The following is a 57,671-nucleotide window of genomic DNA, read 5'->3' on the forward strand; positions in this document are numbered from 1 at the left end:
ATCTGCGACTGGGGGCCGGAATAATCAATCATTTGAAGAAAATTGCCCCGCAAACTCACTTAAAAATAAAATCCTATATAAGTAATAATATAGACAATCAATTACGCTATCAGGAGGTCGAGTTTGTGATTGGTTATGCCCGCTTTGAGCCGGCAGAGTTTAAAAGTGTGGCGCTTTTCGACGATGAGTTAGTGTTGGTTACCGCCAGAAAACATCCCAGAATTGAAAAAGACATTACGCCTGAACAGATTATGGTCGAGCAGCATGCTGTAGTTTCACTAGAGAGTTTTTACTCTTTTAGCAAACCTTACTATATAGAAGAGGCAATGCAGCGCCTTGTGGCACAGCAATGCACAGATTTATACAGCGTATTGAACATGGTTTCCAATACTCACATGATCGCTATTGTTCCGGCATGGTTGGCCCGGCAACAGTCGGAAGCATTACAATTGCAGTTTGTTCCATTGCCATGGAGTGAAAACAAAGTCACCTGCTACCTCTCTTGGCATGAATCGGCAGAGCGCGATAAGGGGCATCAATGGATGAAAACCCAGCTTGGCCAGTCTGATATGCCAGAGTAAATCAGTCTATTATTACCCCCATGGTGGTAATGTCCCATTGGGGGGTAATTTACACTGCCGATTTATTAAGAATTATCTTGGCATTATCTAAGGGTTTTCTTTATTTAAACGCTCTGAATTAATTCATTTAGAATAAGTTAGACAGTTTTATCAAAAAATATCGACATAAAATTATATACTGAAATTTTATTCATATTTGGTTTTTATCTCTGTTCCAGAGTAGGCCTTTCGGTCTTGCATTTTGTGGCCTGGATAAAACCTTTTCCTCCCCTTTTTGTCCAACGGTGAGACGCGGTGAAATTAACCTGAGTTTTGGCTCACACTTCTACGCTGAAATCTCTTTTCCCGCCGCCTGAGAGTAGGTAGACTGCGCGAAAAAAAGTAAACACGTGTAAGCTGAGATGTGAGGGGAGGTTATCCCGCACTTGGCTAACTGTTTGATTCATTTCAGGCTTAGAGCGCTATGATCAATAATCTGCTGCAATACCATTTGACTCACCGTATACAGCACCAAATTTCTCACCGTGCCGATCGCACTGCTTTTCGCCAATGGTCTCCCCAAGGGGAAACACAAATGACCTGGAAGCAGGTCGATACGCATATCAATCTCATCGCCAGTGCGCTGTTGGCATTGGGTGCCGACGTGCAGGAACGTATCGCGATTTTTGCCAATAACTGCATGGCCTGGTCGCTGGCGGATTTGGCCATTCTGCAATTACGTGGCGTGAGCGTGCCGCTGTATGCCACCAACACGCCGGCCCAGGCGGCTTTTATCATCAATGATGCCGATATCCGTATTCTGTTCGTCGGCGAGCAGGCTCAATTGGATGCCGCCATTGCCCTACGCGGTGTGTGTCCGCAACTGAGCCACATTATTGTATTTGATGATGGCGTCGACCTGCATGGCTGTGAGATCGCCCAACACCTGAGTACCTTTGAACGTGAAGTCGACGTGCCGGCTTTCTCATCTCAATTGCAGCAACGCATAGCCGATTGCGATCTGAGGGATCTCTTCACGCTGATCTATACCTCCGGCACTACCGGCGAACCCAAGGGCGTGATGCTGGATTACCGAAATCTGGCCGCACAGCTTTATCTGCATGATGAGCGGCTGACGGTGAATGAAGAGGATGTGTCTCTCAGCTTCCTGCCGATGTCACACGTGTTTGAACGAGCCTGGAGCTTCTTCATCATGCACTCTGGCGCGCAAAACGTGTTTTTACCGAATACCGATTGGGTGCGCGAAGCCATGGCGGCGGTGCGTCCGACGCTGATGTGCGCGGTGCCGCGCTTTTACGAAAAAATCTTCAGTGCAGTGCATGAAAAGGTCGCGCGCGCGCCCTGGCTGCGCCGGGCATTGTTCCATTGGGCGATTGTCTGCGGTGAGCGCAAGTTCCTGCAGGAGCGCGCCGGCAAGCCATTGGGCAAGCTATTCGATCTTTCTCATCGCTGGGCCGATAAACTGGTGCTGAGCAAGTTGCGCGGTATCCTTGGTGGACGAGTGCGCTTCTTGCCGGCTGCGGGCGCCAAACTGGATGACAATGTCATCCTGTTTTTCCAGGCGATGGGCGTTAACATCAAATACGGCTATGGCATGACCGAAACCTGCGCCACCGTTTCCTGTTGGGAAGAGGGCAATTTCCGCTTTGGCTCTATTGGCAAGCCCTTGCCGGGGGTAGAAGTGCGCATTGGCGAGGAGAATGAAATTCAGGTGCGTGGGCCGGTGGTGATGCGCGGTTATTTCAATAAACCGCTGGAAACCGCCGCTTCCTTTACCGAGGATGGCTGGTTGAAGACCGGCGATGCCGGCGCCATGGACGAAGGCGGCAACCTGTTTATCACCGAACGCCTGAAGGATTTAATGAAAACTTCCGGCGGCAAGTACATAGCTCCGCAGATGCTGGAAGGCACGCTGGCGCAGGATCGCTTTATCGAGCAGGTGGCGATCATCGCCGATGCGCGTAAATTCGTTTCCGCCCTGATCGTGCCTAGCTTTGAATCCCTGGAAGAGTATGCGAAATCCATCAATCTCAAGTATCAGGATCGGATCGAGCTGTTGCGTAACAGCCATATTCTGGAGATGTTTGAAAGCCGCCTGCGTGAGATGCAAAAAGAGCTGGCGCGGTTTGAACAGGTAAAAAGGTTTACTTTGTTGCCTGCCGCCTTCTCGATGGAGTTGGGTGAGCTGACGCCAACGCTGAAGCTGCGACGTAAGGTAATTTCACAGCGCTATCAGCGTGAAATTGACTCCATGTACCAGGATTAGCTCAGAGGCTGTCGCCGGACGGAGTGTTCGGCGAAAAAAACAGCGTAATTCTTGCCTGATATAGTTCTGTAATTCCTCGCCTGATTGGAACAATGCCTAGCCCGAGCCGCTAGCGACTAGTGCATTGTTTCTGTAAACCCCGGATCTCCAGCCGCTTGGCAATAACCACTCTATTGCCAAGTCTTTTTGCTGTTTGCCTGCCCAATATTCTGACGTTATGTTAATCAGTTAGAACCAATCCACAAAAACTTTGGGGCAATGCCCCACAGCAGGCGCTACGTTCCGGCGCCAGACAAGAATAAGTAAGCCTGGAGGCAAACCCATGGAGATGTTGTCAGGAGCCGAGATGGTCGTCCGATCGTTGATCGATCAGGGCGTTAAGCATGTATTCGGATATCCGGGCGGGGCGGTACTCGATATTTACGATGCCCTGCATACGGTCGGAGGCATCGATCACATATTGGTGCGCCATGAACAGGGTGCAGTGCATATGGCCGATGGCTATGCGCGCGCCACCGGTGAAGTCGGGGTGGTTCTGGTGACCTCAGGCCCGGGAGCGACCAACGCGATCACCGGTATTGCGACAGCCTATATGGACTCCATCCCGATGGTGGTGCTTTCCGGGCAGGTCCCCAGCTCGCTGATTGGTTACGATGCCTTCCAGGAGTGCGACATGGTCGGGATTTCTCGCCCGGTGGTCAAACACAGTTTCCTGGTGAAGCGCACCGAAGATATTCCCGGCATTTTGAAGAAAGCTTTCTACCTGGCCTCTACCGGTCGCCCTGGGCCGGTGGTGATTGATCTGCCGAAGGACATCGTTGGCCCGGCGGTAAGAATGCCTTATGCCTACCCGCAGGAAGTGAGCATGCGCTCCTATAACCCGACGGTGCAGGGCCATCGCGGGCAGATTAAACGCGCATTGCAAACTATCCTTACGGCCAAGAAGCCCGTTATGTACGTCGGTGGCGGCGCGATTAATTCGGCCTGTGACGTCGAACTGTTGGAGCTGGCGGAAAAACTGAATTTACCGGTTACCTGCACCCTGATGGGATTGGGCGCGTTTCCCGGCACGCACCGCCAGAGCGTCGGCATGCTCGGTATGCACGGAACTTACGAAGCCAACAAAACCATGCACCACTCTGACGTGATCTTTGCCGTCGGCGTGCGCTTTGACGACCGCACCACCAACAACCTGGCGAAATATTGCCCGGATGCCACCGTACTGCATATCGATATCGACCCTACCTCAATCTCCAAGACGGTGGATGCCGATATCCCGATCGTCGGCGATGCCAGGCAGGTGCTGACCCAGATGCTGGAATTGTTGGCGCAGGAGGACAAAACGCAGGATCACGATGCGCTGCGCGATTGGTGGCAGTCTATTGAACAGTGGCGCGCGCGCGACTGCCTGGGCTACGACAAAAACAGCGGCACCATCAAGCCACAGGCCGTGATTGAAACCCTGCATCGGCTGACCAAGGGCGACGCTTACGTCACCTCCGATGTTGGCCAGCACCAGATGTTCGCCGCACTTTACTACCCGTTCGACAAGCCACGCCGTTGGATCAACTCCGGCGGGCTGGGCACCATGGGCTTTGGCCTGCCTGCCGCGCTGGGCGTCAAGCTGGCATTGCCTGATGAAACCGTGGTGTGCGTGACCGGCGACGGCAGTATCCAGATGAATATCCAGGAGCTTTCCACCGCATTGCAGTACAACCTGCCGGTGATCGTAGTGAACCTCAATAACCGCTATCTGGGGATGGTGAAGCAGTGGCAGGACATGATCTACTCTGGCCGTCACTCCCAGTCCTATATGGATTCCCTGCCGGACTTCGTCAAGCTGGCGGAGGCTTACGGTCATGTGGGCATCGCCATTCGTACGCCGGATGAACTGGAAAGCAAACTGGCGCAGGCGCTGGCCGAAAAAGAGCGCCTGGTATTTGTCGATGTGACCGTCGATGAGACCGAACATGTTTACCCAATGCAGATCCGCGGTGGAAGCATGGACGAAATGTGGCTAAGCAAAACGGAGAGGACCTGATCATGCGCCGAATTTTATCTGTCTTGCTGGAAAACGAATCCGGTGCGTTATCGCGTGTGGTGGGTTTGTTCTCTCAGCGTGGTTACAACATTGAAAGCCTGACGGTTGCGCCGACCGACGACCCTACGCTGTCGCGCATGACGATCCAAACCGTCGGCGATGAAAAGGTGCTGGAGCAGATCGAAAAGCAGCTGCATAAGCTGGTGGACGTGCTTCGCGTCAGCGAGCTGGTGCAGGGTGCACACGTCGAGCGTGAAATCATGTTGGTGAAGCTGCAGGCCAGCGGTTACGGGCGTGAGGAAGTGAAGCGCTGTGCCGATATTTTCCGCGGTCAGATCGTTGACGTTACCGCTACGCTGTACACCGTTCAACTGGCCGGCACCAGCGATAAGCTGGATGCATTCCTGAGCGCGGTGCGTGAAGTGGCCGAAATTGTCGAAGTGGCGCGTTCCGGCGTGGTCGGCGTATCGCGCGGCGATAAAATCATGCGCTGAGGAGTGAGATTGGCGTAATCTGAGGGCGCGGCCAGGCTGCGCCCTTTGTTTTTCGGCGTTTTTTGCCCGTTTGCTGGCACCTTTCGGCAAAAGCGGTTGCTAGGCAGAGTTTTCTGCTGTTAGATCGCAGAGGCTGGATTGAATAACCGCACAGGATGCGATGGTTAATCCGGGCATGGTTTTCACTTCTATTTTCAGCGTCATTAAGGGGTTAACGTGAAACTGGATGAAATCGCGCGTCTCGCGGGCGTTTCGCGCACTACGGCCAGTTATGTCATCAACGGCAAGGCGAAGCAGTATCGTGTCAGCGATAAAACCGTCGAGAAAGTGATGGCCGTGGTCAGGGAGCACAACTATCACCCAAATGCCGTCGCGGCAGGGCTGCGCGCCGGGCGAACCCGATCGATCGGGCTGGTGATACCGGATCTGGAGAACACCAGCTATACCCGTATTGCCAACTATCTGGAGCGTCAGGCGCGCCAACGCGGCTACCAGTTGTTGATTGCCTGCTCGGAAGATCAGCCGGATAACGAAATGCGCTGTATCGAGCATCTGCTGCAACGTCAGGTCGATGCGCTGATCGTTTCTACCGCTTTGCCGCCGGAGCACCCGTTCTATCAGCGCTGGGCCAACGATCCGCTGCCGATTATTGCCCTGGACCGTGCGCTGGATCGCGAGCATTTCATCAGCGTGGTGGGGGCCGATCAGGAGGATTCCTTCGCACTGGCGCAGGAACTGCGTACTTTCCCTGCAGAGTCGGTGCTGTATCTGGGCGCGTTGCCGGAGCTTTCCGTCAGCTTCCTGCGTGAACAGGGTTTCCGTCAGGCCTGGCAGGATGACGAGCGGCATGTCGATTATCTGTATGCCAATAGCTATGAGCGCGAGGCTGCTGGCGTGCTGTTTGCCGAATGGCTGAAGACCCATCCGATGCCACAGGCGCTGTTCACCACTTCATTCTCTTTGCTGCAAGGGGTGATGGACGTGACCTTGAAGCAGCGTGGCCGCTTGCCGACCGATCTGGCGATCGCCACCTTCGGTGACCATGAGCTGTTGGACTTCCTGGAGTGTCCGGTGCTGGCGGTTGCGCAGCGTCACCGTGACGTGGCAGAACGTGTATTGGAGCTGGTGCTGGCCAGTCTGGATGAACCGCGTAAGCCTAAACCGGGCCTGACGCGTATTCGCCGCAATCTGTTCCGCCGCGGCAGTCTGAGCCGAAAATAATCCTATCGCAGGGGCGCTTAGCTGCGCTCCTGTTTCAAACTCACCGTTATACGTAGCCCGTTACCCTGAACAGCCTTCTGCAGTACTCGAGAAAATATCCGTACACCACCCCCATCGCCATCGATACCACAGCATTGCTGGCAACGGCCGTTATGATTTGCTGCCCGTCGGCACCGACGCTCCACAGGATGGCGGCATAAACCGGCGATTGGAAACTGACATAGGCCAGCAGATCGGCAAGGTTACGCAATAAAAAGGGGTATCGATCAGAACGCCTGGCGATGCGGATAAACAGGTCCCGATAGCGCCCATAGGGCCAGGCGATCAGGATATTTACCGGAATCGACAGCAAGCGGGACGAGAGCGACTGTTGAAAGCTCATGCCGGAGACCAGAATTTCTATCGCCATACCGGCGATAAAGCAATACACCACCAAAGCAAAGGTATCGGCGGCGGCACTGCGCCAGTGAGTGGCAGGCGAGAGCATGGTGCAATCTCCGGTATCTTGGTTAAAATTCTGTTAATTTAATTAATTTTGGTTGTTAATTCTGGTTTTTTATTTCATATGTAGTTTACATTGCCAGCTTGTATTGGATAAGTAGCTGAATATTTTTATTTGTTGGCGTTGGGTGGTTTTTGTGCTGAGGACTGGCGGCAGAATGTGGCGCGAAGGGATTAAAAATGGATTATTCTTAACTATTCTATTAAAAACAATTAGTTGCATAATCTTTGGTCATAAAGCCGTTTTACACAGTAAAAATTGTGGTCATTAATCATGTAAGGAAATGAAACCATAATTGTAAACAGGTATTTTGGGAGTAATCTTACTAAATTGATTTGAATCGAAATTAACTCGCCTCGTAATATCCGAGCAATTTATTTTTCCATTTGGCTTATCAGTGGCACTTTAATTGAAGTAAAATAGCGCCCGGTTTGAGGATAAATAACCGTTGTGCGTTATTAACTCAATGGCTTACGCCGCATTTCCTTTGTAGAGTGAGTCAACGCCGAGCCTTGTCTGGCGCGGCTCGCGCTCGGTTACTGCGATGTGATTGCCGAGCTGAAAAATGAGACATCGATTGCAGAAGGAAGTATTGAGTTAATTAATCGCCAATTTGTCAGGTTTTTAATCAGGCTCTTTCCGCTTAGAAAATTCTCCCCGTTTATCATGATGTTAATTTTTAATCATCTAATAAATAGCGTTCCTTTCGCGAGTCAGCTCCCAAAATGACCGAAGAAATATTGCCAAAGCGCCGGCGCTCTGGCTTGACAAGGTTTTCATACCCTCCGTAAACTCCATTATGTGGGAATTTGTGGGGTAAAGTGGTGAAAACGGTCGTGAAGGGGTAACTCAGGTATGTTCCGTGGAGCAACGATGGTTAACCTCGACAGCAAAGGGCGGCTTGCCGTACCCACCCGATATCGGGATTTGCTGAACGAGCAATCGCAAGGCCAAATGGTTTGCACCATTGACCTCCACCAGCCCTGCCTGCTGCTCTACCCACTGCCCGAATGGGAAGTTATTGAACAAAAGTTATCCCGTCTGTCGAGTATGAATCCCGCCGAGCGTCGCGTTCAGCGCCTGCTGTTGGGTCATGCCAGTGAGTGTCAGATGGACAGCGCCGGCCGTTTGCTGTTAGCCACTACGTTACGTCAGCACGCCGGGCTTACCAAAGAAGTGATGCTGGTCGGGCAGTTCAACAAGTTTGAACTGTGGGATGAACAGACCTGGTATCAACAAGTCAAGGATGATATTGACGCAGAACAGTCGACTCAGGAACCGTTGTCTGAGCGGCTACAGGACTTGTCGCTATAAGCATGTTGGAAAACTATAAACACACTACCGTACTGTTGGATGAGGCGGTTAACGGCCTCAACATTCGCAGTAACGGCATCTATATCGACGGTACTTTTGGCCGCGGTGGCCATTCGCGTCTGATTCTGTCCCAGCTTGGGCCGGAAGGACGCTTGTTGGCAATTGACCGCGACCCACAGGCGATTGCAGCCGCCAAGTCTATTGATGACCCTCGTTTCAGCATCGTACACGGCCCGTTTTCAGAGTTGTCGCACTATGTGCGGGAACGCGAATTAGTGGGGAAAATTGATGGCATTTTGCTCGATCTGGGGGTTTCTTCACCGCAGTTGGATGACGCGGAACGCGGTTTCTCCTTCATGCGTGACGGCCCGCTGGATATGCGCATGGACTCCTCAAGCGGTCAGTCAGCCTCCGAGTGGCTGATGAAAGCGGAAGCAGACGATATCGCCTGGGTGCTGAAAACCTTCGGCGAAGAGCGTTTTGCCAAGCGTATCGCTCGCGCCATCGTGGAAAGAAATCTCGTCGAGCCGATGACCCGTACCAAAGAGCTGGCCGATTTGATCGCCAACGCCAGCCCGTTCCGGGATAAGCACAAGCACCCGGCAACCCGCAGCTTTCAGGCGATCCGTATCTACATCAACAGTGAATTGGAAGAGATCGAACGTGCGTTGGACGGCGCGCTGGAAGTGCTGGCCCCGCAGGGCCGCCTGTCGATCATCAGTTTCCACTCGCTGGAAGACCGCATCGTTAAACGCTTCATGCGCCACCATAGCCGCGGTGCTCAGGTGCCGGCCGGTATCCCGCTGACGGAAGAGCAACTGCGCAGTATGGGCGGACGCACGCTGAAAGCGCTGGGCAAGATGATGCCTGGGGATGCTGAGGTGGCGGAAAACCCACGAGCACGTAGCTCAGTGCTGCGTATTGCCGAGAGGATGCCGGTGTGATTGGTAACGAGCGACACGGTCTGGTCGGAGTTATTGGCGGCGATCTGCTGCGTAACGCCAAGATCCCGTTGATTTTGCTGATTGCTTCGTTGGTGTCTGCGGTTTTCGTCGTGACCACCGCGCACCGCACTCGCTTGCTGACTGCCGAGCGCGAGCAGTTGGTTCTGGAGAGAGACGCGCTGGACATTGAGTGGCGCAACCTGATTCTTGAAGAGAATGCCCTTGGGGATCACAGTCGGGTAGAACGCATCGCAACGGAAAAGCTGCAGATGCAACATGTTGATCCATCTCAGGAAAATATCATCGTTAAACAATGAATGGTTTAACTGAAATCATTACACGGAGTAGAAAGGGAACGCATGAAAGCAGCACGCCCCGGTAAGTTGAAACGCCAGGAAGATCAGGCCAGCTTTGTAAGCTGGCGTTTTGCGTTGCTGTGCGGCTGTATTTTGCTGGCGTTGGTAGGGCTGATGCTGCGGGTAGCTTATCTGCAGGTGATTAACCCGGACCGCCTGGTGAAAGAAGGCGACATGCGTTCACTGCGCGTGCAGGAAGTACCGACTGCGCGCGGCATGATCAGCGATCGTTCAGGTCGCCCGCTGGCGGTAAGTGTGCCGGTGAATGCAATCTGGGCGGACCCGAAAGAGCTGAATGAGCGTGGTGGTATCACGCTGGACAGTCGCTGGAAGGCTCTATCCGATGCGCTGAATGTTCCGCTGGATCAGCTTTCTACCCGCATCAACGCCAACCCGAAAGGGCGCTTTGTCTACCTGGCTCGCCAGGTGAACCCGGCGATCGGCGACTACATTCGCAAGTTGAAACTGCCGGGGATTTACCTGCGTCAGGAATCCCGTCGCTACTATCCTTCCGGCCAGGTGACCTCGCACATTATTGGCGTGACCAACATTGACGGTCAGGGGATTGAAGGCGTCGAAAAGAGCTTTGACCGCTGGCTGACCGGGCAACCGGGCGAGAGAACCGTGCGTAAAGACCGCTTTGGCCGGGTCATCGAGGATATCTCCTCGGTGGACAGTCAGGCCGCGCATAACCTGGTGTTGAGCGTCGATGAGCGCTTGCAGGCATTGGTTTACCGCGAACTCAACAACGCCGTGGCCTTCAACAAGGCTGAATCCGGTACGGCGGTGCTGGTGGACGTGAATACCGGCGAAGTGTTGGCGATGGCCAACAGCCCGTCTTACAACCCGAACAATATGGCCGGTACGCCGAAAGAAACCATGCGTAACCGGGCTATCACCGATATTTTTGAGCCTGGCTCCACCGTAAAACCTATGGTGGTCATGACGGCATTGCAGCACGGTATTGTGAAAGAAAACAGCGTGCTGAATACCGTCCCTTACCGTATCAACGGCAAGGAAATCAGGGACGTTGCGCGTTACGCGGAACTCTCCCTGACCGGGATCTTGCAGAAGTCGAGTAACGTCGGCGTTTCACGGCTGGCGTTATCGATGCCGTCCTCAGCGTTAGTAGATACTTACTCTCGTTTTGGATTGGGAAAAGCGACCAATTTGGGGCTGGTCGGAGAAAGCAGTGGCATATACCCAAAAAAACAACGGTGGTCTGACATAGAGAGGGCCACCTTCTCTTTCGGCTATGGGCTAATGGTAACCCCGTTACAGTTAGCGCGAGTCTACGCAACGATCGGCAGCCTGGGCGTTTATCGCCCGCTGTCGATTACCAAAGTTGACCCACCGGTTGCCGGTGAACGCGTCTTCCCAGAACCTCTGGTGCGCACCGTTGTGCACATGATGGAAAGCGTTGCCTTACCGGGCGGCGGCGGGGTGAAGGCGGCCATCAAGGGTTACCGCATTGCCATCAAAACCGGTACCGCCAAAAAGGTGGGCCCAGACGGCAAATACGTCAACAGATACATCGCTTATACCGCCGGCGTGGCGCCGGCCAGTAATCCTCGTTTTGCTCTGGTGGTGGTAATCAACGACCCGCAGGGTGGGAAATACTACGGTGGTGCGATCTCCGCACCGGTGTTTGGCGCCATCATGGGCGGCGTATTGCGCACCATGAACGTTGAGCCGGATGCGTTGCCTACCGCTGAGAAAAGCGATTTTGTAACTAACAGAAAAGAGGGTTCAGGTGGCAGATCGTAATTTGCGCGATTTACTCGCTCCGTGGGTGCCAACGGCTCCCGGGCGCGCGCTGCGGGAAATGACATTAGACAGCCGTATTGCGGCTGCCGGGGATCTGTTTGTCGCCGTTGTCGGCCATCAAACGGATGGACGCCGCTATATTCCGCAGGCCATCGCGCAGGGCGTAGCCGCTGTGATTGCCGAAGCTGAAGGCCAGGCCGAAGACGGCGCTATCACCCAAATGCACGGCGTACCGGTGATTTACCTGAGCCAGCTCAACCAGCGCCTTTCCGCACTGGCCGGGCGTTTTTATCATGAACCGGCGGAACGTCTGCGTCTGGTCGGCGTCACGGGCACCAACGGCAAAACCACCACGACTCAGTTGCTGGCGCAGTGGGGCCAACTGCTGGGTGAGACCAGCGCCGTGATGGGCACCGTCGGCAATGGTTTGTTGGGCCAGGTTTGCCCGACTGAGAATACCACCGGCTCTGCGGTTGATGTTCAACACGTATTAAACGAGCTGGTCGATCGCGGCGCTACCTTTGCAGCGATGGAAGTTTCTTCCCACGGCCTGGTGCAAAACCGCGTGGCGGCGCTGCCGTTTGCCGCTGCGGTGTTCACCAACCTGAGCCGCGATCACCTGGACTACCACGGTGACATGGCCAATTACGAAGCGGCCAAGTGGTCGCTGTTCGCCAGTCACGAAGTGGGTCAGGCGATTATCAATGCCGATGACGAAGTCGGTCAGCGCTGGCTGAGCCAATTGCCGGATGCGGTCGCTGTCACCATGCAGGACAACCTGCAGCCTGGCTGCCACGGCCGCTGGCTGAAAACCACCGCGGTTAACTATCACGATAACGGCGCCACGATCCACTTCAGCTCAAGCTGGGGCGACGGTGAGATTGAAAGCCGCCTGATGGGGGCGTTTAACGTCAGCAACTTGCTGTTGGCGTTGGCGACCCTGCTGTCGTTAGGGTATCCACTGGATGAACTGGTGGCCACCGGCAATCAGCTGCAACCCGTGTGTGGCCGAATGGAAGTCTTCAACGCGCCGGGTAAACCGACGGTGGTGGTCGATTATGCCCACACCCCGGACGCGCTGGAAAAAGCATTGGAAGCCGCGCGCCTGCACTGCCAGGGGCAGTTATGGTGCGTGTTTGGCTGCGGCGGCGATCGCGACAAGGGCAAGCGTCCGCTGATGGGCGGCATCGCCGAACAGTTCGCCGATCGCGTCGTTGTTACCGACGATAACCCTCGTACCGAAGAGCCGCAGGCGATTATCGCCGATATCCTGACCGGCCTGCTGGATGCCGGGCGTGCCCTGGTGATCCACGGCCGTGCGGAAGCCGTAACCAGCGCGATTATGCAGGCGCAAGAACAAGACGTGGTGCTGGTAGCCGGTAAGGGCCACGAGGATTACCAACTGGTGGGGAATCGCCGTCTGGATTACTCCGATCGCACTACCGTCGCGCGTTTGCTGGGGGTAGTAGCATGATCCCTGTCTCCCTTCAGGCACTGGCCGACGTATTGAGCGCTGAGCTGATCGGCGCCGATTGCCAAATCGTTGAGGTGACGACAGATACCCGCCAGGTAACCGCTGGTTGCCTGTTTGTGGCATTGAAAGGTGAGCGTTTCGACGCTCACGATTTTGCTGTTGATGCGGTAGCCGCAGGTGCCGGGGCGCTGCTGGTAAGTAAGCGCTTATTGGTGGATGTCCCTCAACTGGTGGTGAAAGACACTCGTCTGGCGTTAGGCCAGCTTGCTGCCTGGGTTCGCCAGCAGGTACCGGCCCGAGTCGTGGCGTTAACCGGCTCATCGGGCAAGACTTCGGTGAAAGAGATGGCCGCCGCTATCTTGCGTGAGTGCGGCGAAGTGCTTTATACCGCCGGCAATTTCAATAATGACATCGGCGTGCCTTTGACGCTGCTGCGTTTGCAGCCGCAGCACGACTTTGCGGTGATTGAGCTTGGCGCTAACCACATTGGCGAAATCGCCTATACCACCGCATTAACTTGTCCGCAGACCGCCCTGGTGAATAACCTGGCGGCTGCTCATCTGGAAGGCTTTGGTTCTTTGGCCGGTGTTGCTCAGGCGAAAGGCGAAATTTTTACCGGCTTGCCGGCTGACGGCGTGGCGATCATCAACGCCGACAACAACGATTGGCCGCACTGGCAGAGCATGCTGGAGGGGAAAACCGTTTGGCGATTCTCTCCGCAGGCGGCAGAAGGCGTCGATTTCTTCGCCAGCGACGTGCAGGTCAACGGTGAAGGCACACAGTTTACGTTGCATAGCCCGTTCGGTACTGCGCCTATCGCGCTGCCACTGCCAGGGCGTCATAACGTCGCCAACGCGTTGGCGGCAACGGCACTGGCAATGTCGGCCGGGGCATCGCTCGAGGCCGTGCGTCAGGGACTCAAGCAACTGCAGGCGGTGCCGGGGCGTTTGTTCCCCATTGCGCTGGCTGCCGGCAAGCTGCTGCTGGACGACAGCTACAACGCCAACGTCGGTTCGATGACCGCCGCTGCGCAGGTACTGGCGGAAATGCCAGGCTACCGCGTGATGGTGGTTGGCGACATGGCAGAGCTGGGGGCGGAAGCTGAAGAGTGCCATCGTCAGGTGGGCGAAGCGGCTCGGCTGGCGGGGATCGATAAGGTGCTGGGCGTAGGGCCATTGAGCCAAGCGCTGATTGCAGCCTCCGCTAACGGCGAACATTTTCAGGATAAGGCAGCGGTGACCGCGCGCGTGGCGGAATTACTGTCGGAACATGCGGTAATTACCGTGTTAATCAAGGGTTCACGTAGTGCCGCAATGGAGCAGGTAGTACGCGCGTTACAGGAGAAAGCACCATGTTAGTTTGGCTGGCCGAACATTTGGTCAAATATTATTCCGGCTTCAACGTCTTTTCCTACCTGACGTTCCGAGCCATTGTCAGCCTGCTGACCGCGCTGTTCCTCTCCTTGTGGATGGGGCCGCGGGTGATCAAACGCCTGCAGGAGATGTCCTTCGGCCAGGTGGTGCGTAACGACGGTCCAGAGTCGCATTTCAGCAAACGCGGCACGCCGACCATGGGCGGCATCATGATCCTGACTTCCATCACCGTTTCGGTGCTGATGTGGGCTTATCCGTCCAACCCATATGTCTGGTGCGTGCTGTTCGTGCTGGTGGGTTATGGCATCGTTGGCTTCGTTGACGATTACCGCAAGGTGGTGCGCAAAGACACCAAAGGGCTGATCGCCCGCTGGAAATACTTCTGGCAGTCGGTGATTGCGCTGGTGGTTGCTTTCGCCATGTATGCCGTAGGAAAAGACACGCCAGCCACCGAGCTGGTTGTGCCGTTCTTTAAGGACATCATGCCTCAGCTTGGCCTGTTATACGTGCTGCTGGCGTACTTTGTCATCGTGGGGACCAGCAACGCGGTCAACCTGACCGACGGGCTGGACGGCCTGGCGATTATGCCGACGGTGTTCGTGGCCGCCGGTTTTGCGCTGGTAGCCTGGGCGACCGGTAACATGAACTTCGCCAACTACCTGCATATTCCGTATCTGCGCCACGCCGGCGAACTGGTGATCGTCTGTACCGCCATTGTCGGTGCCGGCCTGGGCTTTTTGTGGTTCAACACCTATCCGGCTCAGGTCTTCATGGGCGACGTGGGTTCGTTGGCGCTGGGCGGCGCGTTGGGCACCATTGCGGTGTTGCTGCGCCAAGAGTTTTTGCTGTTGATTATGGGCGGCGTGTTCGTGGTTGAAACGCTGTCGGTGATTTTGCAGGTGGGGTCGTTCAAGCTGCGCGGACAACGTATTTTCCGCATGGCACCGATTCACCACCACTATGAATTGAAAGGCTGGCCGGAACCACGCGTGATCGTGCGCTTCTGGATTATTTCGCTGATGCTGGTGCTGATTGGCCTGGCGACGCTGAAGGTGCGGTAACTATGGCGGATTATCAGGGTAAAAAAGTGGTCATCATCGGGCTGGGCCTCACCGGCCTGTCCTGTGTTGATTTCTTTATGGCGCGTGGCGTAACGCCACGCGTTATGGATACCCGCATTTCACCTCCAGGGCTGGACAAGCTGCCTGAAAGCGTTGAGCGTCACCTGGGTGATTTGAATCAGGATTGGCTGCTGGCGGCGGATTTGATCGTCGCCAGCCCAGGTATGGCCTTGGCGACCCCGGCGTTGAGCGCTGCTGCTGAGGCGGGCGTAGAGATTGTCGGCGATATCGAATTGTTCTGCCGTGAAGCCCAGGCACCTATCGTGGCGATTACCGGTTCCAACGGGAAAAGTACCGTCACCACCCTGGTGGGTGAAATGGCGAAAGCCGCAGGTTGGGCGGTGGGCGTTGGTGGCAACATTGGCCTGCCTGCTTTGAGCCTGCTGCGCCAGGAGTGCCAGCTGTACGTGCTGGAGCTGTCGAGTTTCCAACTGGAAACCACTTACAGCCTGCACGCGGCGGCGGCGACCATTTTGAATGTCACCGAAGATCATATGGATCGCTATCCGTTTGGGCTGCAGCAATACCGTGCCGCCAAGCTGAAGGTCTATGAAAATGCCAGCCTGTGCGTAGTCAATGCCGATGACGCATTGACGATGCCGATTCGCGGGGCGGATGAACGTTGCATCAGCTTTGGCGCCGATGTGGGCGACTATCACCTGAACCGCCAACTGGGCGAAACCTGGTTGCGCGTGCGCGGCGAGAAAATCTTGAACACCCGCGAAATGAAGCTGACTGGCCGCCATAACTACACCAATGCGTTGGCAGCGCTGGCACTGGCCGATGCGGTGAACATCCCGCGTGCTTCCAGTCTGAAAGCACTGACCACTTATACCGGCTTGGCGCACCGCTTCCAATTGGCCTGGGAACATAACGGCGTTCGCTGGATTAACGATTCTAAAGCCACCAACGTTGGCAGTACCGAAGCGGCGTTGAATGGTCTGCAGGTGGACGGCACGTTGCACCTGCTGTTGGGCGGCGACGGCAAATCGGCCGATTTCTCCCCGCTGGCGCGCTACCTGCAAGGCGATAACGTTCGCCTTTACTGTTTCGGCCGCGATGGCGAACAGTTGGCTCAGCTGCGGCCGGAGGTCGCTACGCTGACCGAGACCATGGAACAGGCGATGCAGACGATAGCCGGCCGGGTGCAACCTGGCGATATGGTGTTGCTGTCACCCGCCTGTGCCAGCCTGGATCAGTTCCGCAATTTTGAAGTTCGCGGCGACGAGTTTGCCCGTTTGGCACAGGAGCTTGGCGGATGAGACTACGCTTGCCTAACTTCGGGCTGACAGAGCTCTTTAAAAACTGGGTAGCGGGATCGCGAGATAACGATTCGGCCAATATGGTGCTGTATGACCGTACCCTGCTGTGGCTGACCTTTGGGTTGGCCATTATTGGTTTTGTGATGGTGACTTCGGCTTCAATGCCGATCGGTCAGCGCCTGGCGGACGATCCATTCTTGTTCGCCAAGCGTGACGCGCTGTATCTCGGGCTGGCGTTCGGTCTGTCGATGGTGACCTTGCGCATTCCGATGGAAGTCTGGCAGCGCTATAGCAACATCATGCTGCTGCTGTCGATTGTGATGCTGTTGATCGTATTGGTGGTCGGTAGCTCGGTAAACGGGGCATCGCGCTGGATCTCGCTGGGGCCGCTGCGTATTCAGCCGGCAGAGCTGTCCAAGCTGTCGCTGTTTTGTTACCTGGCGAGTTATCTGGTGCGCAAAGTAGAAGAGGTGCGCAGCAACTTTTGGGGCTTCTGTAAGCCGATGGGCGTCATGGTGGTGTTGGCCGTGCTGCTGCTGGCTCAGCCAGATCTGGGTACCGTGGTGGTGCTGTTTATTACCACGCTGGCGATGCTGTTCCTGGCCGGCGCGAAAATGTGGCAATTCCTGGCGATTATCGGTTCCGGAGCCTTCGCGGTGGTGCTGTTGATCATCGCCGAACCTTACCGTATGCGCCGTGTCACCTCGTTCTGGAACCCGTGGGCCGATCCGTTCGGCAGCGGCTACCAGCTGACCCAGTCGCTGATGGCCTTTGGCCGTGGTGAGTTCTGGGGACAAGGGCTGGGTAATTCGGTGCAGAAACTCGAGTATTTGCCGGAAGCGCACACCGACTTTATCTTCTCGATTTTAGGCGAAGAACTGGGCTATATCGGTGTGGTTTTCGCATTGTTAATGGTATTCTGCGTCGCTTTTCGTGCTATGTCGATTGGCCGTCGTGCGCTGGAGCTTGATCAGCGCTTTTCTGGCTTTCTGGCCTGCTCCATCGGCGTGTGGTTCAGCTTCCAGGCACTGGTCAACGTCGGCGCTGCTGCCGGTATGCTGCCGACCAAAGGTCTGACGCTGCCGCTGATCAGTTACGGCGGTTCGAGCCTGTTGATTATGTCGACGGCGATCGTGCTGTTGCTGCGTATTGATTATGAAACGCGTCTGGCTAAAGCCCAGGCGTTTGTGAAGAGGTAAGGGATGAGCGGGAAACCTAAGCGTTTAATGGTGATGGCAGGCGGTACCGGCGGACACGTGTTCCCGGGGCTGGCGGTCGCACATCATCTGATGGCGCAGGGCTGGCAGGTGCGCTGGCTTGGAACCGCAGACCGAATGGAAGCCGATCTGGTGCCAAAGCACGGGATCGAGATTGATTTCATCCGCATTTCCGGCCTGCGCGGCAAAGGGCTGAAGGCCCAGTTGAGCGCGCCGCTGCGTATCTGGCAAGCCGTACGTCAGGCGAAGGCGATTATGCGCAGCTACCAACCGGACGTGGTGCTGGGAATGGGCGGTTACGTTTCCGGTCCTGGCGGTTTGGCAGCATGGCTTTGTGGCATCCCGGTGGTGCTGCACGAACAAAACGGCATTGCCGGGCTGACCAACCGCTGGTTGGCGCGCATTGCCAGGAAAGTCCTGCAGGCCTTCCCTGGCGCGTTCCCCAATGCGGACGTGGTGGGCAACCCGGTACGCACCGACGTATTGGCGCTGCCGCTGCCGGCAGAGCGATTGACGGGGCGTGAAGGACCCATTCGCGTGCTGGTAATTGGCGGCAGTCAGGGTGCCCGCGTGCTGAATCAGACAGTTCCTGAAGTCGCGGCGAGATTGGGCGATAGAATTACGCTCTGGCATCAGGTAGGCAAAGGTGCGCTGGAAAATGTGTTGCGCGACTACGAGAGGGTAGGGCAGACGCAGCACAAGGTGACCGAGTTTATTGATGACATGGCGGCCGCATACGCCTGGGCTGATGTCGTGGTTTGCCGCTCCGGTGCACTGACGGTCAGTGAGCTCGCTGCGGCGGGGCTGCCTGCGATATTTGTGCCTTTCATGCACAAAGACCGCCAGCAGTACTGGAATGCCCGCCCGCTGGAAGAAGCCGGCGCGGCGAAGATTATCGAACAACCACAGTTTAACGCTGATGTAGTGGCGGAGCTGCTGGCTGGCTGGGATCGTCCGGCGCTGTTGGCGATGGCCGAAAAGGCCCGTGCAGTGGCCATTCCGGATGCTACCGAGCGCGTAGCGGCGGAGCTGGTGCGCGTCGCCAAATAATATGCAGGGGTCCGGTTCGCCGGGCCTGAATTAAAGAATGTCATGTAGGGGGCCGGCATGCCGGACCCGGATTAGAGAGAGTGATGAATACACAACAACTGGCGAAACTACGTACTATCGTGCCCGAGATGCGACGCGTCCGGCACATTCACTTTGTCGGCATCGGTGGCGCCGGCATGGGTGGTATCGCCGAAGTGTTGGCCAATGAGGGTTATCAGATCAGCGGTTCCGACCTGGCACCGAATCCGGTAACCCAGCAGTTGAGCGCGCTCGGGGCGACGATTTACTTCCATCACCGTCCGGAGAACGTACTGGATGCCAGCGTAGTCGTGGTTTCTACCGCTATTTCTGCCGACAACCCGGAAATTGTCGCTGCTCGCGAAGCGCGTATTCCGGTGATCCGTCGCGCAGAGATGCTGGCCGAGCTGATGCGTTTCCGCCATGGCATTGCCGTTGCAGGCACGCATGGCAAGACCACGACCACGGCGATGGTGTCGAGCATTTATGCCGAAGCCGGCCTGGACCCGACCTTTGTTAACGGCGGGCTGGTGAAAGCGGCAGGAACTCATGCGCGTTTGGGCTCCAGCCGTTACCTGATTGCGGAAGCGGATGAGAGCGATGCCTCGTTCCTGCATTTGCAGCCGATGGTGGCGATTGTCACCAATATCGAGGCCGACCATATGGAGACCTACCAGGGCGACTTCGAAAACCTGAAGCAGACGTTTATCAACTTTTTGCACAACCTGCCGTTCTACGGCCGTGCGGTGATGTGTATTGATGATCCGGTGGTGCGTGAATTGCTGCCACGCGTGGGTCGCCATATCACCACTTACGGTTTCAGCGACGATGCCGACGTTCGCATCGAGAGCTACCGTCAGGTTGGAGCCCAGGGCCACTTTACCCTGAGCCGCCAGGACAAGCCGCTGATGACGGTGACGCTGAATGCGCCGGGTCGTCACAACGCGTTGAACGCGGCGGCGGCAGTCGCGGTTGCAACGGAAGAAGGCATTGACGACGCAGATATTCTCAGCGCGTTGGCCAGCTTCCAGGGGACCGGTCGCCGCTTTGATTTCCTTGGCGAGTTCCCGCTGGAGCCGGTAAACGGCAAAAGCGGCAGTGCGATGCTGGTGGACGACTATGGTCACCACCCGACCGAGGTCGACGCGACGCTGAAAGCCGCACGTGCAGGCTGGCCAGACAAGCGTCTGGTGATGATTTTCCAGCCGCACCGTTACACGCGTACTCGCGATCTGTACGACGATTTTGCCAACGTGCTGTCGCAGGTGGACGTGCTGCTGATGCTGGATGTTTACTCTGCCGGTGAAACGGCGATCCCGGGGGCGGACAGCCGCTCGCTGTGCCGCACGATCCGCAGCCGCGGCAAGCTGGATCCGATTTTGGTTTCCGATGCGGATACCGTGCCGGAAACCCTGGCAGGGTTGCTGCAAGCAGACGATTTAGTGCTGGTGCAGGGCGCCGGCAACGTGGGTAAAGTCGCTCGCAAACTGGCTGAGCTGAAGCTGCAGCCACAGAAAAAAGAGGAGGAACATCATGGCCGATAAAGTCGCCGTACTGCTGGGTGGAACCTCCGCTGAACGTGAAGTGTCATTGCAATCCGGCGCCGCCGTGCTGGCCGGGCTGCGTGAAGCCGGTATCGACGCTCACGGCATCGATATCCGCGATTTCCCGGTCACCCAGTTGAAAGAACATGGGTTTACCAAAGTGTTTATCGCGCTGCATGGCCGAGGCGGTGAAGACGGTACCCTGCAAGGCATGCTGGAGTTCCTCGAACTGCCTTATACCGGCAGTGGCGTGATGGCTTCGGCACTGACCATGGACAAGTGGCGCACCAAGATGGTGTGGCAATCGATGGGCCTGCCGGTGGCACCTTATGTTGCGCTGAACCGTCAGCAGTATGCCGGTGCAGAAAAAGAGGCGCTGATCGCGCGCGTAGAGGCCTTGGGCCTGCCGCTGATCGTCAAGCCGAGCCGTGAAGGTTCCAGCGTCGGTATGAGCAAAGTCACCGAGCGTGGCGCTCTTGAAGCGGCTCTGGAAGAAGGTTTCCGCCATGACGACGACGTGCTGGTCGAGAAGTGGCTGAGCGGTCCGGAATACACGGTTGCGATGCTGGGTGATCAGGTTTTGCCGTCCATTCGCATTCAGCCGGCCGGCGTGTTTTACGACTATCAGGCCAAGTACATCTCGGACGATACCCAGTATTTCTGTCCGAGCGGCCTGGGTGCGGAACAGGAAGCCGAAATGGCGGCTCTGGCGTTACGCGCTTATCGTGGGCTGGACTGCAGCGGCTGGGGCCGCGTTGATGTGATGCAGGATAGTGATGGCAGCTTCTATCTGCTTGAGGTGAATACCTCGCCAGGCATGACCAGTCATAGCCTGGTGCCGATGGCAGCGCGCCAGTCTGGTTTAAGCTTCTCGCAGCTGGTAGCGAGAATTTTGGAGTTGGCCGACTGATATGTCGCAAGCTGCCCTGAATGCGCGTGAACGCGAGGTGGACAATAACCCGCGCCGCAGCAATGGAACCCAGTTGGCGGGAATGATTTTCCTGCTGATGGTGTTGGGAACGGTCCTGTGGAGTGGTTGGGCGGTGATTGGCTGGATGAAAGACGCCAGCCGCCTGCCGCTGTCACGACTGGTGGTGACCGGTGAACGTCACTACACCACCAACGACGATATTCGTCAGGCCATCCTGGCACTGGGATCGCCGGGGACGTTCATGACGCAGGATGTGGATATCATCCAGCAGCAGATTGAACGCCTGCCGTGGATCAAGCAGGCCAGCGTGCGCAAGCAATGGCCGGATGAGCTGAAGATCCACCTGGTGGAATATGTCCCGGTGGCGCGCTGGAATGATTTGCACATGGTAGATGCCGAAGGCAAATCCTTCAGCGTGCCTGCAGAACGAATTGGCAAACAGAAGTTGCCGTTGCTCTATGGTCCGGAAGGGAGCGAACAGGATGTTCTTGAAGGTTACCGGACCATGAGCAGCATGTTAGCGGCCAGCAAGTATACGCTGAAAATGGCGGCCATGAGCGCTCGCCATTCCTGGCAGCTGGCTTTGGATAATGATGTTCGGCTGGAGCTGGGACGCGACGATCGCACCGGACGCCTGCAGCGCTTTATCGAGCTTTACCCGGTATTGCAGCAGCAGGGGCAGGCAGAAAGCAAGCGAGTCAGTTATGTCGACTTACGCTATGAGGCCGGTGCATCGGTAGGTTGGGCCCCCGCGTTTATCGACCCGCAGGCTGCAGGCGATCGGCAGAACAGTAATCAGCAACAGAATCAGGCACAGGCAAAACAACAATGATCAAGTCGACGGACAGAAAACTGGTAGTTGGACTGGAGATCGGTACTGCAAAAGTCTCCGCATTGGTAGGGGAAGTTCTGCCCGATGGCATGGTCAACATTATCGGGGTGGGCAGTTGCCCGTCTCGCGGTATGGATAAGGGGGGCGTTAACGACCTGGAGTCGGTAGTGAAGTGCGTACAGCGTGCTATCGATCAGGCCGAACTGATGGCTGATTGTCAGATTTCTTCGGTTTACCTCGCATTATCGGGTAAACACATCAGCTGCCAGAACGAAATAGGGATGGTTCCTATTTCCGAAGAGGAAGTGACGCAGGAAGATGTGGAAAACGTGGTGCATACCGCTAAATCGGTACGCGTACGTGATGAACACCGCATCCTGCACGTCATCCCTCAGGAATACGCCATCGATTATCAGGAAGGCATCAAAAACCCGGTCGGGTTGTCCGGCGTGCGTATGCAAGCCAAGGTGCACCTGATCACCTGCCATAACGATATGGCTAAGAACATCGTTAAGGCAGTAGAACGTTGTGGTCTGAAAGTTGACCAACTTATTTTCGCCGGTCTGGCTGCCAGCTATGCAGTACTGACCGAAGATGAGCGCGAACTCGGCGTTTGTGTGGTGGATATCGGCGGCGGCACCATGGATATGGCGGTGTACACCGGCGGTGCGCTGCGCCACACCAAAGTGATCCCTTACGCAGGGAACGTGGTCACCAGCGATATCGCTTACGCCTTCGGCACGCCGCCGACAGACGCGGAAGCGATCAAAGTTCGACACGGCTGTGCGCTTGGGTCGATTGTTAGCAAGGATGAAAGTGTAGAGGTGCCAAGCGTTGGAGGACGTCCTCCTCGGAGTCTGCAAAGACAGACACTGGCTGAAGTGATTGAGCCACGCTACACCGAACTGTTGAATCTGGTTAACGATGAAATTTTGCAATTGCAGGAGCAACTGCGTCAGCAAGGGGTGAAGCATCATCTGGCAGCGGGTATTGTGCTGACCGGTGGCGCCGCCCAGATTGATGGCCTGGCAGCCTGTGCGCAACGGGTGTTCCACACCCAGGTACGCATCGGCCAACCCTTGAACATCACGGGTCTGACGGATTATGCGCAGGAGCCTTACTACTCTACGGCGGTAGGTCTGCTGCACTATGGAAAAGAGTCTCACCTGAGCGGTGAGGCAGAAGTAGAAAAACGCGCCTCGGTGGGCAATTGGTTTAAACGTATCAATAGCTGGCTGAGAAAAGAGTTTTAATGTTTCAACAAAGAGATCATGCTGAGTAATCTTTTTATGATCTCGCAGCGACAGGCACAAAACGGAGAGAAACTATGTTTGAACCAATGGAACTAACCAATGACGCGGTGATTAAAGTCATCGGCGTCGGCGGTGGCGGTGGCAACGCCGTTGAACACATGGTGCGCGAGCGCATCGAAGGTGTTGAATTCTTTGCCGTTAATACAGACGCTCAGGCGCTTCGTAAAACGGCAGTTGGCCAAACCATCCAGATCGGTAGCGGTATTACCAAAGGTCTGGGTGCAGGCGCGAACCCTGAAGTGGGTCGCAATTCAGCGGAAGAAGACCGTGAAGCCCTGCGCGCCGCACTGGATGGTGCAGACATGGTCTTCATTGCAGCCGGCATGGGCGGCGGTACCGGTACCGGTGCAGCGCCAGTGGTCGCTGAAGTTGCTAAAGATCTGGGTATTCTGACAGTGGCCGTGGTGACCAAGCCTTTCAATTTTGAAGGCAAGAAACGCATGGCGTTCGCTGAGCAGGGTATCGCAGAATTGTCCAAACATGTGGACTCACTGATCACTATCCCGAACGACAAGCTGTTGAAAGTTCTGGGTCGCGGCATTTCTCTGTTGGACGCGTTTGGCGCGGCTAACGACGTGCTGAAAGGCGCGGTACAGGGTATTGCCGAACTGATCACCCGTCCGGGCCTGATGAACGTCGACTTCGCCGACGTGCGCACCGTAATGTCTGAAATGGGCTACGCGATGATGGGTTCCGGCGTTGCCTGTGGTGAAGACCGTGCTGAAGAAGCCGCGGAAATGGCGATCTCCAGCCCACTGCTGGAAGATATCGACCTGTCCGGCGCTCGCGGCGTGCTGGTCAACATCACCGCCGGTTTCGACCTGCGCCTGGATGAGTTCGAAACCGTGGGTAACACCATTCGTGCTTTCGCTTCCGACAACGCGACCGTGGTAATTGGTACCTCGCTGGATCCGGAAATGAACGACGAACTGCGCGTGACCGTGGTTGCGACCGGTATCGGCATGGACAAACGTCCGGAAATCACTCTGGTGACCAACAAACAGGCCAGCCAGCCAGTGATGGATCATCGCTACCAGCAGCACGGCATGTCGCCGCTGCCGCAGGAAGTGAAACCTGCCGCCAAGGTGGTTAACGATCCGACTGCGCAGCCTAATAAAGAGCCCGACTATCTTGATATTCCTGCCTTCCTGCGCAAGCAGGCAGACTAAGAATATCCTGAGAATTTGGAATCTCCGCTCTTTGTGCTAAACTGTCCCGCCAGCCATGCTGTATGCTTGGCTGGTAGGATTGATAACATTGCGAGATAAAACGATGATCAAACAAAGGACATTAAAACGTATTGTTCAGGCGACTGGCGTCGGTTTGCATACCGGCAAGAAAGTCACGCTGACAATGCGACCCGCGGCGGCTAATACCGGGGTCATCTATCGTCGCACTGACTTGAATCCACCGGTTGATTTTCCGGCTGATGCAAAATCCGTGCGTGATACCATGCTCTGTACCTGCCTGGTCAATGAGCATGACGTGCGTATTTCTACCGTTGAGCATCTTAATGCCGCACTGGCTGGGTTGGGCATCGACAACATCGTTATCGAAGTTGACGCTGCTGAAATCCCTATCATGGACGGCAGTGCCAGTCCGTTCGTCTTCCTGTTGCTGGATGCCGGCATTGAAGAACTGAACTCTGCGAAGAAATTCCTGCGTCTGAAAGACACCGTGCGTGTTGAAGATGGCGACAAGTGGGCCGAGCTGTCCCCGCATAACGGGTTCCGCCTGGACTTCACCATCGACTTCAACCACCCGGCGATCGACGCCAGTACGCAACGCTACCGCCTTGATTTCTCTGCCGACTCGTTCGTGCGTCAAATCAGCCGTGCGCGTACTTTCGGCTTCATGCGTGACATCGAGTATTTGCAGTCACGTGGCCTGGCCCTGGGCGGCAGTTTTGACTGTGCCATCGTGGTAGATGATTACCGCGTGCTGAACGAAGACGGCCTGCGCTTCGAAGACGAATTCGTACGCCACAAAATGCTGGACGCCATCGGCGACCTGTTCATGTGCGGCCATAACATCATTGGCGCGTTTACCGCGTACAAGTCTGGTCATGCGCTGAACAACAAACTGCTGCAAGCAGTGCTGGCGAAGCAGGAAGCGTGGGAGTACGTCACCTTCCAGGACGAAGCCGAAATGCCGCTGGCATTCAAAGCTCCGTCTACCGTATTGGCATAAGTCGATACCGCTGATTATTTATCACGACTGGTAGCGTTGGCACTCTCTCCGGCCAACGATGCCAGTCGTTCCAATATCTTGCGCAGTTTTTCCGGACTGCGGCTCGCCAATACCCTTAATTCCCCAGCACTTTCCTGACTCAGATGACGCATAGGCACGCTTGACTGCGTATTTTCTGCCGTTTTTGCGGCGTCCTGCACAAGGTTGCTCCCTTTTGCCATCAAGGCCGGATTAATCCTGATGTCGATCGACGACAATGATGGTAGAATTTGCGCTCGTAGTGCTGATAATAAAGCCGGTTGTTCGTAGCGTAGACGCATCATCCAGCTGGCATTTGCCGTTTCTAGCACTAAAATACCCTGTCGGAAATTTGCGACGCGGCACCAAGGATGCAGTTGAACGGGCAACAGGCCTTTCACTGCACGGTTAAGCTTAAGCAACGCGACTGCGCGTTGTTGGACGTTATGCAATGGCCCTTTGTCTTCTGCAGACGCGTCGTCGAACAGGGAATCTAATAATTGTGGACGGCTATCGCGCATAATGGGCTCCGGCGGATTATAAACTCGTGATCGGTATTCTAAATCGTTGGCGACAATTTGGCAGACGTTATTTCTGGCCCCATCTCCTTTTAGGGATGGTTGCGGCCACGCTTGGCGTACCTACCAATCTGACCGGCAACCCCGATCAAGCCGCTCTGCCGAGCACCTCGTCCAGCCTCAACCGGCAAAACTCCGCCAGTGGCGCCTTTAATAGCCTGGCGTTGCTGCAAGAAGCGCACCGTCGCCCGACCTTCAGTGTCGATTATTGGCACCAGCATGCGCTTCGTACCGTCATTCGTCACCTCTCTTTTGCGCTTGCGCCGCAGGCCGTTTATGCTCGGGTGCAGGAAAGCGAAGCGGAAATTACCGAACCCCCATTGCAGGTGGCGCAACTGGCGCTGCTTTCTACCCTTAATGCGTTGCTGACGCACGAGCCGAAGCCGCCGACCATCATTCGCAACACTCACCATGCCGTGCTACCCGCTGTTGCGCAGCATCAGGCCGGGTTGTGGCTTGCGCAAGTGCAGGGCATTCGCGCCGGACCTGCAGCCTTAAGCTGATTTCTTGCCCCTCGGGCGACAAAAAAACCTAAAAAATAACAGCAAATTGACTGCCTGTGTTGGCCGTCATGACAGAGATATCAAACATCATGTTAGTGAAATTATTGACCAAAGTTTTTGGTAGCCGTAACGATCGTACGCTGCGCCGCATGCGCAAATCGGTTGAGCTGATCAACCAGATGGAACCGGACATGGAAAAACTGTCCGATGACGAACTGAAAGCCAAGACCAACGAGTTCCGCGCGCGCCTGGAAAAGGGCGAAGTGCTGGAAAACCTGCTGCCTGAGGCCTTCGCGGTAGTGCGTGAGGCGAGCAAGCGTGTCTTTGGTATGCGTCACTTCGACGTGCAGCTGCTGGGTGGCATGGTGCTGAATGACCGCTGTATCGCAGAGATGCGCACCGGTGAAGGTAAAACCCTGACCGCTACCCTGCCAGCCTATCTGAACGCCCTGAGCGGCCGTGGCGTGCACGTGGTAACCGTCAACGACTATCTGGCACAGCGTGACGCCGAGAACAACCGCCCGCTGTTCGAGTTCCTCGGTTTGAGCATCGGTATCAACCTGCCGGGCATGCCGGCACCGGCCAAGCGTGAAGCCTATGCCGCAGACATTACCTACGGCACCAACAACGAATACGGTTTCGACTATCTGCGCGACAACATGGCGTTCAGCCCGGAAGAGCGCGTTCAGCGTAAACTGCACTATGCGCTGGTGGATGAGGTTGACTCCATCCTGATCGATGAAGCGCGTACGCCGTTGATCATCTCTGGCCCGGCTGAAGATAGCTCCGAGATGTACATCAAGGTTAACAAGCTGATCCCTAAACTGATCCGTCAGGAAAAAGAAGATTCGGACTCCTTCCAGGGCGAAGGCCACTTCTCGGTTGACGAAAAGGCGCGTCAGGTGCACCTGACCGAACGCGGCCTGATCCTGATCGAAGAAATGCTGATGGAAGCCGGCATCATGGACGAAGGGGAGTCACTGTACTCACCGACCAACATCATGCTGATGCACCACGTGACCGCGGCTCTGCGTGCCCATGTGCTGTTCACCCGCGACGTTGACTACATCGTAAAAGACGGTGAAGTCATCATCGTCGACGAACACACCGGCCGTACCATGCATGGCCGTCGCTGGTCCGATGGCCTCCACCAGGCGGTGGAAGCCAAAGAAGGCGTGGAAATCCAGAACGAAAACCAGACCCTGGCCTCCATCACCTTCCAGAACTACTTCCGCCTGTATGAGAAGCTGGCCGGGATGACCGGTACCGCCGACACCGAAGCTTTTGAATTCAGCTCGATCTACAAGCTGGATACCATCGTGGTGCCGACCAACCGTCCAATGCTGCGTAAAGACATGCCGGATCTGGTCTACATGACCGAGCATGAAAAGATTGGCGCCATCATTGAAGATATTCGTGAGCGCACCGCCAACGGCCAGCCGGTTCTGGTCGGTACGATTTCAATCGAGAAATCCGAAGTGGTTTCGCGCGAGCTGGAGAAAGCCGGTATCGCCCATAAGGTGTTGAACGCCAAGTTCCACGCCATGGAAGCGGACATTGTTGCTCAGGCTGGCCAGACCTCTGCGGTTACCATTGCTACCAACATGGCCGGTCGTGGTACCGACATCGTGTTGGGCGGCAGCTGGCAGGCAGAGATTGCCCAGTTGGAAGATCCAACCGAAGAGCAAATCGCGGCGATTAAAGACGCCTGGAAAATCCGTCACGATGCCGTACTGGCAGCAGGCGGCCTGCACATCATTGGTACCGAGCGTCATGAATCACGCCGTATCGATAACCAGTTGCGCGGCCGTTCCGGTCGTCAGGGTGATGCCGGTTCATCCCGCTTCTACCTGTCGATGGAAGATGCCCTGATGCGCATCTTCGCCTCCGATCGCGTTTCCAACATGATGCGTAAATTGGGGATGAAAGAAGGTGAGGCGATTGAGCACCCATGGGTCACCAAAGCGATTGCCAACGCCCAGCGTAAAGTAGAAAGCCGCAACTTCGACATTCGTAAGCAACTGCTGGAATACGATGACGTGGCCAACGATCAGCGCCGTGCCATCTACAGCCAGCGTAACGAACTGCTGGACGTGTCCGACGTTAGCGAAACCATTGCCAGCATCCGTGAAGACGTGTTCAAGACCACGATCGACGGCTACATCCAACCGCAGTCGCTGGAAGAAGAGTGGGACATTCAGGGATTGACCGAACGTCTGAAAAACGATTTCGATCTGGATATGCCTATCGCCGAATGGTTGGATAAAGAGCCTGAGCTGCACGAAGAAACGCTGCGTGAGCGTATTCTGGAAAAAGCCAAGGAAGAGTACCAGCGTAAAGAAGAAGTGGTTGGCACCGAGATGATGCGCAACTTCGAGAAAGGCGTGATGCTGCAGACGCTGGATTCCCTGTGGAAAGAGCATCTGGCGGCCATGGACTATCTGCGTCAGGGCATCCATCTGCGCGGTTATGCGCAGAAAGATCCTAAGCAGGAGTACAAGCGCGAGTCCTTCAACATGTTCGCCACCATGCTGGAATCGCTGAAGCATGAAGTGATCAGCGTGCTGAGCAAGGTTCAGGTGCGGATGCCGGAAGAGGTTGAAGCCTTGGAACTGCAGCGTCGTGAAGAAGCTGAGCGTCTGGCCAAACAGCAGCAGCTGAGCCACTATGAAGAAAACGCGCTGGTGACTGAAGATCCTAATGCACCGACCATCGCAGAACGTAAAGTGGGCCGTAACGATCCGTGCCCATGCGGTTCCGGTAAAAAATACAAACAGTGTCACGGTCGTCTGCAGAACTAAGCCGACACTGTTTAACGAATAAAACCCAGGGGTTCAGCGTGCTGAGCCCCTGTTTTTTGGGGCTGCATTTCGCGCTCCAATGACTAAATCAGGAGGATGCGATGAAACATCTGAACATCGCCGTCGGCATCATTCGTAACGCCCAGCAGGAAATCTTTATTACTCGCCGTGCGGCCGATTCGCATATGGCCGGTTTCTGGGAGTTTCCCGGCGGCAAAATCGAACAGGGAGAGACGCCGGAACAGGCGCTTGGCCGTGAACTATTGGAAGAGACCGGCATTGAAGCCCTGCGTGCGGAGTTGTTGGACGTGCTTGAGCATCAGTTTAGCGATCGCATCGTCACGTTGAATTTCTATCTGGTGGAAGCCTGGGCTGGCGAACCCTTCGGTCGCGAAGGCCAGCCTATGCGCTGGGTAAAGCAGGCTGACCTGCGGGAAGACGAGTTCCCTCAGGCCAATATCAGTATTATCAAACTGCTGGTGGAGCAGGCAAAGGCTGCGCAGTAACACGATCGGCCTCGCAAGCGCCAGGCCGATAAGCAAGACGATCAGCGATCGTCTGCTTCACTCCACTCTTCGCTTTCGGAAAGATCGCTGTTGCTGGGAATGCGCTTCTCTTCATCAGCCCATTCGCCCAGATCAATCAGCTGGCAGCGTTTGCTGCAAAACGGACGAAATGGGCTCACTTCTCCCCAAACCACACCTTTGCCACAGGTTGGGCATTTCACTACGGTAGTCATATCTATTCCTTACTCCCTTCCAACGCCTGAAAGGTCTTTATGTCATTGGGTCAGCAACAGGCCAACTCAAAGGTTAGTCGTTCCGGCACGACGCCAAGCTCACTGTCCAGCGGCAGAAAACGAATCGCATAGCGCGTCTTATGGCCGGAAATTTGTGGGTAAAGCTGGTGCGCCAGATTGATGCGCAAGCGCAGTAGATCCGCCCCCTCGGCGTTATCCTGGAAAAAACCGTTCAGGCTGATCTGATTGCGAAATGGGCCGGCCTGACGGATCAGATCCAGCACCATAGTCAGTGCCTGGTTCAACGGTTCCAGCGTTTGCAACCATTCGGCTACGTCGTTATCCCGCTCTTGCTGAGGCGCATGCATCCACATGTGCAGCGTCGGCAAGTCAAAGCTGCAGCACCCGCCGGGGATGCTCAGGCGTTGCCGCACCAGACTAATCAGCCGATCTTCGCGCAGTGATTGACCCAGTCGCGGCGCCGACATCAGTGCGGTACCACGTTGCTTCAACTGGTTGCGCAACTGATCCACCAGCGACATATCAACGCCGGGAACGTCGGCCCATGCCAGCAACTTTTGCTGCTGGCGTTCCAGCTCTTTCAGTAGCTCGGTGCGTACTTCACCGCGCTCCAGCACGTCCAGCAGATCGGCGACGGTGCGGAAAAAGGTCAGGGCGATGGCCGTTTCGCTTAATGCACGCTGGCCATGCAGCTGTTGCAGCAAAAATTCCATGCGCAGCCAGGTGCGCATTTTTTCATTCAACGGATGTTCAAAAAGAACGCTTGGGGAAACATCACTCATTCAGTTTAATCCTGTCGGGTCGCTGATGCCGCCAGCTCAAGGTAACGGCAATGCAATGTGGCAACCAATGGCTCTATCCCCTGAGCGGCGCCGCTATTATCAATGATGTCGTCTGCAGCGGCCAGGCGCTGTTCACGCGTGACCTGTGCGGACAGTATGTTCTGTGCCTGCTGACGGCTGATACCGTCGCGAGCGATGGTTCTGGCCAACTGAGTCTCGCTGTCGACGTCAACCACCAGCACGCGATCGGCACGCGCCTGCAGGTTGTTCTCGACCAGCAGTGGCACCACCCAGAGAGCGTAGGGGCTGGTGACTTGCGCCAGTTGACGTTGAGTTTCCTGATGAATCAGCGGGTGCAGCAGCTGGTTTAGCCAGCGCTTTTCATCAGGATTACTGAAGATACACTGACGTAAGGCGGCACGGTTCAGTGAACCGTCCGGCTGCAACATTTCATTACCAAAACGGTCGGCGATGGCAGCCAGTGCCGGGGTGCCAGGCTCGACAACCTGCCGGGCGATAACGTCAGCATCGACCACCGTCACGCCGTGGCGAGCGAAGGCGTCTGCCACGGTGGACTTACCGCTGCCGATACCCCCTGTCAACGCAACAATGTAGGCCATGGTAGGGAATGCACCTGAGGTTCATAAAAAAATAATAGACGAATCATAAAGCGATCGCACAGAAGTGCAAGTAAGCCGGCGGCGCTTGCCGGGCCGCTTCGGCCGTACGGTGATAAAAAGCGCAGCCGGAAAGGGAAAATGAGCGGGAGGTCACACTGCGGTGTCGCAGGTAAATTTGTCGGATTGTAGCGCAAATAAAGGAGAATTCGCAGTCTTGTCCGGCGATTATTAGCGCGTATGATAGCGTCACTGGAACTGGCATTAATCTACCCGTCGCCTTTCAAGCTGCAGCGTTGTTGACTGCAACTTGAAATTCATTGGGTATAGGTTCGAATACTATCCTGCGATCCGTCGCCATAAACCAGGAAATCATAAGTCATGCGTATTGAAGAAGATTTGAAGTTAGGCTTTAAAGATGTGCTGATTCGCCCAAAGCGTTCCACACTGAAAAGCCGCTCAGAAGTTGAACTGGAACGTCAGTTTACCTTCAAACATTCTGGCTGTAGCTGGTCTGGTGTGCCGATCATCGCCGCCAACATGGATTCAGTCGGTACCTTCAGCATGGCAGAGGCCCTGGCTTCCTTCGATGTTCTCACCGCCGTACACAAACACTACACCGTAGAGCAGTGGGCCGCCTTTGTGCAGCGCGTGCCGGCATCGGTGCTGCGCCACGTGATGGTTTCAACCGGCACGTCTGACGCTGACTTTGTGAAAATGAAGCAGATCCTGGCGCTGTCACCCGAGCTGAAATTTATCTGTATCGACGTAGCCAATGGCTATTCCGAGCATTTTGTCGCTTTCCTGCAGAAAGCGCGCGAAGCCTGTCCGAAGCATGTTATTTGCGCCGGGAACGTCGTCACCGGTGAAATGGTGGAAGAACTCATCCTGTCCGGCGCCGACATTGTTAAAGTCGGTATTGGTCCAGGCTCTGTCTGCACGACCCGCGTGAAAACCGGCGTCGGTTATCCGCAGTTGTCTGCGGTGATCGAATGCGCCGATGCGGCACACGGCCTCGGCGGCCAAATCGTTAGCGATGGCGGTTGTTCTGTCCCGGGCGACGTAGCGAAAGCCTTTGGCGGCGGTGCTGATTTTGTCATGCTGGGCGGCATGCTGGCCGGCCACGACGAGTGTGAAGGCACCATTGTGGAAGAGAACGGTGAGAAATTTATGCTGTTCTACGGCATGAGCTCCGAGTCGGCGATGAAACGCCACGTCGGCGGCGTTGCCCAGTACCGTGCGGCCGAAGGGAAAACCGTCAAGCTGCCGTTGCGGGGAGAAGTTGAATTCACCGTCCGCGACATCCTCGGCGGCCTACGTTCCGCTTGCACCTACGTCGGTGCGGAGCGTCTGAAAGAGCTGACCAAGCGCACCACCTTTATCCGCGTTGCAGAGCAGGAAAACCGCATCTTCGGCAGCAAGTAAGCGGCGCCTTTCGGCACCAGCAACTCGTGGGCGCAGTTCAATGCTGCGCCCAATCACTGACGGGCTTACCCCAAAACATTCCCCAACTGAAATATCGGCAGATACATGGCGATCACCAATGTGCCGACGATCCCTCCCACCACCAGCATCAATAGGGGCTCCAGCGTTTGCGCCAGGGTATCGGCCAGCTCAAAGGTTTGCTGTTCATGCCACACGGCCAGTTTGCCCAAGAGGGTATCTAACGAACCGGATTCTTCGCCCACCCGCACCAATTGCTGGCACAGCGTTGGGAAAAGCGCCTGCTGTTCCAGGGCGCGATGAAAAGTCTGCCCTTGCGCAATCTGTTGCCTGATGGTGTCAATCGCCTGGCGATAAAACAGGTTATCCACCGACAGCGCTGCTGCAGCCAACCCGTCAACCAGGCTGAGCCCAGCCTGCTGGGTCATGGCCAGAATACGGAATATTTGGCTCAGGCAGCCGCCTTTGATCAGGTGCGCAATCAGCGGCAGCCTCAACAGCGCCGCCTGTTCGCGCCTGCGCCATTGAGGCTGTGGATGCAGGCGGCGGAGATAGGTGTATGCCATGCAGACCAGAATCGCCGCCAGCCAGGGACCGCTACCGATCAGCAGGGAGGAAAGGTTCAGCAACCCTTGGGTAAACCACGGCAGCGGCGCATTGAAGGACTGATAGACGCCGGCAAACTCCGGCAACACCATCACCAGCATCAAAATACTTACCAGCAGCGCCACCGCGCAGATAAACAAAGGATAACGCAGCGCCTTGATGACTTTCTTTTGCAGTTTTTGCTGTGCTTCCTGCTGTTGGGCCAGTTGCAGGCAGCATTCATCCAGGTGGCCGGTCAGCTCGCCAATGGCGATTAGCTGGCGGTAGATCAGAGGAAACACGGCATGTTGCTCTGCGATGACCTCAGAAAATGGCTGACCCTGGCGCACCTGTCCACTCACTTCCCGCAGCAGGCAGCGCCAGGCTGCGGACGGGTGCTCTGCAGCCAGCAACTGTAACCCGCTGACCAGCGGCAATCCGGCCTGTAGCAGGGTGGCTAACTGACGGGTGAACTGAATCAGAGGTTCACCGCGCCATTGACCCGGTGAAATACGTTTTCCGCTGTTGATCTGGCAGGGTTGCAGCCCTTGTTCGATCAACCACTGGCTGACCTCATTCTTCTCACCGCTCATCAGCTCACCCTCACGCAGCTGCCCGTGTGGGTCAATTGCCTGCCAGAGGAAAAGGCGCAGCGTTTTCACGGAGCGCCCCCGCTGTCGGCAATAACACCGACAATGCGGTACACCTCCTCCAGCGAGGTGACGCCCTGAGCGGCCAGCGTTAACCCGGCTTGCAGTAACGTCGTCTGCCCCTGCTGTCGGGCGATTTCAGCCAACATACCGGGGGTTGCCCCCGCCAGCAGGCCGGCTTGCACCTCCGGGGTAATGGTCAACAGTTCATACACCCCGGTACGGCCGTAGTAACCGCTGAAGCAGTGTTCGCAGCCATCGGCCTGCCAGGGCAGCAGAGGTGTAGCCCAAATGGCTGTGGGAAAACGTACGGGCTGGCTTTGTTGATAGCGACAGTGGCTGCATAGCTTGCGCACCAGTCGTTGTGCGATAACCAGTTTCAGACAGGCGGCAATCAGGTAGCCCGGGATACCCATATGGGTCAGGCGCGTCAGGGTTTCGCTGGTGGAATTGGTGTGTAAAGTGGAAAGCACCAGGTGGCCGGTTTGAGCGGCTTTTACTGCGATCTCCGCCGTTTCCCGATCGCGGATCTCACCGATCATGATGACGTCCGGATCCTGTCTCAGCAAGGCGCGTAATACGCGGGAAAAATCCAGTTCCGTTTTGGCGTTGGTCTGCGTCTGATTGATACCGAACAGGGGAATTTCAATCGGATCCTCGACGCTGCATAAATTACTTTGCGCATCATTTAACTGACGCAGACCGCTGTACAGCGTGACGGTTTTGCCGCTGCCGGTGGGGCCGGTGACCAGGATCATACCCTGTGGGCAGGACAAGGCCGTGGAAAACTGCGCCAGTGCCGTCGGATCCATACCCAATTGCTCCAACGGCAGCTCCTGGCGTTCAGTTTGCAAAATTCGCAGCACCACTTTTTCGCCGTGCAGGGTGGGCAGGGTGGCGATACGCATGGAGTAGCGAGCGTTATCCAACCGCACGCTGAGCTGTCCATCCTGCGGCAGGCGGCGCTCGGCGATGTCCAACTGCCCCATGATTTTCAATCGGGCCGTGAGGCGAGCGGCAAGCGTGAATGGCGGTGAGGTTATCGCCTGCAACACGCCGTCAATACGTAGTCGGATACGAAGAGTCTGTTGGTAAGGCTCGAAATGAATGTCCGAGGCTCGTCGCTGAATGGCGATGCGAAGCGTCTGATTGATAAATTGCACCACGGGGGCGTCACTGTCGTCGTTTAATGAGGGCGCGGCGGGTTGATCCTCCGGTGCGACCTGTTCGAGCCGATCGCCCCGCATTTGTCGACGATTCAGCTCTGACTCCAGCCTGGCCGCCGGCCATTGTTCCAGGTGAATGCGTTTACCGGTGGCAAAACGCAGGGCCGACAGCAGCGCCTGGGGGGCCTCGGCAGTCAGTGCGACGTTCAGGCACTGGTCATCTTCACTAAGAGCCAGTGCCTGATAGCGCTGGCACAGGGTATGGATTTCATCGCTGATTACCGTACTCATGATGTTGGCGCCACGGCGGTAGTGTCAAAACGGAAAACTTCCTGACAGGTTTCCTGCAGATTGCTGTTTTCGCTGGTGCACTGGCGTGTCCAACGCGTCAGGCCGCTGGCATTTTGGGTTGGCGTCAGTGCGACCGTCAACCCCTGCAGCGTTTGCGTGCCGGTCAGCGAGATCACGCCCTGGCTGACCTGTACCGCGCTGACGTAACGTGAGGCGTCGCCGGTAGGGATGCCTTTGCTGCCGGCGTTGCAGCCGGTCGGCGTGCCGCTGTCAAGCACGCACAGTTCAACGGCCAGCTTATACGGCGTCATGGTTTGCAGCATGTCGGTCATCGCTGCCTTTTGGATATAGCGCTGATAGGCAGGAATACCTATGGCGCTCAGTATGGCGATAATGGCGATTACCACCATCAGTTCTATCAGGGTAAAACCGCGCTGCGTTTCCATCCGTTGCTTCCTCCATGTCAATGTGAGGACCAGAGTAATCAGGCCAACGGGGCGCTTCGAGCGAGTGATGGCTGTTTTTAGGCGCAGTTCCACAGCAATCGACTGAGGTTGCAGCAGCGGGAAAAGAGATGAGGCGTGTTTCGCAATTTTGGTGAAAAAACACCTCCCCGCTGGTTCAGGGAGGTGCGGGGCGCGGATGTTATTTGAAGCGCATGGAAAGATCGAGGGCGGTCACATGTTTGGTCAGCGCACCTACAGAGATGTAGTCCACGCCGGTTTCGGCGAAGGTACGCAGGGTTTCGCTGGTCACGTTGCCGGAGACTTCCAGCTGTGCGCGGCCCTGGGTTTGCGCCACGGCGGCGTGCATCATTTCGACGCTGAAATTGTCCAGCATGATAATGTCTGCACCGGCGTCCAGCGCCTGCTGCAGTTCGTCCAGCGACTCGACTTCCACCTCGACCGGCACGTCGGCATGCAGCCAGACGGCCTTCTCGACGGCATTTTTGATCGAGCCGGAAGCAATGATGTGGTTTTCCTTGATCAGGAAGGCGTCGGACAACCCCAGACGATGGTTGTTGCCGCCGCCGCACAATACGGCATATTTCAGTGCGGTGCGCAGCCCTGGCAGGGTTTTGCGGGTGTCGAGCAGGCGGGTTTTCGTTCCCTGCAACAGTGCCACATAGCGGCTGACTTCGGTCGCTACGCCGGACAGGGTCTGCACAAAATTCAGCGCGGTGCGCTCACCGGTCAGCAGCACTCGTGCCGGGCCGGTCAGTTTGCAAAGCGGTTGATCGGGTACCAGGCTATCACCGTCCGCCACCTGCCAGTCCACCTTCACCTGGTTGCCCAGTTGGATAAAAACTTCATTTAGCCAGCGCTTACCACAAAATATACCGGGTTCGCGGGTAATGATCGTGGCTTCGGCCTGGGTATCGGCCGGTAATAATTGCGCGGTAATATCGCGTTCGGCATCGACTTCGCCTCCCAGGTCTTCACGCAGCGCCTGGGCAACGGCATAGGGGATATCGCTTTCAATTCGTTCAAGAAGCTCGGTGCGGCGAGTGTCGGCACTGTAGCGGCGTGTCGGCATAGAAAACTCCGAAATGGACGGTAAGATCGTAGGGGGAACATGCTACTCTGTTGCCGTGACAAGTACCACCGCCCAGAGGTATCTGATGCAGTTAGAACAAGGCTGGATTGTCGGGGTAACCCGGGTTGTCTCGCCGCATTGCGATCTTCGCCCGAATGAGGAGGCGCCTTCGCTGCTGGTGATCCACAATATCAGCCTGCCGCCCGGCGAGTTCGGCGGCCCCTATATCGATCGGCTGTTTACCGGTACTCTTGATCCTGCGGATCACCCCTATTTTTCTGATATTCATCAGTTGCGCGTTTCGGCGCACTGCCTGATCCGTCGCGAGGGTGAAATCGTTCAGTATGTGCCCTTTGACCGCCGAGCTTGGCACGCGGGCGTTTCTTCATATCAGGGACGAGAGCGCTGTAACGATTTTTCGATCGGCATTGAACTGGAAGGTACCGATCAGGTGGCGTTCACGCCGCAGCAATACCAAAGTCTGAACGCGGTGACCGCGCTGCTGATCCGGCATTATCCGATGTTGGCGGCGCATATCGCCGGGCACAGTGACATTGCCCCTGGCCGCAAAACCGATCCCGGCCCGGCGTTTGACTGGGATTTATATCTGGCATCTCTGGAACAACCCGGCGGACCAGATGACGCTATGCTTGGAACAATGGAAAGGGAGAGGAGTCGCTAATGACGCTGTTTACGCTGTTACTGGTTCTGGCGTGGGAACGTTTATTCAAGCTGGGTGAGCATTGGCAGTTGGATCATCGCCTTGAGGTGGTATTTCATCGGCTGCATCGGTTTTCACTGGCGCAAACGCTGCTGATGACGCTGGCCTGGATGGTGGTGGTGGCAGGGATCCTGTGGCTGTCCCAGGGGCTGTTTTTCGGCGTAGTGACGCTGTTGCTGTGGATCGTCATTGATCTGCTGTGTGTCGGCGCAGGGATCAAGCGTAAACACTATCGGGCCTATCTGAAGGCCGCTCGGCAGGGGGATGCGCATGCCAGCGATCAAATGGCGGAAGAACTGGCGCTGATCCACGGTCTGCCGGTGGATTGCAGCGAAGAGCTGCGCTTGCGTGAACTGCAAAATGCGCTGCTGTGGATTAACTTCCGTTATTATCTGGCGCCGCTGTTTTGGTTCGTGGTCTGTGGGCCTTACGGGCCGATAGCGCTGGCAGGCTACTCTTTCCTGCGCGCTTACCAGACCTGGCTGGCGCGCCACAACACGCCGCTGGAGCGTTCGCAGTCAGGCATCGATCATCTGCTGAACTGGCTGGACTGGATCCCGGTGCGTCTGGCCGGTGTGGCTTACGCCCTGTTTGGCCATGGTGAAAGAGCGCTGCCGGCGTGGTTTGCGTCGTTGGGCGATCGTCACTCCTCGTCGTATCAGGTGCTAACGCGGTTGGCGCAGTTTTCACTGGCGCGCGATCCTCACATGGATCCGGTACAGACCCCACGGGCGGCGGTCACCCTGGCGCGTAAGGTGACGATGATTATCGTGGTGGTGGTGGCGCTGCTGACCATTTACGGTGCCTTGCTCTAAAGCGAGAGCAGGGGGCACGATGGAAATAAAAACGGGCGCCAGGCGCCCGTTTTTATTGGCTTGACCAATCTTACAGCTTGGCGAAACAGCGACGTGCGGCATCGATGGTGCGCTGAATGTCTTCCTTGCTGTGAGCAACGGACATAAAGCCAGCCTCAAAGGCGGAAGGCGCCAGATAAACTCCTTCCTCCAGCATCAGGTGGAAGAAGCGCTTAAAGCGTTCTACATCGCACTGCATCACGTCCTGATAGCAGGTTACTGCCGGGGCATCGGTAAAGAACAGGCCAAACATCCCGCCAACGTGGTTAACCACCAGCGCGATGTTTTCTTCTTCAGCCGCGTGCAGCAGGCCAGCCGCCAGCATATCGGTCAGTTCGGTCAGGGTCTGGTGAATGCCGACCTGAGAGACTTCGGTCAGACAGGCATAGCCGGCCGCCATCGCAATCGGGTTGCCGGACAGGGTGCCAGCCTGATAGACCGGCCCGGTTGGTGCCAGCGCTTCCATCACTTCGCGGCGGCCGCCAAAGGCGCCGACAGGCATGCCGCCACCGATGATTTTGCCCAGGCAGGTGAGATCGGGTTCTACGCCGTAATGAGCCTGAGCCCCGGCCAGCGCTACGCGGAAGCCGGTCATGACTTCGTCGATAATCAACAGCGCGCCGTACTTGTCGCACAGTGCGCGCAAGCCCGGCAGGAACTCCGGCAGTGGCGGCACGCAGTTCATGTTGCCGGCGACCGGCTCGACGATGATGCAGGCGATCTCGGAAGGGTATTGTTCAAATGCGGCCTGCACCGAATCCAGATCGTTAAAGGTGCAGGTCAGGGTGTGTTTGGCGAAATCGGCCGGTACGCCCGGCGAATTAGGCTGGCCCAGGGTCAGCGCGCCGGAGCCGGCTTTGACCAGCAGGCAGTCGGCGTGGCCGTGGTAGCAGCCTTCAAATTTGATGATCTTGTCGCGGTTGGTGTAGCCACGCGCCAGACGGATTGCGCTCATGGTGGCTTCGGTACCCGAGTTCACCATTCGCACCATATCCATGGTCGGCACCAGTTCGGTCACCAGCTCCGCCATTTTAACCTCCATCTCGGTCGGCGCGCCAAAGCTCAGGCCGCGCTGCGCCGCTTCAATGACCGCGTTGCGGATCGCCGGGTGGTTGTGACCCAACACCATCGGGCCCCAGGAACCGACGTAGTCGATATAACCTTTGCCGTCGACGTCGAACAGGTAAGCCCCGTCCGCCCGTTCGATAAACAGCGGCACACCGCCAACGCCGTTGAATGCACGCACCGGAGAGTTAACCCCGCCTGGGATTACCTGTTTTGCCTCGGCATACAGACTTTCGGACTTGCTGTTTAAGCTCATAGAACGGCTCCTGGATTCTCTTTTGAATGATTTGACCGCGCTATTCTAGTGAAGTGTTCGTCGATATGAAACGATCACAGTCAGATACCTATTTAGAGGGGCGATCGATTAGCGGGTGGGTTAGAATAATCAACTAGCCTATTTGTATTACATTTAATTCCATTAATGAATAACCCATTATGACTGAATTACAGCAACAGCCGCGGGTGGCACAGGCCCCACGTCTAAAACGCAGTGACGCAGTGCGCCAGCTTTTACGCCGGGATAAAACGCCGGTGGCGATCCTGTTTATGGCGGCGCTGGTGGGCACCCTGGCGGGTCTGCTCGGGGTGGCCTTTGATAAGGCGGTGGACTGGGTACAGCAGCAGCGCTTTTCTGCTCTGGCGCAGGTCGCCGATTATTGGATCCTGGTTTGGCCGCTGGCCTTTATTCTTTCCGCCGCGCTGGCGATGTTGGGATATTACCTGGTGCGTCGCTTTGCCCCGGAGGCTGGGGGATCGGGCATACCGGAGATCGAAGGGGCGCTGGAAGAGCTGCGCCCGGTGCGTTGGTGGCGAGTGATCCCGGTGAAGTTTATCGGCGGTATGGGTACCTTGGGGGCGGGTATGGTGCTGGGCCGCGAAGGGCCTACGGTGCAGATGGGCGGCAACGTCGGGCGCATGGTGCTGGATATCTTCCGCATGCGCGGTGCCGAAGCACGCCATTCTTTGTTGGCTACCGGTGCAGCCGCCGGCCTGTCCGCAGCCTTTAACGCCCCGCTGGCGGGCATTTTGTTTATCATTGAAGAGATGCGGCCGCAGTTCCGCTACAACCTGATTTCGATTAAAGCCGTGTTTATCGGCGTCATTATGTCGAGCGTGGTGTTCCAGCTGTTCAACGGGGAAGGTTCGGTGATTGCGGTGGGCAAGCTTTCCTCGGCGCCGATCAATACCCTTTGGCTGTATTTGGTGCTGGGGGCGATATTTGGTGCGGTGGGGGTGATGTTCAACGCGTTGGTCTTCCGCACTCAGGATATGTTCGCTCGGCTGCACGGCGGCAAAATGCGCAAAATTTTGCTGATGGGCGGTTTGCTTGGCGGTATTTGCGGCATTCTGGGGTTGATCCAGCCCGAAGCGGCTGGCGGCGGTTTTGGCCTGATCCCGATCGCCGCAGCGGGTAACTATAGCGTCGGCATGCTGATGTTTATTTTTATCACCCGGGTGATCACTACGCTGTTGTGTTTCGGTTCGGGGGCTCCGGGCGGCATTTTTGCGCCGATGCTGGCGTTGGGCACGCTGTTTGGCACCGCCTTTGGCCTGGCCGGCGGCCATTTGTTCCCTGAGTACGGCATCGAAGCCGGCACCTTCGCCATTGCCGGCATGGGTGCGCTGTTTGCTGCCACGGTGCGTGCGCCGCTGACCGGGATCGTGCTGGTGCTGGAGATGACCGACAATTACCAGCTCATCCTGCCAATGATAATTACCTGCCTGGGTGCTACGCTGGTGGCGCAGTTCCTCGGGGGCAAGCCATTGTATTCCTCAATATTAGCCCGCACCTTACAACGGCAGGAAGCGTTGCAGGCAAGCGAGGCGGCAGATAAAACAGGTAAAGAAAATACAACAAATGCGGTGAATACTTGAACGCAACACTCAGGTATTGGATAATCATTAACATTAATCCGGCCGCCATTGTAGCGACCTGATGCAGAACAATGTTGGGAGTAAAGAGTATGAGTGATGAAACAGCACTGCCCCTGCAATTTACCGAGGCAGCAGCAAGCAAGGTTAAAGTCCTGATTGCTGATGAAGAAAATCCGAATCTGAAGTTGCGGGTTTACATTACCGGTGGCGGTTGCAGCGGATTCCAATACGGCTTCACTTTTGACGACAAGGTCAACGATGGCGATATGACCATCGAGAAGCAGGGCGTTGCGCTGGTGGTTGATCCGATGAGCCTGCAGTATCTGGTGGGTGGCTCGGTCGATTATACCGAAGGCCTGGAAGGCTCGCGCTTTGTGGTGACTAACCCGAACGCCAAAACCACCTGCGGCTGTGGATCTTCCTTCAGCGTCTGATCCTGTATGCCGTGGTGCAGAGAACCCGCCAACCTCACCGGTTTGCGGGTTTTTTTATGGTTACCATTCTACGGTGACCAATTCGCGATACGCTTCACTGCCGCCCTCGTTTTGTAACCTGCTACGGGTCACCTTAGGCTGGCTATCGGTCGCATTGCCGCATTTCACCTGAGGGGCCGTGCCGCTGACATCTACGCTGCACATAGGCATTAAGGTCAGGCTGACGCCGATTTTGCCGCTGGTGGTACCGGCGTAAGCGAGAGAGCTGCACAGCAGTACGCTGAACAATAAGATAATATTTTTCATCATTAGGACAACAGCCATCCGTAAGCAATCACATAATGGCTTATCGGCAAAAAGTTAATAAAATTTAACAGGGCGGGAGAATAGTTAACTTGAACTTAAAAAGTTTATTACATTGTTTTCCCTGAATTTTTCAGGAGTTGATAATAACATTTGTTTATTAATTGGTCGAATGTTCTGCTTTAGGGGGGGAGCGTGATAAGGCTCCGCCCGGAATCGGGCGGAGTGGGATTAGCGCTCGAGGATAAATGCGGGCAGTTTTAGGTGCCAGCGAATGGCTGCCAGCCGGATCGCCAAGGTGATGACCATGCCAAGCATCATCGCCTGCTGCAGCGGCATACCGAAGGTTGCGTAGGCCGTAGCATGTACGATGCCGCCGATAATGCAGGCGGTGGCGTAAATTTCGGTTCTCAGGATCATGGGGATTTCACGCGCCAGTACATCGCGGATAATGCCGCCGCCGACGCCGGTGATCACTCCCATACAGATCGCCACTAACGGGCTGGCATCGGCCGCGAAGGCTTTATTTACCCCGATACCGACGAACACCGCCAGCCCGACGGCATCCAGCACCGGCAAGATCCATTTAGGCAGGCGGCGTGGCTGGCGCACCAGCAGCAGCGTCAGCACGCAGGTGATCATCGCCACCACCAGATCGGTCGGATCTTTCACCCAAAATACCGGCCCGTTGGCCAATGCCATGTCGCGAATGGTGCCGCCGCCCACCGCAGTCACCACGCCAAGTACCAGCACGCCAAAGGGATCCATCCGCAACTTGCCCGCCAGCAATACGCCGGAAATGGCGAAAACCGCCGTGCCCAGGATATCCAGCCAAAACACCAGCATTAACGGATCTCCGCCAGTTGGCTGCACAGCTGTTGTGCTGCCAGCATAATGCGGGGGCCGGCGCGGTTGAACCAGTCGCCATTGAGCGCAATCACCGGTATCTGCAGTTGCGGAGCCCAGAAGGCCTTCACGCTGGCGATCTCTTTTTGGTCGCCGGTAATAACGATGGCCTGGGGTTGACGCGCCAACACCTGCTCACGGCTGATTTGCGGCCACGGCATACGGCTGTCGGCAAAGATGTTTTCCGCACCGCACAGCGACAACACCTGGCTTTGCAAGGTGGCACCGGAAGTGGTGAACAAAGGTTGGGTGCCGAATTGCAGCAGGACTCGTCTTGGCTGAGTGTGAGGATATTTGGCTTTCAGGTCGGCAATTTGCTGACGAAGAGCCTCTGCGGCCTGATGCGCCTGTTCAGGATGCGGACTGTATTGGGCCAGTTGATCCAGTGAGCGGGGAATATCCTCCAGGGTGGTGGCGTCGGCATAAAAAATCGGAATGCCGAAAGCGGCGAGCTGATCCAGCACCCGCTGTGGGTTGCCGCCGCGCCAGGCCAGGATCAGATCCGGCTTTAGCGCCAGTACCCGCTCAAGATTGATGCCTTGCCAGGAGGCCACCTGCTCGAGTTTCCTGGCGGCCGGGGGATAATCTGAATAGGCGCTTACCGCCAGCAGCGTGTCGCCCATGCCGGCGGCATAGGCAAGTTCGGTGGTATTGGGTGCCAGGCTGATCACGCGCTGGGCAGCGCCGACAGGCAGCGCCACCCACAATGCCAGCAGCCACAACAGGGCTGAAAAGCGTCGCGTCACATTAACCGCGCTTAGCCAGAGTCTGCAGCATGGCGTTAACCATCAGCGTGGATTGCTGGGCGGCCACCACCAGGAACTCGTCGAAGCTCATGTGCGATTCACTGTCGGCAACGTCAGAGATTGCGCGCACTACGACAAACGGGGTGCCGAACAGGTGGCAAACGTGGCCCACGGCCGCCGCTTCCATTTCTACTGCCGCCACGCTCGGGAAAGTAGCGCGAATACGGGCCAAAGGCTCTGCGCCGTTAATAAAGGCATCGCCGCTGCAAATCAGGCCGCGTACGGCGTTCAGATCCAGTTGCTTGATGCAGCTTTCCGCTAGGGCAATCAGCGCGTCGTCCGCGACAAACGCCGCCGGGCAGCCGGCCATTTGGCCTGGTTCGTAACCGAAAGCGGTCACGTCGGCATCGTGATAACGTACTTCTTCGGACACCACGATATCGCCGACCTTCAGCGTGCTGGCCAGGCCACCGGCGGAACCGGTGTTGATCACCACGTCCGGCTTGCAGTGTTCCAGCAGCAGGGTGGTCCCCATGGCCGCAGAAACCTTGCCGATGCCGGATTTAAGCAACGCCACGTCAACGCCACCGATCTGGCCGGTATAGATTTCACAGCCCGCGCGTTGAATGGTCTGACGGTTTTCGATTTGATCGCGCAGCAGGGTGACTTCCTGCTCCATTGCGCCGATGATGCCTACTTTCATAAATAACACTCGCTGATTGGGTGTGGGAATTGCGGCATAGTCTATCATGGCTCTCATAGAGAGATAATGCGTTGCATATGCCGTCGGGAATTGTTATCACGGGGGCTGGGCGCAACGGCGGAGAAACAGATGTCCGGGATCGACTTTAAACAGAAAATCAGCTTCCAACGGCCCTTCAGCAAGCCGATTGAAGCCGAAGAAGAATACGACATAGTGCGGCAGTTCGAGAGCGATCGCGGGCGTATTGTCAATTCCGCCGCCATCCGCCGTCTGCAGCAAAAAACCCAGGTGTTTCCGCTCGAACGCAACGCCGCGGTGCGCAGCCGCCTGACGCACTCCATGGAAGTGCAACAGGTAGGGCGGCATATCGCCAAAGAGATCCTCAATCGTTTCAAACAGGAAGGGCGGATTGACGAGCTCGGCCTGACCAAGTTGCTCGATCCTTTTGAAAGCATTGTCGAAATGGCCTGTCTGATGCACGACATCGGCAACCCGCCTTTCGGCCATTTTGGCGAGTCGGCGATTAACGACTGGTTTTCGCAGCGGCTCGATCCCGCCAACTGTGGCAGTGAGCCCGCCAGTCACGATCGCTGTCAGGTCAGCGTCTTGCGTCTGCACGAAGGCGAGAGCGATCTCAACCGCCTACGCAGCCGCATTCGTCACGATCTCAGCCACTTCGAAGGCAATGCCCAGGCCATCCGCCTGGTGTATACCCTGCTGAAGCTTAACCTGACCTATGCACAGGTGGGCTGTATCCTGAAATATACCCGCCCGGCCTACTGGGCCAGCGATATTCCCGCCAGCCACAACTACCTGATGAAAAAACCGGGCTTTTATCTGGCGGAAGAGGCTTTTGTCGATCGGTTGCGGCGTGAGTTGAATATGGGCGAGTTCGACCGTTTCCCATTGACCTATATTATGGAAGCTGCTGACGATATTTCGTACTGCGTGGCGGATTTGGAAGACGCGGTGGAAAAAAACATTTTCACCGTCGAACAGCTTTACCAGCATTTAACTCAGGAATGGGGCGAGGTCACGCCGGGCGATTTGTTTGATAAAACCGTGGCCAGCGCTTTTCGCAAAATCGATCGCGGCGGTGCGCGGCGCAGTACTGAAGATCAATTCTTCATGTATTTGCGCGTTTTCACCGTGGCGCGTTTGGTGCCGCATGCGGCACAGCGTTTTATTGATAATCTGGATGCGGTTTTCCAGGGAAACTTTAATCAGGCGCTGCTGGAGGATTTCAGCCCGGCTTACCAGCTGTTGAAAATATTCAAGAATGTTGCCTTCAAACACGTCTTCAACCATCCGGAAGTCGAACAGCTTGAGCTGCAGGGCTACCGGGTGATCAGCGGCCTGCTGGATATCTACAGCCCGTTGCTGGCAATGTCCTTGGCGGATTTTACCCGGCTGGTGCAGGAAGACAGCCATCGTGCTTATCCGATAGAAACACGCCTGTTTCACAAGCTTTCGACCAAACATCGCCTGGCGTATATCGAAGCAATTGAAGGTTTGCAGCACCTGTCGCCTGAGCAACTGGCTATCCGGGAGTATTATTTCCGCGCGCGTTTGCTGCAGGATTATATCAGCGGCATGACCGATCTTTATGCCTATGACGAATACCGCAGATTAATGGCTGCGGAATAATTCATTCGGCTAATAAATATTATTTTGAGCCGTTTTCCGAGTGCCGCGAGCTTATTTGGAGTTTTGTAAAGACGGACAATATTTGTTTACTATTACCAATAATCTGCGCCGGAACTTCGGGTTATTAATAGGCTCTCACTATGCACAAAGACCCTAATACTTTCTGATCGACTTTAGAAGAGACACACAGATGAAAAAAACCGCATTAGTTCTGAGCGCATTGGCATTCAGTATTGGTATGGCGATGGGCCCGATGACGGCCGTTGCTGCAGAAACCGCGTCTTCCAGCACCCAGCAATTGCCGAGCCTGGCACCGATGCTGGAAAAAGTGATGCCTTCCGTGGTCAGCATCAATGTTGAAGGCAGCACCACGGTCAATACGCCGAAGATGCCACAGCAGTTCCAACAGTTCTTCGGTGAAGATTCACCGTTCTGCCAGGACGGTTCGCCGTTCCAGGGCTCGCCGATGTGTCAGGGGGGGGCCGGTGCTGAACCGGGGGCTCCTGATCAGGGCACGCAGCAAAAATTCCAGGCGCTGGGCGCCGGTGTGGTGATTGACGCGGCCAAAGGCTACGTGGTGACCAACAACCACGTGGTGGACAATGCCAACAAAATTCAGGTCCAACTGAGCGACGGTCGCAAATTTGACGCCAAGGTGATCGGCAAGGATCCACGCTCTGATATTGCGCTGATCCAGCTGAAAGACTTCAAGAACCTGACGGCAATCAAGATGGCAGACTCCGAACAACTGCGGGTCGGTGATTACACCGTGGCCATCGGTAACCCATACGGGCTGGGCGAAACCGCCACTTCCGGGATCGTTTCTGCTTTGGGTCGCAGTGGATTGAATATCGAGAACTACGAGAACTTCATCCAGACCGATGCGGCGATTAACCGCGGTAACTCCGGCGGCGCTTTGGTTAACCTCAACGGCGAACTGATCGGCATCAACACCGCGATCCTGGCGCCGGACGGCGGCAACATCGGTATCGGTTTCGCTATCCCGAGCAACATGGTGAAAAACCTGACCGCGCAAATGGTCGAGTACGGCCAGGTCAAACGCGGTGAGTTGGGCATTATGGGCACCGAGTTGAACTCTGAACTGGCGAAAGCGATGAAAGTGGACGCGCAGCGCGGGGCGTTCGTCAGCCAGGTGATGCCGAAATCTTCTGCCGCCAAGGCGGGCATCAAGGCCGGTGATGTGATTGTCACCATGAACGGTAAAGCCATTTCCAGCTTTGCGTCGTTCCGCGCGGAAATTGGCACTCTGCCGGTGGGCAGCAAAATGTCACTGGGCATCCTGCGTGACGGCAAGCCGGTAACCGTGGACGTCACGCTGGAGCAAAGCACTCAAACGCAGGTTGAATCCGGCAATATTTACACCGGTATTGAAGGTGCCGAACTGAGCAATGGCCAGGTCGGCAACCAGAAAGGCGTGAAGGTAGATAGCGTTAAAGCCGGCAGCGCTGCCGCACGTATTGGGCTGAAAAAAGGTGACGTGATCCTGGGCGTTAACCAACAGCCGATCCAGAACCTGGGTGAACTGCGCAAGATCCTCGACAGCAAACCTTCGGTACTGGCGCTGAATATCCTGCGCGGTGACACCAGCTTGTATCTGCTGATGCAGTAATCATTGCCAACCGGTTTCCACTTACAAGGCACGCTATGGCGTGCCTTAGTATGATGACAAACACCCGAAAAATGGGATTTTCGGATGCTTGGGGTAAATCAGAAAACATAATCCTTTGTTTTTACTAGTCCCCAGATCAGTGCTTTTAACGGCAAAGGACTTCGTCAGCAATCTGAGGCACGCTACGGCGTGCCTTTTTACTGCGGGCAACATCAGGCCAGGTGAGAACGCGCCGCCTGGCAGACCAGCTCAATCTCATCCAGCAGCTCCAGCCATTCCGGCTCCAAATCGTCGCTGCTCACCCCCCGACGCAACTGCTGTTCAAGGTAGAAACACAGCTGTTTCAGACGCGGTACGCCGCTGTAGCTGCAACTGCCGTGCAGTTTGTGGATCAAATCCAGAATGTCGGCGTCCGGCGTGCCGTCGAGCATCGCTTGCACGCGTTCGCTAACCTGTGGCAGGAAGTCGAGCAGCATCTGCAACAGGTCACGGGCCAGATCGGGCTTGTTGGCCGCCTGACGCAGTGCCAGGGCCCAGTCGAGCGACAGCAGCGGTTCATTAACGTTAACCGGGGCTACCGGGTCGGGTTCACCGCTGTGATAGCGCGCCAATACGCGGGTCAGCATGGCTTCGTCAATCGGCTTAGCCAGATAGTCATCCATGCCTGCCTGCAGTAAATGTTCGCGCTCGCCGCTGACCGCATGGGCAGTGACGGCGACGATCGGCGTGGAATTGTGGTGCGGCAGTTGGCGGATCAGCTCGCTGGTTCGAATACCGTCAATATTCGGCATCTGGATATCCATCAGGATCAGGTCCAGCACGTTATCGCGGGCCAGTAGCAGCGCTTCTTCCCCGCTTTCACACAGCAGGGTCTTTTCCACCTGTTCGGCCAGCAGGGTGCCGATCAGCTTCAGGTTAGCCGGGTTATCGTCAACCGCCATCACCGTCAGCGGCAGGCGCTTACGTTCCGGTAGCGCGGTGATACGCAGCGGCGTTTCCATACGCAGCAGCGGGAACAGGCGATTGCTGGTGATCGGCTTGATCAGGCAGCCGGCGGCACCTTGTTGTTTAAGCATTTCGGCGTTGATCTGCGACTGGCAAGGCAGCGCCAGAATTACCCGCTCAGCGACCTTCAATGCCGCCAGCAGCTTGCTTTCGTGCTGAGCCATATTGTCGCGGAAGGGGATAGGCACGCCCACCAACAGGAAGTCGTAATGTTTCTTCGGCAGTTGGGCCAGCGTAGGTGAATGGGTAATCACCAGTTGGGTGACGTTCAGCATATTGAGCGTCGCCTGCGCTGCCATCGGGTTGGCTTCGATATACCCCAACGTCTTGCCTTGCAGATCCGGCAGGCTTGGCGGCAGCGACAGCATACCTTCGTGCAGATCGAGCGTGATGTGGAACCAGAAGGTCGAGCCGCGGTTCAACTGGCTGTGGAAGCAGATATCGCCGCCCATTTCTTTCACCAGTTTCTGGGTGATCACCAGCCCCAGGCCGGTACCACCGTGGCGGCGCGAAATGCTGGCGTCCGCCTGACGGAACGCCTGGAACAGCTGTGACTGTTGTCGTTCGGAAATGCCTATGCCGGTGTCATGGATTTGCACTTCCAGCTCAATCTGACGGTCCTGCAGGCCGCGCAGTTCGACACGGATATCGATGTTGCCGGTCTCGGTAAACTTGATCGCGTTACCCAACAGATTGGTAATGATCTGCTGTAGCCGCAGCGAATCGCCGATCACCTGCTCCGGCACGTCGTTGTGCACGTCCAGCGTCAGCTCCAGCCCTTTTTCGTGGGCGCTCGGTGCCAACAGCACAATGACCTCGTCGAGCGTCTCACGCAGCGAGAAAGGAATATGCTCCAGCACCAGCTTGCCGGCCTCCAGTTTGGAGAAGTCCAGCACGTCGTTGATGATGGTCAGCAAGTTGTTGGCCGAGCGCTCGATGGTTTGCAGGTAATCGGTTTGGGTGACGCTCATTTCGGTTTTCAGCATCTGGCGGGTAAAGCCAATCACGCCGTTGAGCGGAGTACGCAGCTCGTGCGACATGTTCGCCAGGAATTCGGACTTGATGCGAGCCGCTTCCTGGGCGCGTTTTTTCGCCAGATCCAGCTCCACGTTCTGGATCTCCATTTGCTCCAGCGTTTCACGCAGGTCGGAGGTTGCCTGATCGATGTTCTGCTGCATCTCTTCGTGGTAGGCCGTGAGCGACATCGCCATCGAGTTGATGCCGTTCTTCAGCATATGCAGTTCGCCCAGCATAAAGCCTTCGACGCGGCTGTCGAGCTGGCCGCGACGGATGCGATCGACGGTATTGACCATATTGCGGATCGGGCCGGTGACGTCGCGCATCAGGCGGTAAGCGAACAGGATCGCGATGCACATGCACAACAGCAATAGCAGGGTGGAGACGAAGACCTCTTTGTATTGCTGCAGACGAACCGACTGCAGATCCAGCTCGATCGCCACGTAGCCCAGGCGGTTGTCCTGCTGAGGGTCGCTGCTGGCAGCCTGGTCCGGGTACTGGCTCTCCGCCAGGATCGGGGTTCGCAGGATCAGGGAGTCGCCGCGCCGGGTCAGCATCAGATCCGTAGGGATTGGAACCCCTTTAGGCAGTTGCAACTGGGTAAAGTTGTGATGGTAATTGGAGGTGACAAACAGATTATTCTGCGCATCGAATACCGTAATTGAGCGCACAATATCTGAATGACGGCGGTGCAACAGACTGACCAACTGCCTGACCGACTCGCGGCTGCGGAACGTCATGCCGTACTCGCTGGCCACCGCCAGCGGTTCGATAATGCTGGCGCCGGCGTCAACCAGTTGTTCTTGCAATTCATTGTAGCGATGCACTACGAAGAAAGTGCTGAGCAACAGACCAATCAACAGCGTTGGGGCCAGAATCAGGATCATCATGCGCGCCCGCAGGCTGTATTTGGTCATGGGTTTCCAATGTGGGAGAATTGCCGGACAATCTCTACTTTAAATGAACCAGCACTCAATCGACAAATATGGCGCAATTCTACTCTCCGAAACGTCGCGTGACGACCCGGCAAAATTCTCCCGTGCTAACACTGACGGTAGACAACCTCGATCCCTTTGGTCAGGGCGTGGCGCACCACAACGGCAAAGCGATTTTCATCCCCGGGGTATTACCGGGCGAGCAGGCGGAAGTCCAACTGACGGAAGAAAAAAGCAAGTTTGCCAAAGGCAGGTTAAAGCGCCTGCTAAGCCGCAGCCCGCAACGCGTCGAACCGCGCTGTCCCCACTTTGGCGTGTGCGGCGGTTGCCAGCAGCAACACGCGGATGAAAACCTGCAGCAGCAGAGCAAGGCGGCGGCCCTGGTGCGAATGATCGCGCGCGAAACCGGTGTTACGCCACAGCAGGAGCCGGTGATCGCTGGTCCACAATACGGCTATCGTCGTCGCGCCCGTCTCGGGCTGTTGTGGCAGCCTAAACAGCAACGTCTGGTGATGGGCTTTCGCCAGGCGGCCTCCAGCGATCTGGTGCCGGTGACGCAATGCCCGGTGCTGCATCCTGCGCTGGAACAATTACTGACGCCATTGCGAACCTGCCTGAGCGCATTGCAGGTCGCCAGACGACTGGGACATGCCGAACTGGTGCTGGCAGACAACGGCCCGGTACTGGTTCTGCGCCATCTTGACGCCTTGAAAGAGGATGACCGCCAGGCCTTACAGGCTTTTGCGCGGACAAAAAACGTAACCATTTATTTGGCGCCGGACAGCGATAGCCTCGAAAAACTGTGCGGTGAAACGCCGTATTATCAGGTCGACGGGCTACGCTTAGACTTCAGTCCGCGTGACTTTATTCAGGTAAATGACAGCGTAAATCAGCAAATGGTGGCCCAGGCCCTTGAATGGCTCAGTATTCAACCCAATGATCGGGTATTGGATCTGTTCTGCGGCATGGGCAATTTTACCCTGCCGTTGGCGCGACGCGCCGCTGCGGTGGTGGGCATAGAAGGTGTTGCCACACTGGTAGCGAATGGGCAATATAATGCACATAAGAATAGGCTGAATAACGCCAGCTTCTTTCATGAAAATCTGGAAGAGGACGTTGAGCAACAACCTTGGGCAGCACAAGGATTTGATAAAGTGATGCTGGACCCTGCCCGTGCGGGCGCGGCCGGAGTGATGTCACATATTGTTAAACTGGCGCCAGAGCGGGTGGTTTATGTTTCCTGTAACCCGACCACGCTGGCACGCGACAGCAAAGTGCTGCTGAGCGCCGGTTATCGTCTTGCACGTGTGCGGATGTTGGATATGTTTCCGCATACGGGGCATCTTGAGTCAATGGCGCTGTTTATTAACGGTTCTGCGCCAGAGGTCGCTGCAAAGTAGGGAGAGGGTATGGTTGCGGTAAGAAGTGCACATCTGAACACGGCTGGTGAATTTGCTCTTGACGAGTGGATTGCCAGCTTGGGGCTACCTAACCCGCAGTCATGTGAGCGATTAGCCGCAACCTGGCGCTACTGTGAGCAGCAGACCCAGAACCACCCTAATGCGCCTCTGTTGCTGTGGCGCGGGCTGGAGATGGTCGAGATCCTCTCTACTCTGAGCATGGATAACGACAGCATGCGCGCCGCGCTGCTGTTTCCGCTGGTGGATGCCGGCATCGTGCAGGAAGAAACCCTGACCGAAGAGTTCGGCAAGGGCATCACCTATCTGGTGCATGGCGTACGCGATATGGACGCCATCCGCCAACTGAAAGCCACCCAAAACGATTCGATGGCCTCCGAACAGGTCGACAACGTGCGCCGCATGCTGTTGGCGATGGTGGAGGATTTCCGCTGCGTGGTCATCAAGCTGGCGGAGCGTATCGCTCACCTGCGTGAAGTGAAAGATGCGCCGGAAGACGAGCGCGTGCTGGCGGCGAAAGAGTGTTCGAACATCTATGCGCCGTTGGCTAACCGTCTGGGTATCGGGCAGCTTAAATGGGAGCTGGAAGATTTCTGCTTCCGCTACCTGCATCCGGACGAGTACAAACGCATCGCCAAGCTGCTGCACGAACGCCGCATCGATCGCGAACAGTTTATTGACGATTTCGTCGCCTCGCTGCGTAATGCGATGGTCGATGAAGGCGTCAAGGCGGACATCTACGGCCGTCCAAAACATATTTACAGCATCTGGCGCAAGATGCAGAAGAAGGCGTTGGCGTTTGACGAGCTGTTTGACGTGCGCGCGGTGCGCGTGGTGGTCGAGCGCTTACAGGACTGCTATGCCGCGCTGGGGATTGTGCATACCCACTTCCGCCATCTGCCGGATGAGTTCGACGACTACGTCGCCAACCCGAAGCCCAACGGTTATCAGTCGATCCACACCGTAGTATTGGGCCCGCGCGGGAAAACGCTGGAAATTCAGATCCGCACCCGGCAGATGCATGAAGATGCAGAACTGGGTGTTGCCGCGCACTGGAAATACAAAGAGGGTGCGGTTGCGACGGTACGTTCGGGCTACGAGGAACGCATCGCCTGGCTGCGCAAACTGATCGCCTGGCAAGAAGAGATGGCGGACTCCGGCGAGATGCTCGACGAGGTTCGCAGCCAGGTGTTCGACGATCGGGTGTATGTATTTACCCCGAAAGGCGACGTGGTGGATCTGCCTGCCGGTTCTACGCCGCTCGACTTCGCTTACCATATTCACAGCGACGTCGGTCACCGCTGTATCGGTGCCAAAATTGGCGGCCGCATCGTGCCCTTTACCTATCAGCTGCGGATGGGGGACCAGATTGAGATCATCACTCAGAAGCAGCCGAACCCAAGCCGCGACTGGCTGAACCCGAACCTGGGCTATATCACTACCAGCCGCGGACGTTCCAAGATCCACAACTGGTTCCGCAAACAGGATCGCGATAAAAATATCCTTGCCGGTCGCCAGATGCTGGACAGCGAGCTGGAACACCTCGGCATCAGCCTGAAAGAGGCCGAGAAGCTGCTGATCCCGCGTTACAACATGAATTCGCTGGATGAAATACTGGCGGCGATTGGCGGCGGTGATATTCGCCTGAATCAGATGGTGAATTTCCTGCAGGGCAAGTTCAACAAGCCGAGCGCCGAAGAGCAGGATCGCGAAGCGCTGCGGCAGCTGGTGCAGCAGAAAGCACCGCCGGCAACCCGCAGCAAGGACAACGGCCGGGTGGTGGTGGAAGGGGTAGGCAACCTGATGCACCACATTGCCCGTTGCTGCCAGCCGATCCCGGGCGACGATATTATCGGTTTTATCACCCAGGGGCGCGGCATCTCCATTCACCGTGCGGACTGTGACCAACTGGTGGATCTGCAATCGCACGCGCCGGAACGTATCGTGGACGCGGTGTGGGGCGAGAGCTATTCCAGCGGTTACTCGCTGGTGGTGCGCGTCATGGCCAACGATCGCAGCGGCCTGCTGCGTGACATCACCACCATTTTGGCCAACGAAAAGGTCAACGTGCTGGGTGTGGCCAGCCGCAGCGACACCAAAAAGCAGCTGGCAACCATCGATATGGACATTGAAATTTACAACCAGCAGGTGTTGGGCCGGGTGTTAGCCAAGCTCAATCAACTGCCGGACGTGATAGACGCCAAACGCCTGCACGGCAGCTAAATCACCTGCGTCTTTCGGGCCGCATCATTGTTGGCCAGGCTCCGTGGCTTCAGTTATCGTAGGGGCGAACCTATTCGCCCCGATTGACCCGGGCGCAGCACGCTGCGCCGCTACACTAATGACCGGCGCCGATTCTTTTGTCAGAGACTTTCTTATGACCCAATCTTCTCCACTGCACCGCTTGCTGAACATCATGAAAACGCTGCGCGATCCGCAGGTCGGTTGCCCATGGGACCGCAAACAAACCTTCGCCACCATCGCCCCTTACACGCTGGAAGAAACCTATGAGGTACTGGACGCTATCGAACGTCAGGACTACGGCGATCTGCGGGACGAACTGGGGGACCTGCTGTTCCAGGTGGTGTTCTACGCCCAGATAGGCCAGGAGCAGGGGCTGTTTGGTTTCGACGAGGTGTGTAACGCTATCAGCGACAAGCTGGAACGTCGCCATCCGCATATTTTCGGGGAAGCCGATGCCGCCGACAGCGAGGCCGTTGCGGCGCGTTGGGAGCAGTTGAAGGCCGGTGAGCGTGCAGAGAAAGCGCTGCATTCGGCGCTGGATGATATTCCTCAGGCGCTGCCGGCGCTGATGAAGGCGCACAAAATTCAGAAACGCTGCGCTTCGGTCGGCTTTGACTGGCATACGTTGGGTCCGGTGCTGGACAAGGTGTACGAAGAGATCGACGAAGTGATGCATGAAGCGCAGCAGGCGGTTGTCGACGAACAGAAACTGGAAGAGGAAATCGGCGACCTGCTGTTTGCCACGGTCAATTTATCGCGCCATCTTGGCCATAAGGCAGAAAATGCGTTGCAGGCCGCCAACCGCAAGTTCGAGCGCCGTTTCCGTCAGGTGGAAGAGATCATCCAACGGCGTGGGTTGCAGATGGGCGAAGCAACGCTGGAGCAGATGGAAGAGGCGTGGCAGCAGGTTAAGCGTCAGGAAAACTAATCTGCCGCTCGGGTGTCCTAGGATTGTCGCCGGAGCTTAACCTTGATCGGCGACAAGGTTCACCCAAGCTGAAACGGTTAAGCTCAGGACCATAGTTTGCTGAACCGTGGCTTACCGACAGCAAAACGCCAACAAACTGAAATCTAAGGCGTTTTATTGTCTCGAAAGGGCGGAAAAATAAAATTTTCCATGCTAACTCCTTGTTTTAAAAAGACAGGCACTGGCAGGCCGATAGAGTAAACCCTGATGAACCCTTGATGGTGACAGAGATGATGGACAGTAAAACGATCGTTTGTAGGTCTGGAGAGGTTCGGGTATACTACTTTCCCGTCTTGGTTCTTCCATCGTCTTTAAACCTAAACTCTCAGGTTCAGCATGACAACTAATTATATTTTTGTGACCGGCGGGGTCGTATCCTCTCTGGGTAAAGGCATTGCCGCAGCCTCTCTGGCGGCTATTCTTGAAGCCCGTGGCCTCAACGTTACCATCATGAAACTGGACCCGTACATCAACGTGGATCCGGGCACCATGAGCCCGATTCAGCATGGGGAAGTTTTCGTCACCGAAGACGGCGCAGAAACCGATCTGGATTTGGGTCACTACGAGCGCTACATCCGCACCAAAATGTCGCGCCGCAACAACTTCACCACCGGTCGCATTTACTCCGACGTTCTGCGTAAAGAACGCCGCGGCGACTATCTGGGCGCAACCGTACAGGTCATCCCGCACATCACCAACGCGATTAAAGAACGCATCCTCGAAGGCGGCGAAGGCCACGACGTGGTGTTGGTTGAGATCGGCGGTACCGTCGGCGATATCGAATCGCTGCCGTTCCTGGAAGCCATCCGCCAGATGGCCGTGGAAGTGGGCCGCGAGCACACCCTGTACATGCACCTGACGCTGGTGCCGTACATGGCTGCTGCCGGTGAAGTGAAAACCAAACCTACTCAGCATTCCGTAAAAGAACTGCTTTCCATCGGTATTCAGCCAGATGTGCTGATTTGCCGTTCCGATCGCACAGTTCCTGCTAACGAACGCGCGAAAATCGCACTTTTCTGTAACGTGCCGGAAAAAGCCGTTATCTCCCTGAAAGACGTTGATTCTATTTATAAAATCCCAGGCCTATTGAAATCTCAGGGGCTTGATGATTATATTTGTAAACGATTCAGCCTCAACGCGCCGGAAGCCAACTTGGCCGAGTGGGAGCAGGTTATTTACGAAGAAGCCAATCCGGGCGGCGAAGTGACTATCGGTATGGTCGGCAAATATGTCGAACTGCCGGATGCTTATAAGTCGGTGATTGAAGCTCTGAAACACGGCGGTCTGAAAAATCGTCTGACCGTGAACATCAAGCTGATCGACTCGCAGGATGTTGAAACCCGCGGCGTAGAAGTGCTGAAAGGTCTGGATGCGATCCTGATCCCAGGCGGCTTCGGCTACCGTGGCGTAGAAGGCAAGGTGATGACCGCGCGTTATGCGCGTGAAAACAACATCCCTTATCTGGGCATCTGTCTGGGTATGCAGGTGGCACTGATGGAGTTCGCCCGCAACGTTGTGGGTATGGAGAACGCCAACTCAACCGAGTTTGTGCCAGACTGTAAGTACCCGGTGGTGGCATTGATCACCGAATGGCGTGACGAAGACGGCAACGTTGAAGTGCGTACCGAAGAAAGCGATTTGGGTGGCACGATGCGTGTCG

At 56.3% G+C, this 57,671-nt stretch carries 50 protein-coding genes (1 of these 50 running past the window's edge); 35 read left to right on the top strand and 15 right to left on the bottom strand.

All coding sequences use genetic code 11. The features are described 5' to 3' along the window. The 5 genes from H5P17_RS21420 to cra all read left to right on the top strand — a co-directional run. The coding region (locus H5P17_RS21420) for a LysR substrate-binding domain-containing protein (protein WP_255477976.1) at positions 1-581 on the top strand (581 nt) is incomplete at its 5' end. Positions 582-1,044: 463 nt separating this feature from the next. After that, positions 1,045-2,847: a long-chain fatty acid--CoA ligase gene (locus H5P17_RS21425; protein WP_182825111.1), complete on the top strand. Its 1,803-nt coding sequence runs from the start codon at positions 1,045-1,047 to the stop codon at positions 2,845-2,847. A gap of 322 nt (positions 2,848-3,169) precedes the next feature. Next, entirely contained in the window at positions 3,170-4,888 is a 1,719-nt protein-coding gene (ilvI, locus tag H5P17_RS21430) for an acetolactate synthase 3 large subunit (RefSeq protein ID WP_182825113.1), read from the top strand. Between the two features lie 2 nt (positions 4,889-4,890). Further along, the gene (gene ilvN / locus H5P17_RS21435) at positions 4,891-5,382 is read left to right on the top strand and encodes an acetolactate synthase small subunit (protein ID WP_004932806.1); all 492 of its coding nucleotides are present in this window, start codon (positions 4,891-4,893) and stop codon (positions 5,380-5,382) included. A gap of 216 nt (positions 5,383-5,598) precedes the next feature. Next, positions 5,599-6,603 (top strand): catabolite repressor/activator, encoded by a 1,005-nt coding sequence (cra, locus tag H5P17_RS21440; RefSeq protein ID WP_020825201.1) that lies wholly within the window; start codon positions 5,599-5,601, stop codon positions 6,601-6,603. Between the two features lie 46 nt (positions 6,604-6,649). On the opposite strand, the gene H5P17_RS21445 is transcribed toward cra, so the two are convergent. Next, positions 6,650-7,090: an L-alanine exporter AlaE gene (locus H5P17_RS21445; protein ID WP_044554167.1), complete on the bottom strand. Its 441-nt coding sequence runs from the start codon at positions 7,088-7,090 to the stop codon at positions 6,650-6,652. Between the two features lie 870 nt (positions 7,091-7,960). On the opposite strand from H5P17_RS21445, the gene mraZ reads away from it, so the two are divergent. The 16 genes from mraZ to lpxC all read left to right on the top strand — a co-directional run bounded on the left by mraZ (position 7,961) and on the right by lpxC (position 25,811). Then, positions 7,961-8,419: a division/cell wall cluster transcriptional repressor MraZ gene (gene mraZ / locus H5P17_RS21450; protein ID WP_041414198.1), complete on the top strand. Its 459-nt coding sequence runs from the start codon at positions 7,961-7,963 to the stop codon at positions 8,417-8,419. A gap of 2 nt (positions 8,420-8,421) precedes the next feature. Continuing rightward, a complete protein-coding gene (gene rsmH / locus H5P17_RS21455; protein ID WP_020825204.1) occupies positions 8,422-9,363 on the top strand; it encodes a 16S rRNA (cytosine(1402)-N(4))-methyltransferase RsmH in 942 nt (313 codons plus the stop codon). Then, positions 9,360-9,680 carry a cell division protein FtsL gene (gene ftsL / locus H5P17_RS21460; RefSeq protein WP_012005204.1) on the top strand — a complete coding sequence of 107 codons (321 nt, stop codon included), beginning with the start codon at positions 9,360-9,362 and terminating at the stop codon, positions 9,678-9,680. Before rsmH ends, ftsL begins: the two co-directional genes overlap by 4 nt. 42 nt (positions 9,681-9,722) lie before the next feature. Next, positions 9,723-11,486, top strand: coding sequence for a peptidoglycan glycosyltransferase FtsI (locus tag H5P17_RS21465; protein ID WP_044554169.1), 1,764 nt, complete (start codon positions 9,723-9,725; stop codon positions 11,484-11,486). Next, positions 11,473-12,960, top strand: a complete 1,488-nt coding sequence (gene murE / locus H5P17_RS21470) for a UDP-N-acetylmuramoyl-L-alanyl-D-glutamate--2,6-diaminopimelate ligase (RefSeq protein ID WP_044554170.1) — start codon at positions 11,473-11,475, stop codon at positions 12,958-12,960. Before H5P17_RS21465 ends, murE begins: the two co-directional genes overlap by 14 nt. Beyond that, complete coding sequence (murF, locus tag H5P17_RS21475; protein ID WP_182825115.1) at positions 12,957-14,318, top strand: UDP-N-acetylmuramoyl-tripeptide--D-alanyl-D-alanine ligase; 1,362 nt, start codon at positions 12,957-12,959, stop codon at positions 14,316-14,318. The genes murE and murF overlap by 4 nt, the downstream gene beginning before the upstream one ends. After that, the gene (mraY, locus tag H5P17_RS21480; protein ID WP_012005208.1) at positions 14,312-15,394 is read left to right on the top strand and encodes a phospho-N-acetylmuramoyl-pentapeptide-transferase; all 1,083 of its coding nucleotides are present in this window, start codon (positions 14,312-14,314) and stop codon (positions 15,392-15,394) included. The genes murF and mraY overlap by 7 nt, the downstream gene beginning before the upstream one ends. A gap of 2 nt (positions 15,395-15,396) precedes the next feature. Next, positions 15,397-16,716: a UDP-N-acetylmuramoyl-L-alanine--D-glutamate ligase gene (gene murD / locus H5P17_RS21485; protein ID WP_182825117.1), complete on the top strand. Its 1,320-nt coding sequence runs from the start codon at positions 15,397-15,399 to the stop codon at positions 16,714-16,716. After that, complete coding sequence (gene ftsW / locus H5P17_RS21490) at positions 16,713-17,915, top strand: cell division protein FtsW (protein WP_044554173.1); 1,203 nt, start codon at positions 16,713-16,715, stop codon at positions 17,913-17,915. The genes murD and ftsW overlap by 4 nt, the downstream gene beginning before the upstream one ends. 3 nt (positions 17,916-17,918) lie before the next feature. Then, on the top strand, positions 17,919-18,983 hold the full coding sequence (murG, locus tag H5P17_RS21495) for an undecaprenyldiphospho-muramoylpentapeptide beta-N-acetylglucosaminyltransferase (RefSeq protein ID WP_182825119.1): 1,065 nt from the start codon (positions 17,919-17,921) through the stop codon (positions 18,981-18,983). Between the two features lie 83 nt (positions 18,984-19,066). Then, positions 19,067-20,545 carry a UDP-N-acetylmuramate--L-alanine ligase gene (gene murC / locus H5P17_RS21500; RefSeq protein ID WP_044554175.1) on the top strand — a complete coding sequence of 493 codons (1,479 nt, stop codon included), beginning with the start codon at positions 19,067-19,069 and terminating at the stop codon, positions 20,543-20,545. Continuing rightward, complete coding sequence (locus H5P17_RS21505) at positions 20,535-21,455, top strand: D-alanine--D-alanine ligase (RefSeq protein ID WP_044554176.1); 921 nt, start codon at positions 20,535-20,537, stop codon at positions 21,453-21,455. The genes murC and H5P17_RS21505 overlap by 11 nt, the downstream gene beginning before the upstream one ends. 1 nt (position 21,456) lies before the next feature. Next, positions 21,457-22,308, top strand: coding sequence for a cell division protein FtsQ (gene ftsQ / locus H5P17_RS21510; RefSeq protein WP_182825121.1), 852 nt, complete (start codon positions 21,457-21,459; stop codon positions 22,306-22,308). Then, on the top strand, positions 22,305-23,561 hold the full coding sequence (ftsA, locus tag H5P17_RS21515; protein WP_004950148.1) for a cell division protein FtsA: 1,257 nt from the start codon (positions 22,305-22,307) through the stop codon (positions 23,559-23,561). Before ftsQ ends, ftsA begins: the two co-directional genes overlap by 4 nt. Positions 23,562-23,635: 74 nt before the next feature. After that, complete coding sequence (gene ftsZ, locus H5P17_RS21520; RefSeq protein ID WP_004950150.1) at positions 23,636-24,790, top strand: cell division protein FtsZ; 1,155 nt, start codon at positions 23,636-23,638, stop codon at positions 24,788-24,790. 103 nt (positions 24,791-24,893) lie between these two features. Then, entirely contained in the window at positions 24,894-25,811 is a 918-nt protein-coding gene (lpxC, locus tag H5P17_RS21525) for a UDP-3-O-acyl-N-acetylglucosamine deacetylase (RefSeq protein WP_037426060.1), read from the top strand. 14 nt (positions 25,812-25,825) lie between these two features. Here lpxC and H5P17_RS21530 read toward each other — a convergent pair whose 3' ends face one another. Further along, positions 25,826-26,350 carry a DUF721 domain-containing protein gene (locus H5P17_RS21530; RefSeq protein WP_044554177.1) on the bottom strand — a complete coding sequence of 175 codons (525 nt, stop codon included), beginning with the start codon at positions 26,348-26,350 and terminating at the stop codon, positions 25,826-25,828. Positions 26,351-26,376: 26 nt separating this feature from the next. Between H5P17_RS21530 and secM the strand changes: the two genes are divergently transcribed. The 3 genes from secM (at position 26,377) to mutT (ending at position 30,217) form a co-directional block, all read left to right on the top strand. Further along, positions 26,377-26,910, top strand: a complete 534-nt coding sequence (gene secM / locus H5P17_RS21535; RefSeq protein WP_044554178.1) for a secA translation cis-regulator SecM — start codon at positions 26,377-26,379, stop codon at positions 26,908-26,910. Between the two features lie 89 nt (positions 26,911-26,999). Beyond that, the gene (gene secA, locus H5P17_RS21540) at positions 27,000-29,711 is read left to right on the top strand and encodes a preprotein translocase subunit SecA (RefSeq protein WP_046374515.1); all 2,712 of its coding nucleotides are present in this window, start codon (positions 27,000-27,002) and stop codon (positions 29,709-29,711) included. Between the two features lie 101 nt (positions 29,712-29,812). Then, positions 29,813-30,217 (top strand): 8-oxo-dGTP diphosphatase MutT, encoded by a 405-nt coding sequence (gene mutT / locus H5P17_RS21545; RefSeq protein ID WP_182825123.1) that lies wholly within the window; start codon positions 29,813-29,815, stop codon positions 30,215-30,217. Between the two features lie 41 nt (positions 30,218-30,258). Here the strand turns inward: mutT and yacG are convergent, their stop codons facing one another. Genes yacG through coaE form a run of 3 tightly spaced genes read right to left on the bottom strand, consistent with a single transcriptional unit; the run spans position 30,259 to position 31,873 of the window. Continuing rightward, positions 30,259-30,450 (bottom strand): DNA gyrase inhibitor YacG, encoded by a 192-nt coding sequence (gene yacG, locus H5P17_RS21550; protein ID WP_020825219.1) that lies wholly within the window; start codon positions 30,448-30,450, stop codon positions 30,259-30,261. 50 nt (positions 30,451-30,500) lie between these two features. Further along, entirely contained in the window at positions 30,501-31,253 is a 753-nt protein-coding gene (gene zapD / locus H5P17_RS21555; RefSeq protein ID WP_044554181.1) for a cell division protein ZapD, read from the bottom strand. A gap of 5 nt (positions 31,254-31,258) precedes the next feature. After that, positions 31,259-31,873: a dephospho-CoA kinase gene (gene coaE, locus H5P17_RS21560; RefSeq protein WP_182825125.1), complete on the bottom strand. Its 615-nt coding sequence runs from the start codon at positions 31,871-31,873 to the stop codon at positions 31,259-31,261. A 378-nt stretch (positions 31,874-32,251) separates the two neighbouring features. Between coaE and H5P17_RS21565 the strand changes: the two genes are divergently transcribed. Then, on the top strand, positions 32,252-33,295 hold the full coding sequence (locus H5P17_RS21565) for a GMP reductase (RefSeq protein WP_044554183.1): 1,044 nt from the start codon (positions 32,252-32,254) through the stop codon (positions 33,293-33,295). A 65-nt stretch (positions 33,296-33,360) separates the two neighbouring features. Here the strand turns inward: H5P17_RS21565 and hofC are convergent, their stop codons facing one another. The 4 genes from hofC to nadC form a co-directional block, all read right to left on the bottom strand. Then, complete coding sequence (gene hofC, locus H5P17_RS21570; RefSeq protein ID WP_182825127.1) at positions 33,361-34,560, bottom strand: protein transport protein HofC; 1,200 nt, start codon at positions 34,558-34,560, stop codon at positions 33,361-33,363. After that, positions 34,557-36,005 carry a type II secretion system protein GspE gene (gene gspE, locus H5P17_RS21575; protein WP_182825129.1) on the bottom strand — a complete coding sequence of 483 codons (1,449 nt, stop codon included), beginning with the start codon at positions 36,003-36,005 and terminating at the stop codon, positions 34,557-34,559. Before gspE ends, hofC begins: the two co-directional genes overlap by 4 nt. Then, positions 36,002-36,451 carry a prepilin peptidase-dependent pilin gene (gene ppdD / locus H5P17_RS21580; RefSeq protein ID WP_182825131.1) on the bottom strand — a complete coding sequence of 150 codons (450 nt, stop codon included), beginning with the start codon at positions 36,449-36,451 and terminating at the stop codon, positions 36,002-36,004. Before ppdD ends, gspE begins: the two co-directional genes overlap by 4 nt. Before the next feature lie 199 nt (positions 36,452-36,650). After that, positions 36,651-37,541, bottom strand: a complete 891-nt coding sequence (nadC, locus tag H5P17_RS21585; protein WP_182825132.1) for a carboxylating nicotinate-nucleotide diphosphorylase — start codon at positions 37,539-37,541, stop codon at positions 36,651-36,653. 85 nt (positions 37,542-37,626) lie between these two features. Here nadC and ampD point away from each other — a divergent pair, with 85 nt between their 5' ends. Both ampD and ampE read left to right on the top strand, forming a co-directional pair. Then, positions 37,627-38,223 (top strand): 1,6-anhydro-N-acetylmuramyl-L-alanine amidase AmpD, encoded by a 597-nt coding sequence (gene ampD / locus H5P17_RS21590; protein ID WP_044554188.1) that lies wholly within the window; start codon positions 37,627-37,629, stop codon positions 38,221-38,223. Then, positions 38,223-39,077 (top strand): beta-lactamase regulator AmpE, encoded by an 855-nt coding sequence (ampE, locus tag H5P17_RS21595; protein WP_044554189.1) that lies wholly within the window; start codon positions 38,223-38,225, stop codon positions 39,075-39,077. The genes ampD and ampE overlap by 1 nt, the downstream gene beginning before the upstream one ends. 70 nt (positions 39,078-39,147) lie before the next feature. Here ampE and hemL read toward each other — a convergent pair whose 3' ends face one another. Continuing rightward, positions 39,148-40,437, bottom strand: a complete 1,290-nt coding sequence (gene hemL / locus H5P17_RS21600) for a glutamate-1-semialdehyde 2,1-aminomutase (RefSeq protein ID WP_182825134.1) — start codon at positions 40,435-40,437, stop codon at positions 39,148-39,150. A gap of 179 nt (positions 40,438-40,616) precedes the next feature. On the opposite strand from hemL, the gene clcA reads away from it, so the two are divergent. After that, entirely contained in the window at positions 40,617-42,056 is a 1,440-nt protein-coding gene (clcA, locus tag H5P17_RS21605; protein ID WP_044554191.1) for a H(+)/Cl(-) exchange transporter ClcA, read from the top strand. Between the two features lie 89 nt (positions 42,057-42,145). Then, positions 42,146-42,490: an iron-sulfur cluster insertion protein ErpA gene (erpA, locus tag H5P17_RS21610; protein ID WP_004950184.1), complete on the top strand. Its 345-nt coding sequence runs from the start codon at positions 42,146-42,148 to the stop codon at positions 42,488-42,490. Positions 42,491-42,550: 60 nt separating this feature from the next. On the opposite strand, the gene H5P17_RS21615 is transcribed toward erpA, so the two are convergent. The 4 genes from H5P17_RS21615 to mtnN all read right to left on the bottom strand — a co-directional run bounded on the left by H5P17_RS21615 (position 42,551) and on the right by mtnN (position 45,148). After that, entirely contained in the window at positions 42,551-42,799 is a 249-nt protein-coding gene (locus tag H5P17_RS21615) for a hypothetical protein (RefSeq protein WP_255477977.1), read from the bottom strand. A gap of 225 nt (positions 42,800-43,024) precedes the next feature. Next, positions 43,025-43,639 carry a TRIC cation channel family protein gene (locus tag H5P17_RS21620; protein ID WP_044554193.1) on the bottom strand — a complete coding sequence of 205 codons (615 nt, stop codon included), beginning with the start codon at positions 43,637-43,639 and terminating at the stop codon, positions 43,025-43,027. Continuing rightward, complete coding sequence (btuF, locus tag H5P17_RS21625; protein WP_182825138.1) at positions 43,639-44,445, bottom strand: vitamin B12 ABC transporter substrate-binding protein BtuF; 807 nt, start codon at positions 44,443-44,445, stop codon at positions 43,639-43,641. Before btuF ends, H5P17_RS21620 begins: the two co-directional genes overlap by 1 nt. 1 nt (position 44,446) lies before the next feature. Next, complete coding sequence (gene mtnN, locus H5P17_RS21630) at positions 44,447-45,148, bottom strand: 5'-methylthioadenosine/S-adenosylhomocysteine nucleosidase (protein ID WP_020825234.1); 702 nt, start codon at positions 45,146-45,148, stop codon at positions 44,447-44,449. A 129-nt stretch (positions 45,149-45,277) separates the two neighbouring features. Between mtnN and dgt the strand changes: the two genes are divergently transcribed. Continuing rightward, positions 45,278-46,795: a dGTPase gene (gene dgt / locus H5P17_RS21635; RefSeq protein ID WP_182825140.1), complete on the top strand. Its 1,518-nt coding sequence runs from the start codon at positions 45,278-45,280 to the stop codon at positions 46,793-46,795. A gap of 190 nt (positions 46,796-46,985) precedes the next feature. Beyond that, positions 46,986-48,425 carry a serine endoprotease DegP gene (gene degP / locus H5P17_RS21640; RefSeq protein ID WP_044554196.1) on the top strand — a complete coding sequence of 480 codons (1,440 nt, stop codon included), beginning with the start codon at positions 46,986-46,988 and terminating at the stop codon, positions 48,423-48,425. A gap of 212 nt (positions 48,426-48,637) precedes the next feature. On the opposite strand, the gene barA is transcribed toward degP, so the two are convergent. Continuing rightward, positions 48,638-51,364, bottom strand: a complete 2,727-nt coding sequence (gene barA / locus H5P17_RS21645; protein ID WP_182825142.1) for a two-component sensor histidine kinase BarA — start codon at positions 51,362-51,364, stop codon at positions 48,638-48,640. A gap of 68 nt (positions 51,365-51,432) precedes the next feature. Here barA and rlmD point away from each other — a divergent pair, with 68 nt between their 5' ends. The 4 genes from rlmD to pyrG form a co-directional block, all read left to right on the top strand. After that, complete coding sequence (rlmD, locus tag H5P17_RS21650; protein ID WP_182825144.1) at positions 51,433-52,782, top strand: 23S rRNA (uracil(1939)-C(5))-methyltransferase RlmD; 1,350 nt, start codon at positions 51,433-51,435, stop codon at positions 52,780-52,782. A 9-nt stretch (positions 52,783-52,791) separates the two neighbouring features. Further along, positions 52,792-55,023: a GTP diphosphokinase gene (gene relA / locus H5P17_RS21655; RefSeq protein ID WP_020825239.1), complete on the top strand. Its 2,232-nt coding sequence runs from the start codon at positions 52,792-52,794 to the stop codon at positions 55,021-55,023. A 154-nt stretch (positions 55,024-55,177) separates the two neighbouring features. Beyond that, entirely contained in the window at positions 55,178-55,972 is a 795-nt protein-coding gene (mazG, locus tag H5P17_RS21660; RefSeq protein ID WP_182825146.1) for a nucleoside triphosphate pyrophosphohydrolase, read from the top strand. A gap of 375 nt (positions 55,973-56,347) precedes the next feature. After that, positions 56,348-57,671: the 5' portion of a glutamine hydrolyzing CTP synthase gene (gene pyrG, locus H5P17_RS21665; protein ID WP_020825241.1), read on the top strand. 314 nt of this gene lie beyond the right edge of the window; 1,324 of the gene's 1,638 nt are visible here — the first part of the coding sequence; the start codon lies at positions 56,348-56,350; the stop codon falls past the right edge of the window.

The organism is Serratia sp. OS31, from assembly GCF_014164835.1.
Classification (GTDB): Bacteria; Pseudomonadota; Gammaproteobacteria; order Enterobacterales; family Enterobacteriaceae; genus Serratia; species Serratia liquefaciens_A.

Bases quoted from the DNA above. Each gene is read 5' to 3' on its own strand.
- H5P17_RS21425 (WP_182825111.1), top strand. From the start codon at position 1,045: ATGATCAATAATCTGCTGCAATACCATTTGACTCACCGTATACAGCAC.
- ilvI (WP_182825113.1), top strand. From the start codon at position 3,170: ATGGAGATGTTGTCAGGAGCCGAGATGGTCGTCCGATCGTTGATCGAT.
- ilvN (WP_004932806.1), top strand. From the start codon at position 4,891: ATGCGCCGAATTTTATCTGTCTTGCTGGAAAACGAATCCGGTGCGTTA.
- H5P17_RS21445 (WP_044554167.1), bottom strand. From the start codon at position 7,090: ATGCTCTCGCCTGCCACTCACTGGCGCAGTGCCGCCGCCGATACCTTT.
- mraZ (WP_041414198.1), top strand. From the start codon at position 7,961: ATGTTCCGTGGAGCAACGATGGTTAACCTCGACAGCAAAGGGCGGCTT.
- rsmH (WP_020825204.1), top strand. From the start codon at position 8,422: ATGTTGGAAAACTATAAACACACTACCGTACTGTTGGATGAGGCGGTT.
- H5P17_RS21465 (WP_044554169.1), top strand. From the start codon at position 9,723: ATGAAAGCAGCACGCCCCGGTAAGTTGAAACGCCAGGAAGATCAGGCC.
- murF (WP_182825115.1), top strand. From the start codon at position 12,957: ATGATCCCTGTCTCCCTTCAGGCACTGGCCGACGTATTGAGCGCTGAG.
- mraY (WP_012005208.1), top strand. From the start codon at position 14,312: ATGTTAGTTTGGCTGGCCGAACATTTGGTCAAATATTATTCCGGCTTC.
- murD (WP_182825117.1), top strand. From the start codon at position 15,397: ATGGCGGATTATCAGGGTAAAAAAGTGGTCATCATCGGGCTGGGCCTC.
- ftsW (WP_044554173.1), top strand. From the start codon at position 16,713: ATGAGACTACGCTTGCCTAACTTCGGGCTGACAGAGCTCTTTAAAAAC.
- murG (WP_182825119.1), top strand. From the start codon at position 17,919: ATGAGCGGGAAACCTAAGCGTTTAATGGTGATGGCAGGCGGTACCGGC.
- murC (WP_044554175.1), top strand. From the start codon at position 19,067: ATGAATACACAACAACTGGCGAAACTACGTACTATCGTGCCCGAGATG.
- H5P17_RS21505 (WP_044554176.1), top strand. From the start codon at position 20,535: ATGGCCGATAAAGTCGCCGTACTGCTGGGTGGAACCTCCGCTGAACGT.
- ftsQ (WP_182825121.1), top strand. From the start codon at position 21,457: ATGTCGCAAGCTGCCCTGAATGCGCGTGAACGCGAGGTGGACAATAAC.
- ftsA (WP_004950148.1), top strand. From the start codon at position 22,305: ATGATCAAGTCGACGGACAGAAAACTGGTAGTTGGACTGGAGATCGGT.
- ftsZ (WP_004950150.1), top strand. From the start codon at position 23,636: ATGTTTGAACCAATGGAACTAACCAATGACGCGGTGATTAAAGTCATC.
- lpxC (WP_037426060.1), top strand. From the start codon at position 24,894: ATGATCAAACAAAGGACATTAAAACGTATTGTTCAGGCGACTGGCGTC.
- H5P17_RS21530 (WP_044554177.1), bottom strand. From the start codon at position 26,350: ATGCGCGATAGCCGTCCACAATTATTAGATTCCCTGTTCGACGACGCG.
- secA (WP_046374515.1), top strand. From the start codon at position 27,000: ATGTTAGTGAAATTATTGACCAAAGTTTTTGGTAGCCGTAACGATCGT.
- mutT (WP_182825123.1), top strand. From the start codon at position 29,813: ATGAAACATCTGAACATCGCCGTCGGCATCATTCGTAACGCCCAGCAG.
- yacG (WP_020825219.1), bottom strand. From the start codon at position 30,450: ATGACTACCGTAGTGAAATGCCCAACCTGTGGCAAAGGTGTGGTTTGG.
- zapD (WP_044554181.1), bottom strand. From the start codon at position 31,253: ATGAGTGATGTTTCCCCAAGCGTTCTTTTTGAACATCCGTTGAATGAA.
- coaE (WP_182825125.1), bottom strand. From the start codon at position 31,873: ATGGCCTACATTGTTGCGTTGACAGGGGGTATCGGCAGCGGTAAGTCC.
- H5P17_RS21565 (WP_044554183.1), top strand. From the start codon at position 32,252: ATGCGTATTGAAGAAGATTTGAAGTTAGGCTTTAAAGATGTGCTGATT.
- gspE (WP_182825129.1), bottom strand. From the start codon at position 36,005: ATGAGTACGGTAATCAGCGATGAAATCCATACCCTGTGCCAGCGCTAT.
- ppdD (WP_182825131.1), bottom strand. From the start codon at position 36,451: ATGGAAACGCAGCGCGGTTTTACCCTGATAGAACTGATGGTGGTAATC.
- nadC (WP_182825132.1), bottom strand. From the start codon at position 37,541: ATGCCGACACGCCGCTACAGTGCCGACACTCGCCGCACCGAGCTTCTT.
- ampD (WP_044554188.1), top strand. From the start codon at position 37,627: ATGCAGTTAGAACAAGGCTGGATTGTCGGGGTAACCCGGGTTGTCTCG.
- ampE (WP_044554189.1), top strand. From the start codon at position 38,223: ATGACGCTGTTTACGCTGTTACTGGTTCTGGCGTGGGAACGTTTATTC.
- hemL (WP_182825134.1), bottom strand. From the start codon at position 40,437: ATGAGCTTAAACAGCAAGTCCGAAAGTCTGTATGCCGAGGCAAAACAG.
- clcA (WP_044554191.1), top strand. From the start codon at position 40,617: ATGACTGAATTACAGCAACAGCCGCGGGTGGCACAGGCCCCACGTCTA.
- erpA (WP_004950184.1), top strand. From the start codon at position 42,146: ATGAGTGATGAAACAGCACTGCCCCTGCAATTTACCGAGGCAGCAGCA.
- H5P17_RS21615 (WP_255477977.1), bottom strand. From the start codon at position 42,799: ATGATGAAAAATATTATCTTATTGTTCAGCGTACTGCTGTGCAGCTCT.
- H5P17_RS21620 (WP_044554193.1), bottom strand. From the start codon at position 43,639: ATGCTGGTGTTTTGGCTGGATATCCTGGGCACGGCGGTTTTCGCCATT.
- mtnN (WP_020825234.1), bottom strand. From the start codon at position 45,148: ATGAAAGTAGGCATCATCGGCGCAATGGAGCAGGAAGTCACCCTGCTG.
- dgt (WP_182825140.1), top strand. From the start codon at position 45,278: ATGTCCGGGATCGACTTTAAACAGAAAATCAGCTTCCAACGGCCCTTC.
- degP (WP_044554196.1), top strand. From the start codon at position 46,986: ATGAAAAAAACCGCATTAGTTCTGAGCGCATTGGCATTCAGTATTGGT.
- barA (WP_182825142.1), bottom strand. From the start codon at position 51,364: ATGACCAAATACAGCCTGCGGGCGCGCATGATGATCCTGATTCTGGCC.
- rlmD (WP_182825144.1), top strand. From the start codon at position 51,433: ATGGCGCAATTCTACTCTCCGAAACGTCGCGTGACGACCCGGCAAAAT.
- relA (WP_020825239.1), top strand. From the start codon at position 52,792: ATGGTTGCGGTAAGAAGTGCACATCTGAACACGGCTGGTGAATTTGCT.
- mazG (WP_182825146.1), top strand. From the start codon at position 55,178: ATGACCCAATCTTCTCCACTGCACCGCTTGCTGAACATCATGAAAACG.